Origin of the sequence: Salegentibacter sp. 24 (assembly GCF_004362395.1) — a bacterium.
Taxonomy (GTDB): Bacteria; Bacteroidota; Bacteroidia; order Flavobacteriales; family Flavobacteriaceae; genus Salegentibacter.
This window is the reverse complement of the sequence record NZ_SNWE01000022.1, coordinates 1-57,671: the sequence shown is the minus strand read 5'-3', so window position 1 is coordinate 57,671 and position 57,671 is coordinate 1. Positions and strand designations below refer to the sequence as shown.

42 protein-coding genes (1 of these 42 running past the window's edge) are annotated in these 57,671 nt (G+C 37.5%); 32 read left to right on the top strand and 10 right to left on the bottom strand.

Translation table 11 applies throughout. The annotated features are described in order from the left end of the window. Window positions 1-1,972: the 3' portion of a phosphoribosylformylglycinamidine synthase gene (gene purL, locus DET49_RS14660; protein WP_133548999.1), read on the top strand. It extends 1,709 nt beyond the left edge of the window; the window shows 1,972 of its 3,681 coding nt (coding positions 1,710-3,681); its start codon lies off the left edge, out of view; its stop codon occupies window positions 1,970-1,972. A 60-nt stretch (window positions 1,973-2,032) separates the two neighbouring features. Here the strand turns inward: purL and DET49_RS14655 are convergent, their stop codons facing one another. Further along, window positions 2,033-2,611 carry a DUF4136 domain-containing protein gene (locus DET49_RS14655; RefSeq protein ID WP_133548997.1) on the bottom strand — a complete coding sequence of 193 codons (579 nt, stop codon included), beginning with the start codon at window positions 2,609-2,611 and terminating at the stop codon, window positions 2,033-2,035. A gap of 323 nt (window positions 2,612-2,934) precedes the next feature. Here DET49_RS14655 and DET49_RS14650 point away from each other — a divergent pair, with 323 nt between their 5' ends. From DET49_RS14650 to DET49_RS14620, 7 genes are all read left to right on the top strand, one after another. Further along, window positions 2,935-4,716: an AMP-dependent synthetase/ligase gene (locus tag DET49_RS14650; protein WP_133548995.1), complete on the top strand. Its 1,782-nt coding sequence runs from the start codon at window positions 2,935-2,937 to the stop codon at window positions 4,714-4,716. Between the two features lie 160 nt (window positions 4,717-4,876). After that, window positions 4,877-5,329, top strand: coding sequence for a MarR family winged helix-turn-helix transcriptional regulator (locus tag DET49_RS14645; RefSeq protein WP_133548993.1), 453 nt, complete (start codon window positions 4,877-4,879; stop codon window positions 5,327-5,329). A 72-nt stretch (window positions 5,330-5,401) separates the two neighbouring features. Next, the gene (locus DET49_RS14640; RefSeq protein ID WP_133548991.1) at window positions 5,402-7,807 is read left to right on the top strand and encodes a 3-hydroxyacyl-CoA dehydrogenase/enoyl-CoA hydratase family protein; all 2,406 of its coding nucleotides are present in this window, start codon (window positions 5,402-5,404) and stop codon (window positions 7,805-7,807) included. A 202-nt stretch (window positions 7,808-8,009) separates the two neighbouring features. Continuing rightward, window positions 8,010-9,203 carry an acetyl-CoA C-acyltransferase gene (locus DET49_RS14635; RefSeq protein WP_133548989.1) on the top strand — a complete coding sequence of 398 codons (1,194 nt, stop codon included), beginning with the start codon at window positions 8,010-8,012 and terminating at the stop codon, window positions 9,201-9,203. Window positions 9,204-9,413: 210 nt separating this feature from the next. Beyond that, window positions 9,414-11,228: an acyl-CoA dehydrogenase family protein gene (locus DET49_RS14630; RefSeq protein ID WP_133548987.1), complete on the top strand. Its 1,815-nt coding sequence runs from the start codon at window positions 9,414-9,416 to the stop codon at window positions 11,226-11,228. A gap of 115 nt (window positions 11,229-11,343) precedes the next feature. Next, window positions 11,344-13,116 carry a mechanosensitive ion channel family protein gene (locus DET49_RS14625; protein ID WP_133548985.1) on the top strand — a complete coding sequence of 591 codons (1,773 nt, stop codon included), beginning with the start codon at window positions 11,344-11,346 and terminating at the stop codon, window positions 13,114-13,116. Between the two features lie 7 nt (window positions 13,117-13,123). Next, window positions 13,124-14,179, top strand: a complete 1,056-nt coding sequence (locus tag DET49_RS14620) for a mechanosensitive ion channel family protein (RefSeq protein ID WP_133548983.1) — start codon at window positions 13,124-13,126, stop codon at window positions 14,177-14,179. Here DET49_RS14620 and DET49_RS14615 read toward each other — a convergent pair. Then, window positions 14,176-15,975: a glycoside hydrolase family 15 protein gene (locus DET49_RS14615; RefSeq protein WP_133548981.1), complete on the bottom strand. Its 1,800-nt coding sequence runs from the start codon at window positions 15,973-15,975 to the stop codon at window positions 14,176-14,178. The two genes, DET49_RS14620 and DET49_RS14615, sit on opposite strands and share 4 nt — an antisense overlap. 96 nt (window positions 15,976-16,071) lie before the next feature. Between DET49_RS14615 and DET49_RS14610 the strand changes: the two genes are divergently transcribed. The 5 genes from DET49_RS14610 to DET49_RS14590 all read left to right on the top strand — a co-directional run bounded on the left by DET49_RS14610 (window position 16,072) and on the right by DET49_RS14590 (window position 22,041). Further along, a complete protein-coding gene (locus DET49_RS14610) occupies window positions 16,072-18,285 on the top strand; it encodes a bifunctional alpha,alpha-trehalose-phosphate synthase (UDP-forming)/trehalose-phosphatase (protein ID WP_133548979.1) in 2,214 nt (737 codons plus the stop codon). Between the two features lie 138 nt (window positions 18,286-18,423). Beyond that, window positions 18,424-18,711: a YtxH domain-containing protein gene (locus DET49_RS14605; RefSeq protein ID WP_133548977.1), complete on the top strand. Its 288-nt coding sequence runs from the start codon at window positions 18,424-18,426 to the stop codon at window positions 18,709-18,711. Window positions 18,712-18,846: 135 nt separating this feature from the next. After that, window positions 18,847-20,196: a M28 family metallopeptidase gene (locus DET49_RS14600; RefSeq protein ID WP_133548975.1), complete on the top strand. Its 1,350-nt coding sequence runs from the start codon at window positions 18,847-18,849 to the stop codon at window positions 20,194-20,196. A gap of 325 nt (window positions 20,197-20,521) precedes the next feature. Beyond that, window positions 20,522-21,151 carry a hypothetical protein gene (locus DET49_RS14595; RefSeq protein WP_133548973.1) on the top strand — a complete coding sequence of 210 codons (630 nt, stop codon included), beginning with the start codon at window positions 20,522-20,524 and terminating at the stop codon, window positions 21,149-21,151. Window positions 21,152-21,165: 14 nt separating this feature from the next. Then, on the top strand, window positions 21,166-22,041 hold the full coding sequence (locus tag DET49_RS14590; protein ID WP_133548971.1) for a hypothetical protein: 876 nt from the start codon (window positions 21,166-21,168) through the stop codon (window positions 22,039-22,041). Window positions 22,042-22,088: 47 nt separating this feature from the next. On the opposite strand, the gene DET49_RS14585 is transcribed toward DET49_RS14590, so the two are convergent. Next, window positions 22,089-24,215, bottom strand: coding sequence for a Tex family protein (locus DET49_RS14585; protein ID WP_133548969.1), 2,127 nt, complete (start codon window positions 24,213-24,215; stop codon window positions 22,089-22,091). Between the two features lie 85 nt (window positions 24,216-24,300). Further along, complete coding sequence (locus DET49_RS14580) at window positions 24,301-25,266, bottom strand: App1 family protein (protein ID WP_133548967.1); 966 nt, start codon at window positions 25,264-25,266, stop codon at window positions 24,301-24,303. 68 nt (window positions 25,267-25,334) lie between these two features. Between DET49_RS14580 and DET49_RS14575 the strand changes: the two genes are divergently transcribed. From DET49_RS14575 to DET49_RS14545, 7 genes are all read left to right on the top strand, one after another. Beyond that, a complete protein-coding gene (locus DET49_RS14575) occupies window positions 25,335-26,210 on the top strand; it encodes a diacylglycerol/lipid kinase family protein (protein ID WP_133548965.1) in 876 nt (291 codons plus the stop codon). Window positions 26,211-26,498: 288 nt separating this feature from the next. After that, window positions 26,499-29,585, top strand: coding sequence for a SusC/RagA family TonB-linked outer membrane protein (locus DET49_RS14570; RefSeq protein ID WP_133548963.1), 3,087 nt, complete (start codon window positions 26,499-26,501; stop codon window positions 29,583-29,585). 9 nt (window positions 29,586-29,594) lie between these two features. After that, window positions 29,595-31,184, top strand: coding sequence for a RagB/SusD family nutrient uptake outer membrane protein (locus tag DET49_RS14565; protein WP_133548961.1), 1,590 nt, complete (start codon window positions 29,595-29,597; stop codon window positions 31,182-31,184). A 138-nt stretch (window positions 31,185-31,322) separates the two neighbouring features. After that, entirely contained in the window at window positions 31,323-34,697 is a 3,375-nt protein-coding gene (locus tag DET49_RS14560; protein ID WP_133548959.1) for a VCBS repeat-containing protein, read from the top strand. Next, window positions 34,681-37,947: a VCBS repeat-containing protein gene (locus tag DET49_RS14555; RefSeq protein WP_133548957.1), complete on the top strand. Its 3,267-nt coding sequence runs from the start codon at window positions 34,681-34,683 to the stop codon at window positions 37,945-37,947. Before DET49_RS14560 ends, DET49_RS14555 begins: the two co-directional genes overlap by 17 nt. Next, the gene (locus tag DET49_RS14550; RefSeq protein ID WP_133548955.1) at window positions 37,948-39,282 is read left to right on the top strand and encodes a vanadium-dependent haloperoxidase; all 1,335 of its coding nucleotides are present in this window, start codon (window positions 37,948-37,950) and stop codon (window positions 39,280-39,282) included. Between the two features lie 3 nt (window positions 39,283-39,285). Further along, complete coding sequence (locus DET49_RS14545) at window positions 39,286-40,188, top strand: GyrI-like domain-containing protein (RefSeq protein ID WP_133548953.1); 903 nt, start codon at window positions 39,286-39,288, stop codon at window positions 40,186-40,188. A gap of 89 nt (window positions 40,189-40,277) precedes the next feature. Here the strand turns inward: DET49_RS14545 and DET49_RS14540 are convergent, their stop codons facing one another. Next, a complete protein-coding gene (locus DET49_RS14540) occupies window positions 40,278-40,922 on the bottom strand; it encodes a gluconate 2-dehydrogenase subunit 3 family protein (protein ID WP_133548951.1) in 645 nt (214 codons plus the stop codon). 11 nt (window positions 40,923-40,933) lie between these two features. Next, on the bottom strand, window positions 40,934-42,637 hold the full coding sequence (locus DET49_RS14535) for a GMC oxidoreductase (RefSeq protein ID WP_133548949.1): 1,704 nt from the start codon (window positions 42,635-42,637) through the stop codon (window positions 40,934-40,936). A gap of 150 nt (window positions 42,638-42,787) precedes the next feature. Here DET49_RS14535 and DET49_RS14530 point away from each other — a divergent pair, with 150 nt between their 5' ends. The 9 genes from DET49_RS14530 (at window position 42,788) to DET49_RS14490 (ending at window position 51,525) form a co-directional block, all read left to right on the top strand. After that, a complete protein-coding gene (locus DET49_RS14530; protein WP_133548947.1) occupies window positions 42,788-43,801 on the top strand; it encodes a sugar phosphate isomerase/epimerase family protein in 1,014 nt (337 codons plus the stop codon). A gap of 18 nt (window positions 43,802-43,819) precedes the next feature. Beyond that, window positions 43,820-45,055 carry a nucleoside permease gene (locus DET49_RS14525; RefSeq protein WP_133548945.1) on the top strand — a complete coding sequence of 412 codons (1,236 nt, stop codon included), beginning with the start codon at window positions 43,820-43,822 and terminating at the stop codon, window positions 45,053-45,055. Window positions 45,056-45,078: 23 nt separating this feature from the next. After that, a complete protein-coding gene (locus DET49_RS14520) occupies window positions 45,079-46,218 on the top strand; it encodes a Gfo/Idh/MocA family protein (protein WP_133548943.1) in 1,140 nt (379 codons plus the stop codon). A 12-nt stretch (window positions 46,219-46,230) separates the two neighbouring features. Beyond that, the gene (locus DET49_RS14515) at window positions 46,231-47,286 is read left to right on the top strand and encodes a sugar phosphate isomerase/epimerase family protein (RefSeq protein WP_133548941.1); all 1,056 of its coding nucleotides are present in this window, start codon (window positions 46,231-46,233) and stop codon (window positions 47,284-47,286) included. Window positions 47,287-47,296: 10 nt separating this feature from the next. Beyond that, window positions 47,297-48,055 (top strand): DUF1080 domain-containing protein, encoded by a 759-nt coding sequence (locus tag DET49_RS14510; protein WP_133548939.1) that lies wholly within the window; start codon window positions 47,297-47,299, stop codon window positions 48,053-48,055. Between the two features lie 132 nt (window positions 48,056-48,187). Beyond that, window positions 48,188-49,399 (top strand): bifunctional alpha/beta hydrolase/OsmC family protein, encoded by a 1,212-nt coding sequence (locus DET49_RS14505; RefSeq protein ID WP_133548937.1) that lies wholly within the window; start codon window positions 48,188-48,190, stop codon window positions 49,397-49,399. Window positions 49,400-49,499: 100 nt separating this feature from the next. Then, complete coding sequence (locus DET49_RS14500; RefSeq protein WP_133548935.1) at window positions 49,500-50,090, top strand: superoxide dismutase family protein; 591 nt, start codon at window positions 49,500-49,502, stop codon at window positions 50,088-50,090. Between the two features lie 101 nt (window positions 50,091-50,191). Further along, window positions 50,192-50,722, top strand: coding sequence for an RNA polymerase sigma factor (locus DET49_RS14495; protein WP_133548933.1), 531 nt, complete (start codon window positions 50,192-50,194; stop codon window positions 50,720-50,722). Further along, a complete protein-coding gene (locus DET49_RS14490; RefSeq protein ID WP_133548931.1) occupies window positions 50,722-51,525 on the top strand; it encodes an anti-sigma factor domain-containing protein in 804 nt (267 codons plus the stop codon). The genes DET49_RS14495 and DET49_RS14490 overlap by 1 nt, the downstream gene beginning before the upstream one ends. A 178-nt stretch (window positions 51,526-51,703) precedes the next feature. On the opposite strand, the gene DET49_RS14485 is transcribed toward DET49_RS14490, so the two are convergent. The 3 genes from DET49_RS14485 to DET49_RS14475 are packed head-to-tail and all read right to left on the bottom strand — an operon-like array spanning window position 51,704 to window position 54,083. After that, a complete protein-coding gene (locus tag DET49_RS14485; protein WP_133548929.1) occupies window positions 51,704-52,462 on the bottom strand; it encodes a LytR/AlgR family response regulator transcription factor in 759 nt (252 codons plus the stop codon). Further along, on the bottom strand, window positions 52,462-52,755 hold the full coding sequence (locus tag DET49_RS14480) for a 2TM domain-containing protein (protein WP_133548927.1): 294 nt from the start codon (window positions 52,753-52,755) through the stop codon (window positions 52,462-52,464). Before DET49_RS14480 ends, DET49_RS14485 begins: the two co-directional genes overlap by 1 nt. Before the next feature lie 2 nt (window positions 52,756-52,757). Then, window positions 52,758-54,083, bottom strand: coding sequence for a histidine kinase (locus DET49_RS14475; RefSeq protein WP_133548925.1), 1,326 nt, complete (start codon window positions 54,081-54,083; stop codon window positions 52,758-52,760). A gap of 189 nt (window positions 54,084-54,272) precedes the next feature. Here DET49_RS14475 and DET49_RS14470 point away from each other — a divergent pair, with 189 nt between their 5' ends. Further along, on the top strand, window positions 54,273-54,707 hold the full coding sequence (locus DET49_RS14470) for a hemerythrin domain-containing protein (RefSeq protein ID WP_133548923.1): 435 nt from the start codon (window positions 54,273-54,275) through the stop codon (window positions 54,705-54,707). Between the two features lie 148 nt (window positions 54,708-54,855). On the opposite strand, the gene DET49_RS14465 is transcribed toward DET49_RS14470, so the two are convergent. Next, window positions 54,856-56,163 (bottom strand): NAD(P)/FAD-dependent oxidoreductase, encoded by a 1,308-nt coding sequence (locus DET49_RS14465; RefSeq protein ID WP_133548921.1) that lies wholly within the window; start codon window positions 56,161-56,163, stop codon window positions 54,856-54,858. 213 nt (window positions 56,164-56,376) lie between these two features. On the opposite strand from DET49_RS14465, the gene DET49_RS14460 reads away from it, so the two are divergent. Both DET49_RS14460 and DET49_RS14455 read left to right on the top strand, forming a co-directional pair. Further along, window positions 56,377-56,871 (top strand): RNA polymerase sigma factor, encoded by a 495-nt coding sequence (locus DET49_RS14460; protein ID WP_133548919.1) that lies wholly within the window; start codon window positions 56,377-56,379, stop codon window positions 56,869-56,871. Window positions 56,872-56,877: 6 nt separating this feature from the next. Then, window positions 56,878-57,516 carry a hypothetical protein gene (locus DET49_RS14455; RefSeq protein ID WP_133548917.1) on the top strand — a complete coding sequence of 213 codons (639 nt, stop codon included), beginning with the start codon at window positions 56,878-56,880 and terminating at the stop codon, window positions 57,514-57,516. Window positions 57,517-57,671: the final 155 nt, after the last annotated feature.

The window sequence follows — 57,671 nt, the reverse complement described above, 5'->3', positions numbered from 1 at the left end:
CGGGCTCGTTTATTCTTCAGAAAATATAAAAGATTATTTAAGGCAAGTACTTCAATTGGAAGCTGTGGCTTGTAAAGACTGGTTAACTAATAAAGTAGACCGCTGTGTAGGGGGTCGCGTTGCCAAACAACAAACCGCAGGACCTTTACAACTTCCACTGAATAATTGTGGCGTAATGGCATTGGATTACAACGGAAAAGAAGGAGTGGCCACTTCCATTGGTCATTCGCCGATTTCAGCTTTGGTAGATCCCGTAGCCGGTTCTAGGAATTCCATAGCAGAAGCGCTTTCCAATATTATTTGGGCTCCCCTGGAAAAAGGCCTGAAGTCGATTTCTCTTTCTGCAAACTGGATGTGGCCATGTAATAATGAAGGTGAAGATGCCAGGCTTTACCAGGCCGTTGAAGGTGTTTCAGATTTCGCGATTTCCCTGGGAATAAATGTTCCTACAGGAAAAGATTCGCTTTCTATGAAGCAACGCTATAAAGACAAAGACGTATTATCACCAGGAACCGTAATTATTTCGGCTGCCGGACATTGTAATGATATTACGAAAGTAGTAGAGCCGGTCTTACAAAGGAATGGCGGCGACATTTATTATATCAATTTGTCACAGGATAAATTTAAACTTGGTGGTACTTCTTTTGCTCAGATTCTTAATAAAGTGGGGAAGGAAGTGCCTACAATAAAAGACGATAAAAAATTCGCGGATGCGTTTTATAACATTCAGGGATTGATTAAAAAGGATTTAATCCTGGCCGGGCACGATGTGGCTTCGGGCGGTTTAATCACCACCCTACTGGAAATGTGTTTTGCTGATAACGAATTGGGCGCCACTTTGGATCTTTCTGCATTAAATGAAAAAGACAGCGTAAAACTTTTATTTAATGAAAATTGCGGTATTGTTTTCCAGGCAAAAGATGAAACAGCCGAGAAAGTGCTTAGCGATAATAAAATTGAATTTTTCAAAATTGGTAAAGTAACCAATGGAACCGAACTAAAAATCAAAAATGGATCGGAAGATTTGAATTTCAATATTCCGGAATTACGTGATACCTGGTATAAAACTTCATACCTATTGGACCAAAAACAAAGTGGAGTAGATAAAGCTACTGAACGATTTAATAACTATAAAAATCAGCCGCTAGAATTTAAATTTCCATTTGGTTTCACCGGTCAGCTTCCTTTTCCATCTGATTCAATAAAGAAGTCAGGTGAACCCATAAAAGCTGCGATTATTCGTGAGAAGGGTTCTAATTCCGAACGTGAAATGGCTCGCGCGATGTACTTAGCAGGATTTGACGTAAAAGACGTACATATGACGGATTTGATTTCAGGGAGGGAGACCCTGGAAGACATCAGGTTTATCGCAGCGGTTGGCGGATTTTCAAACTCAGATGTATTAGGGAGTGCCAAAGGTTGGGCCGGTGCTTTTTTATATAATGAAAAAGCCAAAATCGCACTTGATAATTTCTTCAAAAAAGAAGATACTTTATCTCTTGGTGTATGTAATGGCTGCCAACTTTTTGTAGAGCTGGGATTAATAAATCCTGACCACGAACAAAAACCAAAAATGCTGCATAACGCCTCGCATAAATTTGAATGTAATTTTACTTCCGTGGAAATTAAAGAAAATAATTCTGTAATGCTTTCCAGTCTTTCAGGAAGTAAATTGGGGATTTGGGCTGCACACGGGGAAGGTAAATTCAGTTTCCCGTATAAAAAAGAACATTATAACATTGTAGGAGAATACGGTTATGATCAATATCCTGCCAACCCTAATGGCTCTAATCATAACACTGCAATCCTAACCGACGACACCGGGAGACATTTAGTGATGATGCCGCATTTGGAACGTTCTACATTTCCGTGGAACTGGGCACATTACCCAAAAGATAGAAAAGATGATAAAGTAAGCCCCTGGCTTGAGGCTTTTGTAAATGCCAGGAATTGGCTTGAAGAAAGAAAGTAATAAAAAAAAGCCGAAGAACTACATCTTCGGCTTTTTCATTTCAATCGGATAATTTAAATTCTAGCCTTCTGGGAAGCTCTCGAAAATGTCATTTATCATTCTCTCAATAGCATCTGAAGAGGTTTGATCATATATAGTATTATTTGCAACTCCTTTCCAAACCGTGTTTTTCGTTTGACGATCAATAAGGTTAATTACAAGGGTTCCTTCTTTATATGCATAGGTATCTAAATCATATCCAACCACATCATTATAACCATAATAATAGTATGGATTATAGTATGGATTAATAGCTGTTACTCCTGTGGTATATGGATAAGTAGCATATACAGGATCTGTTGTTGTCGCAATTTCCGTGTCTCTAGCAGTTCTTATCAATACAAGCAGGTCTGGATTATCCCTATAAAGTTCAAAACCTTCCTGTTGGAGGTTATTTTTTACAGCTTCCACTATACCTTTATTAATAGTTTCGTCATTATACTCTTTTTCATCAAGGTCTGCATTGGTATTTGGTAAATAAGCAAAAGTATCATAGTTATTCACATTGGTTGCTTCCGGGTTTACAGTTCTTACCGTAGGACCGCAACTAAATACAAGCATTAAAGTTGAGAAAAATAAAATAGTCTTAATCGCTTTCATAACTTTTTGTTTTTTTAATTAGTTCTTCAAATTTACTGAAAAACCAGCGGTAAGTAGCATATTTAAAGGGATTTACAATCCATTTAACGAACACGCCAATAATTTAATAAAGGTTTAGTACTGTAGTCTTCCTAAGAACTAATTTTAAGATTCTCTTTTAAATTTTATCAGTAACTCCCAAACCAAAATGGACATAAAATAAGGAAAAACAGTATACAGTCTTAAAATTTTTAAATATTACCAATTACTTATTTGTTTTTAAATAGATTTGATATAGGCTGGCATTTTAGTATTTTGCAAACAATATCTTTTAACACAACCACATGATCGAGATAAAACGCCTTTTTGATTTTCCTTATTATCAATTGGAAAATCACCCCCTGGAAGTAGCCCTGGCTACTAAATATGATGGGAAGTGGGAATCTTTAACCACTCAGCAATATTTGGATAAAGCAAATATGATAAGTAGAGGGCTTCTTAAGCTTGGAGTAAAACCAGGCGATAAAATCGCTATAATATCTACCAGTAACCGAACTGAATGGAATATTATAGATATCGGTGTTTTACAAACCGGTGCTCAAACCGTACCAATTTACCCAACAATTTCTGAAGAAGATTACGAATATGTAATTAATCATAGCGAAGCGATTTATTGTTTTGTCTCCGATACAGAAGTATTAGAAAAAGTGAACGCTATAAAGACCCGAACCCACCTCAAAGAAGTTTACTGTTTTGACGAAATATCGGGTTGTAAAAACTGGAAGGAAGTTTTAGCCTTAGGAAAAGATAAAACAAACCAGGATGAGGTTGAAAAACTCAAAAATACCGTTAAGGAAGATGACCTTGCCACTCTTATCTATACTTCTGGAACTACAGGTAAACCAAAAGGAGTAATGCTTTCGCATAAAAATATAGTTAGTGATGTGCTAAATAGCGCACCCAGAGTTCCCTTTGAATTCGGGACTTACACCGCTCTTAGTTTTTTACCAGTTTGTCATATTTTTGAACGAATGATCCTTTATTTGTATCAGTATTATTCGGTTTCTATTTATTTTGCTGAATCTATAGAGAAAATCAGTGATAATCTTAAGGAAGTTAAACCCCACGTAATTACGGCAGTACCCCGGCTTTTAGAGAAGGTTTACGATAAAATTATCGCCAAAGGTTCCACTGTTGGCGGAATCAAACAGAAACTATTTTTCTGGGCCGTAGAATTAGGTTTAGAATACGAGCCCTATGGTGCAAATGGCTGGTGGTACGAAACCCGTCTTAAACTGGCCCGAAAACTTATTTTCTCTAAATGGAAAGAAGGTTTAGGCGGAAATATTGAATTGATTGTTTCTGGTTCTGCAGCGCTACAACCACGTCTGGCTCGTGTATTTGCAGCTGCTAATATTCCAGTGATGGAAGGATACGGTTTAACCGAAACTTCTCCTGTAATCGCAGTAAACGACCAGCGAAATTATAACTTCAAAATTGGAACCGTTGGCAAACCCATAGATAATGTAGAGGTAAAAATAGCCGAAGACGGTGAAATATTAGTAAAGGGACCCAATGTAATGCTTGGCTATTATAAGGAACCCCAAAAAACCCAGGAGGTATTAAATGGAGATCATTTTTTCCATACTGGGGATATTGGTGAACTAGATAAGGATGGTTTTCTCAAAATCACTGATCGCAAAAAAGAAATGTTTAAAACTTCGGGAGGCAAATATGTAGCTCCCCAGATCCTTGAAAATACAATGAAGCAATCTCGCTTTATAGAGCAGATTATGGTAATTGGGGATGGAGAAAAAATGCCGGCTGCTTTAATACAACCTAACTTTGAATTTATCCAGGAATGGGCAAAACGCAAAAATATTGATCTTTCCGATGGATCAGAGAAAGCTATTGCTGAAAACCCCCAGGTTAAAGATCGTATTCAGGAGGAAGTAGATTTCTATAACGAAAAGTTCGGAAAATGGGAACGTATAAAAGTTATAGAACTAACACCGGAAGTATGGGGAATTGAAGAAGGTCATCTCACTCCTACTATGAAATTGAAACGTAGAAATATAAAAGATCGCTACATAAAACTTTATGAGAAAATATACAGACCTTCATGATTTCATATTTTTAAACTAAAGTTAGAGCCCTTCCCTGTGAAGGGTTTTTTTATACTTTCCTCCGGTATTTTTCCAACGAATATCCAAAGCTAATTATTTATTCAATTTTATTATGCGTGCATAATATATTTTTCTTAACTTTGAGAATCAACATTCAATAATGAAGGAAAAAACAATTGATTATGTATTACGGGCCACCTGGATGGCGGTCTCAAAAATGTATAATGAAGAAGCTGGTAAGGCCGGCAGTACAATGTCTACTGGTTTTGCCCTTTTAAGTATTGATCCGGAAAATGGCACTCCCTCTACTTCCCTTGGTCCCAAAATGGGAATGGAAGCCACCAGTTTGTCCAGGATCCTCAAAACTATGGAAGAGAAAGGGCTTATTATTCGGAAGAAAAACCCCAAAGACGGACGTAGTGTTCTTATTTATCTCACCAAGTTCGGCCAGGAAATGAGGGAGTATTCCAAAAAAGTAGTACTCCGCTTTGATGAAGCCGTTAAAGAAAATGTTTCTGAAGAAGATCTCAAAACTTTTACAGAAGTAGCAAACACTATACTGGACCTTATTTCTGAAAAGAAAATATATAAAGAAGCGATAAAATTAGAATAAATATATCAAATCATACAGTTTATGTAACTGTGACTTTGGATTAGAAAATCTTATAGTAAAACCAAAAAAATTATGAAGAGAAGAATTAATAAAGTAGCGGTAATCGGCTCCGGAATTATGGGAAGTGGTATTGCCTGTCACTTCGCCAATATTGGCGTTGAAGTTCTTTTGCTGGACATCATCCCGCGGGAACTCAACGAAAAAGAATTGAAAAAAGGTCTCACATTAGAAGATAAAGAAGTAAGAAACCGCCTGGTAAACGAATCCTTACAAACAGCTTTAAAGTCAAAGCCCTCTCCTATTTATCATAAAGATTTTGCCAACCGGATAACCACCGGCAACATGGATGACGATATTTCTCGTGTTTCAGAAGTTGATTGGATTATAGAGGTGGTTGTGGAACGTTTAGATATTAAACAACAGGTATTTGAAAAACTTGAAAAATACCGTAAAAAGGGAACCCTAATCACTTCTAATACTTCGGGTATACCTATTCAGCAAATGAACGAAGGAAGAAGTGATGATTTCAAGCAACATTTCTGTGGAACCCACTTTTTTAATCCCCCGCGTTATCTGAAGTTATTTGAAATTATTCCGGGTCCCGATACAAAAAAAGAGGTATTGGAATTCCTTCAAAAATACGGCGAAAAATTCCTTGGAAAGAAAACTGTAGTAGCTAAAGATACTCCTGCATTTATCGGGAACCGAATCGGTATTTTCAGCATCATGAGCCTTTTTCATATGGTTAAAGATATGGATATGTCCATAGAAGAAGTGGATAAACTTACAGGCCCGGTAATAGGACGCCAAAAATCGGCTACCTTTCGTACCGTCGATGTGGTGGGACTGGATACTTTGGTTCACGTGGCTAATGGTCTTCATAAGGGCGTACCAAACGACGAAGCGCACGACCTTTTCGCTCTTCCGGATTTTATTCAAACCATGATGGATAACAAGTGGTATGGTAGTAAAAGTGGACAGGGTTTTTACAAAAAAATTAAAAATGAAGATGGCTCTAGTACCATTAAATCACTGGATCTGGAAACGATGGAATATCGTGACCAGCAAAAAGCTTCTTTTGCTACCCTGGAGCAAACAAAGAGCATTGATAATGTAGCTGATCGTTTTGAAGTTCTAATTAATGGAAAAGACAAAGCTGGAGAATTTTATCGAAAGAATTTTTCCGCACTTTTTGCTTATGTGTCAAATAGAATTCCTGAAATCTCCGATGAGCTTTATAAAATTGATGACGGTGTAAAAGCTGGATTTGGATGGGAGCATGGGCCATTCCAAATTTGGGATGCTATTGGAGTAAAGAAAGCTGTTGAAATGATGAAAGTCGAAGACAAAAAACCTGCGGCCTGGGTAAATGAAATGCTCGAGAATGGCATAGATTCTTTCTATACAGTAAAGGATGGGAATACCTATTATTATGACCTTCAAAAAAAGGATTATACAAAAATTCCCGGACAGGATTCATTTATCATTTTAGATAATATTCGCAAGTCCAAAGAGGTATTCAGCAATAGCGGTGTTGTTGTTGAAAATATTGGGGATGGTATTCTTAACGTGGAATTCCGAAGTAAAATGAACGCAATTGGTGGAGACGTACTGGATGGAATCAATAAAGCCATAGATATGGCAGAAAAAGATTACCAGGGATTAGTGGTTGCCAATAACGGCAAAAATTTCTCTGTAGGCGCCAATATTGGGATGATTTTTATGATGGCCGTCGAGCAGGAATATGAAGAACTGAATATGGCAATAAAATATTTTCAGGACACGATGATGCGTATGCGCTACTCCTCTATCCCTACCGTAGCCGCTCCGCACTCAATGACTCTTGGAGGAGGATGTGAACTTTCTCTTCATGCCGATAAAGTTGTAGCAGCAGCCGAAACCTATATTGGTTTAGTTGAATTTGGCGTAGGAGTAATTCCCGGTGGTGGAGGCTCTAAAGAAATGACCGTGAGAGCAGCTGACACTTATGAAAAAGATGATGTTGAATTAAACCGGTTAAGAGAGCATTTCCTGACCATAGGAATGGCAAAGGTTTCTACCTCAGCCCATGAAGCTTATGATCTGAATATTCTTCAGAAAGGTAAAGATATTGTCGTGGTCAATCAGGAACTTCAACTTACCATTGCTAAAAAACACGCATTGTTAATGGCTGAAAATGGCTATACTAAACCAATTCAGCGTACCGACATAAAAGTTTTAGGAAAACAGGCATTAGGTGCATTCCTGGTAGGAACTGACCAGATGAATGCCGGCAAATACATTAGTGATCACGATAAGAAAATCGCCAACAAACTGGCCTATGTTATGGCCGGTGGTGATCTTTCAGAACCACAAATGGTAAGCGAACAATACCTGTTGGATTTGGAAAGGGAGGCGTTTCTTTCCCTGACCGGGGAACGAAAAACCTTAGAACGACTCCAGCATATGTTAAAGAAAGGGAAACCCCTACGTAACTAATGGTATGATGTAAAATGTGGATTGTATGGAGAGATCTGAAAACCAAATGAAATATTTCGAAAAAAAAATTAAAAAGGAGTTATGGGTTTTACCGGGTGTTTTGAATCGGTATTCAAATTCGAAACTTCACTTGTGATTATCAACCTACAAACCGCATTATTGCTATTAATTTTAAAATAGATTATACAAAATACAATATAAAATGAACAAGACAGCATACATAGTAAAAGCATATAGAACAGCCGTGGGTAAAGCTTCCCGTGGAGTCTTCAGGTTTAAAAGACCCGATGATTTGGCCGCAGAAACCATAGAATATATGATGGAACAATTACCAGATTTTGATAAAACCAGAATCGATGATGTAATTGTAGGAAACGCAATGCCTGAAGCCGAGCAAGGCTTAAATGTAGGACGTTTAATTTCCTTAATGGGGCTTAAAACAGATAAAGTTCCTGGGATGACAGTGAATCGCTATTGTGCCTCCGGACTGGAAACCATCGCTATTGCCTCAGCTAAAATTCAAAGTGGAATGGCCGACTGTATTATTGCAGGCGGAGCGGAAAGTATGAGTTATATCCCAATGGGCGGTTACAAACCTGTACCTAATTACAAAACGGCTAAAGAGGGCCATGAAGACTATTATTGGGGAATGGGACTTACCGCGGAAGCAGTAGCTGAGAAATACAAAGTTTCACGAGAAGATCAGGATGAATTCGCCTTTAACTCTCATCAAAAAGCATTGAAAGCACAACAAGAGAATCGGTTTCAGGATCAGATTGTCCCAATTGATGTAGAAGAAATTTTTATAGGAAAAGATGGCAAAAAACAAACCAAAACCTATACGGTCAAAAAAGATGAAGGTCCGCGTGCAGATACTTCCAAAGAAGCTTTAGCAAAACTAAGACCTGTTTTTGCTGAAGGCGGAAGTGTTACTGCAGGGAATTCTTCCCAAACAAGTGATGGTGCCGCATTTGTTATGGTAATGAGTGAGCAAATGGTCAAGGAATTAAATCTTGAACCAATCGCCAGAATGGTTAGTTATGCTCCGGTAGGAGTAGATCCTAGAATCATGGGGATAGGTCCGGTTCACGCTATTCCGAAAGCTTTAAAACAAGCAGGATTAAAACAGGACGATATGCAACTTATTGAATTGAATGAAGCTTTTGCTTCACAATCACTGGCAGTAATAAGAGAACTCGGTTTAAACCCTGAAACCTTAAACCCAAACGGGGGGGCTATTTCTATGGGCCACCCTTTAGGTTGCACCGGAGCAAAACTTTCAGTGCAAATATTCGATGAAATGCGCAAACGCAAACTTAAAGATAAATACGCAATGGTTACTATGTGTGTTGGAACTGGACAGGGAGCAGCAGGAGTTTATGAGTTCCTCTCATAACTATAGCATAGCAAAAGAATAAGTTAAAAGTAGCCCCAGATAGAGGCTTAATAAGAATTTTTGCAATAGGCAGTTAAAAATCTTAGAGGATAGCGTAGAAGAACAAAAAAAAAGCCCATTGGTTTTCGAAATGGTCTCTCCGTTCTATTTTCTTTTTTCCCTTCTCTCTATTGTAATAGAGAATTTTAAAATAAATAACAACATAAGGTAATGGAAACAACAGCAAATAAAAAAGAACTACTTCGCGGAGGGCAATTCCTGGTAAAGGAAACCAAAGCGGAAGACATATTTACACCGGAAGATTTTACTGAAGAGCAAAAAATGATGCGTGACTCGGTTAAAGAATTTGTAGATCGTGAAATCTGGCCAAAAAAAGAAGAATTCGAAAAGAAAAATTATGCCCTAACTGAGGAGGTAATGGGCAAAGCCGGCGAACTTGGATTTCTTGGGGTCGCCGTACCGGAAGCATACGAAGGGCTCGGAATGGGCTTTGTTTCAACAATGTTGGTTTGTGATTATATATCAGGAGCAACGGGCTCTATCGCTACGGCTTTTGGAGCGCATACCGGAATTGGAACTTTACCAATTCTGCTTTATGGCAATGAGGAACAACGCAAAAAATATATTCCAAAGTTAGCAACTGGTGAATGGTTTGGCGCATATTGCCTTACCGAACCTGGAGCAGGAAGCGATGCTAATTCGGGTAAAACCAAAGCAGAACTTACCCAGGACGGTAAAAATTACAAGATAAACGGACAAAAAATGTGGATTTCAAATGCGGGATTTGCGAGTGTTTTTATCGTTTTTGCTCGTATTGAGGATGATAAAAATATTACCGGGTTCATCGTAGAATACGATAAGGAAAACCCAAATGGAATTACCTTTGGTGAAGAAGAAAAAAAACTGGGAATACACGCCTCCTCTACCCGACAGGTATTTTTTAATGATACCCTGGTGCCTGCCAAAAATATGCTTTCAGAAAGAGGGAATGGTTTTAAAATCGCGATGAATGCTCTAAATGTAGGTCGAATTAAACTTGCCGCTGCTTCCTTGGAAGCCCAGCGTAGAGTGACCGATGTGGCGGTAAAGTATGCTAATGACAGAGTTCAGTTTAAAACACCTATTGCAAAGTTTGGTGCAATTAAATTGAAACTTGCAGAGATGGCTACCTCAGCCTGGGTTGGTGAAGCAGCAAGTTACCGCGCCGCGAAGAATATTGAAGACCGCATAAATTTACGCCTGGAAGCCGGAGAATCGCATTCAGATGCCGAATTAAAGACTTTTGAAGAATATGCCATCGAATGTTCTATTTTGAAAGTTGCCTGCTCTGAAGATGTTCAAAATTGTAGTGATGAAGGCATCCAGGTCTTAGGTGGTATGGGCTTCTCTGCCGATACTCCTATGGAATCTGCCTGGAGAGATGCCAGAATTGCCAGGATTTATGAAGGAACCAACGAAATCAACCGAATGTTAGCTGTTGGAATGTTAATAAAAAAAGCAATGAAAGGCCATGTAGATCTTTTAGGGCCTGCTCAGGCAGTTGGAGAAGAACTTACCGGCATTCCTTCTATGGACAAACCTGATTTTAATGAATTATTCGCTGAAGAAAAAGATATGATCAAAAAACTGAAAAAAGTTTTTTTGATGGTAGCCGGAAGTGCCGTTCAAAAATTTGGTCAGGATCTGGAAGAACATCAACAATTGCTTTTGGCAGCTTCTGATATTCTAATCGAAGCTTACATGGCTGAATCCGGAATTTTAAGAGCCGAAAAGAATGCTGAACGTTTTGGCGAAGATGCTCAAAAGGAGCAAATCGCAATGGCAAAATTATATTTATACCACGCCGTAGACAAGGTTAACCAGAAAGCTAAAGAAGGAATTGCCTCTTTTGCTGAAGGTGATGAGCAACGCATGATGCTGATGGGACTTAAACGTTTCACTAAATATGATAGAATGCCAAACGTTGTAGCATTGAGAAACATTATCGCTGAAAAACTAACTTTAGAAAATAAGTATTGTTTCTAACAATTTTTTATAAATCTATTTTAAAAAGGCCGTCAAATTTAGACGGTCTTTTTTTATTGCTTAATTTTAAAGTTATTCCATCTAATATATTTTAAATAGATTCTAATATTAAGGTATGAAAACCCGCCTACGCCTGCTATTTTTAAGCTTCAGTATATATTTACTGCAAATTTCTGCTTTTGCTTTCCAGCAGGATTCTGCGGATAAAAAAAAGACATTACCCTCCCGTGGAAAAATAGCGGATACTAAACAAAGCAATTACCTACCCAATAGTTTAGAAGACTATAATAAAGCTTATTATGAATTAACCCGATTAAATAATCCCCTGGGATTCCCTCCGAATAAATTTAATTTACAAACACCTCAAGCTGCACTGGAGCATTTTGTGATTAGTTCTAGAAATAAAGATTTTAAAAAAGCAGCTTATACATTAAATTTTAACCTGATGCCTGACGATTTAACGGAGAAAGAAGCAATCGATCTGGCACAGAAACTTTATTTTGTGATGGATCAACGCGTAGCCATCAACTGGGATGCTTTGTCTGACCGGCCTGATGGACAGGTCGATATTAGAACCAGCACCAATCAAGCGGTAGCCGGAGTGCCACGGAGAAGTGTCGTATTTGGACAAACTCAGATAGAAAATCGGGATATAATCTTCAGGCTACAAAGAGTGAAATATGATGACTACGGCGCTTTTTGGTTAATTTCCTCCAATACAGTCGAAAATATAGAAGAACTGTATCAGGTATACGGTCCAACATTTCTAGACCGGTATATGCCCACCTGGTCCCAGGCAAAAATCGGAACTGTCCCCTTGTGGAAACCGGTTTTAACTTTCTTGTTGCTAATTGTAGCTTATTTACTCGGCAAAGTTGTCATCCTTTTAATTAGAAGAATTGCCAAGTCCTTTAACAAACCACTGATTATAGCTTTATCCAAACGCCTGGGTATGCCTGCAGCCCTGGCCTCTGGAGTTTTATTTTTTTACGTAAGTCTTAACGACCTTATTTCCTATTCCGGAGCGTACTCTAGCACAATTTATGCTTTATTACTGGCCATTGTTATTGCTTCAATTACCTGGTTTTTTATGCGGATTTTAGATTTTGCAATGCGTTACGTTGCAGAAAATAAGGTGGGCGATGTAACTTCAGAAAATAGCCACGAAGCCAGGCAGCTGTTTACCTATCTCTCGGTTGCCAGAAGAATATTAACCTTTACAGTGGTTATAGTAGGTACCTCTATTATCCTTTCCCAATTCCAATCCCTGGAAAAACTAGGTATTTCCATGATGGCTTCTGCAGGACTGGCTACAATAATAATTGGTATAGCGGCACAAAGTACCTTGGGCAATATCATCGCCGGAGTTCAAATTGCCCTCACCAAACCAGCAAGAATTGGCGATACAGTTATTATTGAAGATCGCTGGGGTTATGTTGAAGATATAAGGTTTACGTATATGATTGTAAGGACATGGGATCTAAGAAGGCTTATCGTTCCTTTAAAAACCGTGATTTCTGAAACCTTTGAAAATCTTTCAATTACCAGCCCGCACTCTATCAATGAAATTGAACTCTATGTAGATTATAGAATTGATGTCGATAAATTGAGAGAAAAATTTAAAGAACTGCTTGAAAATGCTGAAGAATGGGATGAAGAACATCCCGCTATTTTACAGGTTACAGAAATGACAGAAAAATCTTTAAAAATAAGAGCTATTTGTAGTGCCAGTACTGGAATCATAGCCTGGGACCTTCATTGTAAATTAAGAGAACAAATGGTGGCCTATATAAAAGAACTGGAGGAAGGCCTTTATTTTACCCGCTCAAGAGTAGAATTAAACGACCCCCATTTTAATTCAAAAGATTCTCTACCGTCAGATAAATAAAATTCTTATGTTCTCAGATCCATTGTTATTCAGAAAAATTCTTACGGTTTTAATTATACTTCTTATATGCTTTTTTATAGCATTTACCATTCTGAAGAAAATTGGAAAAGACCCAAGAAATATACTTCCTGTGAATTTTGCACACAAGGTTTGGGTCCCATTATTAATTTTTCTGGCTGGGCTAATACTAAAGATTGCGTTGTTAAGTAAGCTATTCAGATATCAATATACTTATGAGCTCCTTCAACCCATCAGTACTCTGGGAATAATTCTAAGTGCCACCTGGCTTATTATCCTGACCCTTAAAATTCTTAAAAACCGAATGCTCAAAAGATATGATGTAAATACTTCTGATAACCTTAAGGCAAGGAAAATTTATACGCAGTTTAATATCCTGGAAAATATTGTCATTTTTATCATCATAATTCTTGCCATTGGAATTGCTTTAATGAGTTTCGATAGCATCCGCACCGTTGGGGTTAGTGTCTTAACTTCGGCGGGAATTGCTGGAATCATCATAGGGTTTTCGGCACAAAAAGCTATTGGAACTTTACTTGCGGGAATTCAGATTGCATTCACCCAGCCTATTCGATTACAGGACGCCGTTATAGTGGAAGGGGAATGGGGTTGGGTTGAAGAAATCACCCTAACCTATGTAGTGATCAAAGTCTGGGACAAAAGAAGATTGGTAGTACCTTGCACCTATTTCATTGATACTCCTTTTCAAAATTGGACAAAAAACTCTGCCGATCTTTTAGGGACGGTATTTCTTTATACGGATTATACCGTACCGGTAGATAAGATAAGAGATGAACTGGATAAACTACTGGAGACTACTCCCCTTTGGGATAAACAAACCAAAGTAGTGCAGGTAACCGATGCAACTGACAGATCCATGGAAATAAGGATTTTAGTGAGTGCCAAAGATTCTCCAACCGCTTTTGACTTACGTGTATTTATAAGGGAGAAACTCATAGATTTTCTAAGGAAGAATTATCCGGAGAGTCTCCCTAAAAGTCGCGTTCAAATCAAAAATGAAGATCAAAAGCAAGCTCAGGTTTAAAATTCACTAAGCCAGCTCTCCTCTGAGGTTGTTCCCAGGCTAAAATTAGCAGCGGTTTCTATCAAAGCTAAATGAGAATAAGCCTGAGGGAAATTACCTAGTAATCTTTTAGTTTCAAAATCAATATCTTCACTAAATAAACCTAGATGATTACTGTAAGAAAGCAACTGATCAAACATTTGTTTGGCTTTCTTCTTCTCTCCTATTTTAAAAAGACTATCTATTAACCAAAAAGTACAAATTGTAAAAGAGGAGGTTGGTTCTCCAAAATCATCTTTATTTTTATATCGATACATCAAGCCGTCTTTACACAATTCCCTTTCGGTAGCGTATACCGTACTTACAAAACGAGGGTCTTTAGCATCTATAAATCCATATTGTTCCATCAGTAAAGTAGAAGCATCCAGATCTTTAGAACCGTAATACTGCGTATAGGCTTGCACTTCTTCATTCCAGCCATTCTTATAAATATCATTGTATATCTCTGCACGTAATGATTTCCATTGGGTATCATTGATGCCCATTCTCAGAACTTCACCAATTTTAATGGCACGGTCAATGGCTACCCAGCAAAGCAGTTTCGAAAATACAAAATGTCGGTCTTCTGTACGTAATTCCCAAATTCCTTTATCTGGTTTTTCCCAATTTTCTTCTACGATTTTAACTATACCTCGAACCACGGTCCAAAGTTCTTCTGAATTTTCCAGTGAAGTCTCAAACTGGTTGAATTGCTGATAGATCACTTCCATCAAAATACCATAGATATCGTTTTGCTTTTGAATATAGGCAGCGTTTCCAGTCCTTACTGGATGAGAACCTTTATAACCCGATAGATGGTCCAAAATATGTTCGGTAAGCTCTTTTTCTCCGTTAATACCGTACATAATCTGAATTTTCTCATCCTTGTCAGGAATAATATCAATGATAAACTGAAGGAAATCCTTAGCTGATTTGATATGACCCAGACCTGCCATTACTTTAATTACCATAGAAGCATCACGGATCCAGCAAAAACGATAATCCCAGTTACGTTCTTCTCCAATAGTTTCAGGTAATGAAGTCGTTGCTGCTGCTAAAACAGCACCCGATTTTTTATAACTGAGGCATTTTAAAACCAGGGCGCTACGCATGATCTCCTTCTCATAATGGGTGTACCTTGTGGTTTTCGCACTCCAATTCATCCAGTACGTCTTGGTGCGTTGAAATTTTAAATAAGAACGATCTAGAGATTGAGTGATAAGTTTTTCATGATAACCCAGTAAAAAATAGGCATTTCCAGTTAATTCAATTTCATTCTGCTCTAATACGTCATTCAGGTCCAAATTGGAGTAAAGAAAAAGAGAATCGTATTTTCCTTCTTTGGTAAAACTCTTTATATAATTCCCTTTAAAGTCATTATATGTTTTTTCTTTGGCAAAATCTAACCGAGGATCGTATTTCACCTTGAATTTGGGCTTCCCGCTTATCAATCTTATAAACCTAATAACATCTGGCGGAGCATAATAAGTACCGTCATCCCTTTGATAACGTGGCATAAAGTCAATGATCTGAAAAGAATTTTTACCGTCGGTAAATTCGGTATTTAAAATATTGGTTTCCCATAGATATTGCTGGGTGATTTCATAAGAATCATCGACAATTATTTCAAAACTTCCACCGCGCTTTTCATCCAGAAGTTTTGCAAAAACCGCTGCCGATGCAAAGTTTGGTAAACAACACCATTCCAGCGAACCTGTTTTTGATATTAAGGCAGCGCTTTTGCAATTCCCAATAATTCCGTAATCTAAATTCTCCATATAATCTTAAAATTCTTTAAAAAGGCTTGTCGTGTTAAATGATTTTCGGAAATTTAATAAAAATCATTTTCGCAACAACAGCATTCACATATAATTATGAGTAAGACTATAATAATTTCCAACCGATTACCACTACAAATTAGTTTAGAAAATAACAATCTGGAGGTCACACCAAGTGTTGGCGGACTTGCAACCGGCTTAAAATCATTCCATAAGGATGGTGACAGTATCTGGATTGGTTGGAGCGGACTGACAGAAGAAGAAATCCCGGAAAATCTTTTAGAGGAAGTTAAAGAACAAGCCCGAAAAGAGGATTGTGTTGCTGTAAATTTAAGTGAAGAAGAAATTGAGGGTTTTTATTATGGATTTAGCAATCGCACGATATGGCCACTTTTCCATTATTTTATGGAATACACTGAAGCCGATAAAGATCACTGGGAAACCTATAAAAACGTAAATAAAAAATATGCCCAGGAGGTTTTGAAGCATTACAAGGATGGAGATCATATCTGGGTGCACGATTATCAATTGCTTTTAGTGCCTAATATGATTAGAGAACAACAACCCGAAGCAATTATTGGTTTCTTCAATCATATTCCATTTCCTTCTTACGAAGTTTTTAGAACCCTTCCCTGGCGCGATGAAGTATTAAAAGGAGTGCTTGGTGCCGATTTAATTGGGTTTCATACCTACGATTATGAAAGACATTTCTTAAGTTCGGTAAGTCGTATTTTACGACACCAGGTAAATTTTAATGAAATTACACTGCCAGAGCGAATTGTAAAAGTAGATTCTTTCCCCATGGGAATAGATTATAACAAATTTGAAGACGCCGCGCTCAATCACTTCAAAAACACGGAAGAACAACGTACGGAATTGCAGCGAAGATTAGACCACCACGCTAATGAAACGCCAGAAGCCAAACTTATATTAAGTATAGACCGTTTAGATTACACTAAAGGTATAGCCAACAGAATTCGTGCCTTTGAATATTTCCTTGACAGGCACCCTGAATTCATTGAAAAAGTAAGATTAGTAATGCTGGCCGTCCCTTCAAGATCCAATGTCCCTCAATATAAACGCTTGAAACGGGAAATAGACGAACTCGTTGGGAGAATTAACGGAAAATTCTCTACTGTAAGTTGGACACCTATTTGGTACTTCTATCGTTCGATGCCTTTTGAAAATCTAATTGATCTTTATACAAGTTGCGATATCGCCTTATTAACGCCAATTAGAGATGGTATGAATCTGGTAGCCAAGGAGTTCGTAGCAACTAGAATAGATCAAAAAGGCGTACTTATTTTGAGCGAAATGGCCGGTGCAGCACACGAGATGAACGAAGCGCTAATAATCAACCCTAACAATTTTGAACAAATTTCAGAAACTTTAATTCAGGCCATAGAAATGCCGGTAGAAGAACAGCAACAACGGAACAAAACGCTGCAAAAAAGATTAAAACGCTATAGTGTTGAAAAATGGGCCAGCGATTTTATGCAAGCCCTCCAAAACACCAGCCAGGATCGTGATGCTTTTAAAGCGACTAGAGTTTCATCTAAAGTTTCAGATGAAATAATGGAGAAATTTAAAAATGCTAAGAACAGGATTTTGTTCTTAGATTACGACGGTACCCTTGTAAACTTCACAGATAAACCTGAAAAAGCGAAACCAGACCAGGAATTAACAGAACTTGTGGATCACCTAAATCAATCCAAAAATACCGATGTTGTACTAATTAGTGGTCGAGATAAAGACACACTGGGTTCGTGGTGGAAAAAAATACCGGTAGAACTTATTGCTGAACATGGCGTTTGGATGCGCCAAAAAGACAGCGAGTGGGAACTTTCAGAGAACGTAAATAATGATTGGATGAGCGCGGTGCGACCGGTTATTGAAACTTTCGTAGATCGTACCCCTGGTACTTTTATAGAAGATAAAAACTACTCTCTTGCCTGGCATTACAGAAAAGCCGATCCGGAGCTTGGCGAAATTAGAGCCAATGAGCTTTCGAATGTTTTAAAGGAATTGATCTCCAATCGCGGCCTTAGCGTTTTAGAAGGCAATAAGGTTTTGGAGATAAAAAGCAGTGGCGTGAATAAAGGAAAAGCCTCAAATAAAAAACTAGTAGGTAAAGAATACGACTTTATTTTTGCCATTGGTGACGACTGGACCGATGAATATATGTTTGAAGAACTGCCTGAAGATTCCATTACGGTTAAAGTTGGGATGAAAAAAACCAGTGCGCGTTTCTATATTGAGGATACCTCTAAGGTTAGGGATATTTTAAAAAGATTCGCTGAAAATTCATAGGTTTTAAAACTGTTAAAATCCTTGACATTTTCAAATAAAGTTTATGCATAACTTAACTTCAAAAATATGGTCACCGGAGGTTTTTGATCTAATTTTACAGCGAACAATAATACGAACCAAAACTTAAAACTTAGATCTATGAAATCAGGAAAAATGTTATTAGGATTAATATCAGGTGCAGCTGCTGGTGCAGCCTTAGGGTTACTATTTGCTCCTAAAAAAGGTGCAGATACTAGAAAGGCGATTTCAGATTCTAGCAACGAAGCAATAGCGGGAACAAAAGGAAAGTTCAATGAATTTTCTGATTCCCTAAGCCATAAAGTTGATGCTTTAAAGAATAAAACTAAAGCTAGCCTTTCAAGCTCTAAAGTTGATGAAAAAGCACACGAAGCCAAAGCTGAAATTCATAATATGAAAGCAAGCTAAATTCTAAATTTTAGAATACGTTTTAAAATCCCGGCCCTCTGGCCGGGATTTTATTTTTTACACCCTTGATGGAAAGTGTTTAATTGTGATATTCCATAAACTTTGGGTATTTTAGGGGCTTAAACCACATTTTATATGATCAAGAATATAACCTCTGCTGTTCTGCTACTTTTTTCAGGACTAATTTTTCAACAAACAAGTGCCCAAACCGATCAAAGGATTTATAAAATTATCGATAGTGTTTCAGCGGACAGGATAGAAGCTGATATCAGGAAACTTGCGGGTTTTGGAACTAGGAACACATTTAGCGACACGGTTTCCGATACCCGCGGAATTGGTGCTGCCCGAAGATGGATAAAATCGGAATTTGAGGAAATTTCAGAAAACTGTGAGGGCTGCCTTGATGTTTTTTATCAGAAAGATTTTGTAACCCCAGAAGATGGGGAGCGCATTCCACACGCTGCCTGGATTGTAAATGTAGTAGCCATTCAAAAAGGAACTAAATTTCCTAATCGTTACATTATTATGAGTGGCGATATTGATTCACGTGCCAGTGATGCCATGGATTTCAAAATCGACGCCCCAGGAGCTAACGATAATGCGAGCGGAATGGCCGGTGCTATAGAAGCTGCAAGGGTTTTATCCAAGTATGATTTTGAAAGTAGTATCGTATATGTTGGCCTTTCAGGTGAAGAACAGGGTTTGTTTGGAGGAAAAGGTCTTGCCCAGTATGCTAAAAAAAATAACTGGGAAATTATTGGTGTCTTAAATAACGATATGATTGGGAATATTGAAGGTGTAGATGGCGTTATTGATAATCGAACTTTTAGGATATTTTCTGAGCCAGTTCCTCCTAACGAAACCGAGCAAGAAAGGACTATGCGAAGATTCTACGGTGGTGAAGTTGATGGAATTTCACGTCAACTCGCTCGATATGTACACAAAATGACAGAAACTTATATGCCTGAGATGAACCCCATGATGATTTATCGCTTAGACCGATTTGGTCGTGGAGGCCATCACCGTCCATTTAATGATCTTGGCTTTGCAGGAATAAGGATTATGGAAGCTCATGAAAATTACAACCGTCAGCATCAGGATATTCGGACTGAAAATGGTATTGCATATGGTGATGTTGTAGAAGGGGTGAATTTCAATTATGCAAAAAAACTTACTGCGGTTAACGCAATAAGTATGGCTAGCCTTGCCTGGGCGCCACCGGCTCCTGAAAATGTAAAAATTGGGGGAATTGTAGAACCTTCAGTAAAATTAAAATGGGATAAGGTAGAAGGTGAGATTGCCGGTTATAAAATTTATTGGAGAGAAACTACCGCACCTCAGTGGAAATATTCTCGCTTTGTAGGTGATATAAATGAATTTACACTTGATGGGATCGTGATTGACAATTACTTTTTTGGTGTTGCAGCTGTAGGAAAAAATGGGCATGAAAGTGTGGTAGTTTTTCCTTCGGGAGTTTTTCGCTAAGAAGCTTCACGAAATCCCCTGCACTGAATGCAAAGTGCAAACAAGGAAAAACCGTGTAAAGACTCAAAAAAATCCAGGTATAAAAAAGCAAGGCTTTTTATATGAAGTCTTCATCAACTTAATTTCAAAAAGTGTAAATGCCCGGGCAAAGCCCAGGGCACTCTTCCGATTAAATCATTTTATATAATAATCTTTTCTAAAGAGCATTCCACTGGGATGCTCTTTTTTGATTGTGAACTAATTAACAATTGTTTATAGCAACCTTAATAATTATAAGCGATGACATTGGCTACCTTTAAAAGATCAACCAAACTATAAAGAAATTATGGCAGAAATTAAAATTGAAAAGAAAAAACCTATTTGGCCTTGGGTAATCCTGGGATTAATTATTCTCGCAGTAATAATATACTTTGTCATGGCCAATGACGATGAAGATGAACTTATAGAAGAGAATAATACCGAACAGGTGGTAACTCCTATGGAGGATAATGAAGAAGTTGAACCCAACACCTGGAAAGAGGATAATCTTTCCGGAGAGGAAAGCGTCTCTAAGTACTTAACACATATTGATGACAAAGAAAAAATGGGAATTGACCATCAATATAGTAATCAGGCATTAATATATCTTATCAATGCCCTCGAAAACAGGGCAGAAGAAGCTGATATTAATACCGAGTTTGAAATACAGGAATTAAAAAACAACGTATCAGAGATAAAAGAGGATCCACAAGATCTCTCCCATGCAAATACGATTAACAGCGTGGGGAGAAAAATAGTGAGTCTGATGAACAAAATGCAGCAGGAAAAATTTTCAGATATCTCAGAGGATGTTCAGCAGGTGGAAACAGCATTACAAAATATTGAACCCTCCACCCCTACTCTTGATCAAAAAAATGCAGTGAATTCCTTCTACAAAGAGGCTGGTGATGTATTACAGAAAATGAAAATGAGCTAAAAAAACAAAAAATTATGGCAACTAATGATGATAATAAGAGAAATAGAGATAAACATTTGTTTTATCTAAATGAACTATCCGATTATAAAGTATCAAGTGATGATCCAGATGTTCGAGGTTGGGAAGTAAAAGATGTTGACCAACGCGTAATAGGAAAAGTTGACAATCTACTGGTAAATAAGCATACCGAGCGCGTCGTTTATCTGGATGTAGAAGTTCATCACAGCATAATAGAAGCAGCGCATGAACCATACCAATCCTCTACCGGGGAAGAAATCCACGAATTTTTGAATAAAGATGGTGAAGATCATCTGATCATCCCTATCGGTCTTGTGAAATTAAATAATGATGATAAGTTTGTCTTTACTGACAAAATTAATCACAAAACTTTTGCAGAGACTAAAAGAGTGAAAAAAGGCTTTATAGTTACCAGGGATTATGAAAAAGCTGTATTGGCATCTTATGATCGGGACAATAATTCCGGGAATCGCGAGCAAACTTCAAAACACAGGAATACTACCTCGGCTGTTTCCAATAAAGAGCCTAATGCATATAAAAGAGATCACCTCAGTGATAGTGACAAACAACAAGAACTAACAAAAGACGCTGCCACTGAAACCCATGGGAGCCAGGGATCAGACCTGAAAAAAACCAATGTTTCTCACTCTGGCTCCATTTCTGAAAGTGGAAGAAATAAAATCAGTGACCATCCAGATTCGACTGAAACCAAAAGAAAAAGTATCCCGGGAGAAAACAGCGATGATACCGAACTCGGAAATTCGCACTCAAAAAAAGACACAACCTCTGGAAGAGACTCAGAAAAAAATGATGAAAAAGACTTCTATAACAAGAAGGAATTCGATGATAACAATGATCGAAAAAGAAGATGAATTATCACAAGGGAAACGAAAAACGTTTCCCTTGTTTTTTTAAATAGCTAATCGATTAAAGAAAGTTGAATACGTCTTTGCTCTAAATCGATAGAGACTATAGTTACTTCAAGTTCCTGGTTAAGTTTAACGATGGAATTTACATCATTCACAAACTCATTGGCAAGTTTAGAGATATGTATAAGTCCGCTTTCTTTGATCCCAATATCTACAAAACAGCCAAAATTGGTAATATTATTTACTATACCCGGGAGGCTCATACCTGGACTTAGATCAGCAATGGTTTTTACAGTAGAATCGAAACTAAAAGGTTTTTTCCTTGCCCTGGGATCTGCCCCCGGCTTTTGTAATTCATCTAAAATATCTTTTAAACTAGGTAAGCCCAGATTGCCAGAAATATAATCTTCAGGTTTTATTTTTTCAAGAATTTGTTTATTCCCGATCAGTTCCCCAGGCAGTAATCCTTGATCCTTAGCCATTTTTTCCACTACAAGATAACTTTCCGGGTGTACCGCAGAATTATCCAGTGGATTTTCAGCATTTCTAATTCGTAAAAATCCAGCAGATTGCTCAAATGCCTTTTCTCCCAGCCTTGAAACTTTCAGCAATTCATTTCGGCTTTTAAAACCTTGATTTTTCTTTCTATAGGCCAAAATATTTTCCGCCAGTCCAGGTCCGATACCCGAAACATACGAAAGTAATTCCTTACTTGAGGTATTCAGGTTCACGCCTATTTTATTTACGCATCGCATTACTACAACATCCAGCTTTTCCTTCAATTTGGTCTGATCTACCTCGTGTTGATACTGGCCCACTCCTATTGATTTCGGATCGATCTTAACCAATTCGGCTAGCGGATCGCTTAACCTTCTACCAATAGAAACAGCTCCTCGAACAGTTACATCATAATTAGGAAATTCCTCCCGGGCTATTTTCGAAGCAGAATATACGGAAGCACCTGCCTCATTTACCATAAAGACAGATACCTCTTTTGGTAAATAGACATTTTTAATGAAGTCCACCGTTTCCCTGGCAGCGGTACCATTACCAATTGCTATGGATTCTATTTTATAGGCATTTACTAAATTTTTAATTGTTGCCGAGGCTGCGTCAGTTTTCATTTGGGGAGGATGAGGAAATATGGCCTGGTTATGTAATAAATTACCTTGCTGGTCTAAACAAACTAATTTACAACCTGATTTAAAACCAGGATCTAAAGCGAGAATACGTTTGCTTCCCAATGGGGCCTCCATTAAGAGTTGCTCAAGATTTGAAGCAAACACAGAAATAGCATCCTCATCAGCCTTTTCCTTGGCTTTATTTAAAAACTCTGTAGCAAATGATTTTTTTAGCAATCGGGTAAAAGAATCTTCAATAGATGTTCTTAAATATTCTATTCCTGAAAAACTGGGGTTTTTAATAATTGCGCTTTCAATGAGCTTCAGTGCTTCCGCTTTTTCAATTTCAATTTTAATCTTGATAATTCCCAATTTTTCTGCTCGATGTATGGCTAAAAATCTGTGTGATGGAATTTTTTTAAGCGGTTCCTGCCATTTTTTAAATTGAATAAATTTTCCAGGTTCCGGGTGTTCGGTTTCCGTTTTCACCCATTTTGTATGAAGCGCTGCTTTTCGTGCATACAATCTCCTAACCGAATTTCTAACATAGATATTTTCATTAATCCATTCAGCAATAATATAACCTGCACCTTTGAAGGCCTCTTCCCTGTTTTTGACTTTTTCAGAAAGAAATTGATCTGCAGACTGACCAATATTTGAAGTGTTTTGAGCCATTAAAATTTTAGCAAGAGACTCCAAACCCGCCTCTCTTGCTGTATCGGCTTTTGTTTTTCTTTTCTTTTTATAAGGTAAATAAAGATCTTCTACTTCAGTTATGGAAGTGGCTTGCTCAATTTTATCCGCTAAGATCTCCGATAAATCATTCTGTGCAGTTAGGACCTTAATTATAGTCGCTTTTCGTTTTTCGAGTTCATTAAAGGCATTTAACAAGCCCGCAATTTTTTCAACAGCAACTTCGTCCAAATTCCCGGTTGCTTCTTTTCTGTAACGGGAAATAAATGGAATTGTAGCATCAGCTTCTAACAGCGCGATTGTGTTTTGAACACTTTTTCTAGATAATTGTGTTCTGGATTGTATATAGTTCTGAAGGTTCAATGAGTAGGATTTGAGATTAAGTAAATAATTTCTTTAACTTTAATTTCTGCATAGAGAATTTCAACAAATATAACATCCCACGCCTTCATATAATCCCTTCTCTACGGGAATGTTTTATGGCCTTATGGCTATGTTTAAAATAACAGACACTCACTCCCATACTTTCTATATTTTTTACAATTTTCTCCACTGCTTGTTTCTTTTTACTACCGGTCTGGCGAATATAAACCGCCTTCAAACTCTTAGGGAAAATTTTACATATGCGCTCATAAATATTAGGGTCTTTTTGGGAATCGTCCCCTAAAAGAACATATGAAATCCTGGGATAAAAGGAAATGATATCTTTTATTTTCTCAAATTTATGATCATGGCTTCCTCTACCGGTAAATAGAAAATCTGAAATTCCTGTTTTAATCTTTTTAAGTTTTATTACCGCTTTGGGCAGCTTATGAATTTTAGCGAATTCATTAATGAATTCATATAAATTCCATTCGCTACTGGATACATAAAAGAAGGAATTTGAAGCCTCTTCAGAATCCTGTCCCGACCTGCTCAGTTCGTGGTAGTGCTCTACAACATCGTCAAAAATCTTTCGCTTATTAACGTTTTTGGAAAGCATGACATACAACTTTTTAAAAACACTATTGCTGTGAGAAATTAAAAAGGTATCATCAATATCAGAAATAATTCCATATTTAGAAGGATGGGGCTTCAAAATTTCCCCTTTCTCTATCATCCCTATTTTTTTAATGCTACAGCTTACTTCATACTGATGCCAGCCACTTGTTAATTCCTCTGAAAAGGGAATTGAAAATCTAAAATAACCATCATCTAATGTTTTGGTTGTAACCTCTATATTTTTAAATTTCAGAGTAATTTCACGGTTTTTTAATGGGCTGATGCGAAACATGTGAATAATAGCTACAGCATGTTTTAACCCTCTCCTATCGATCCTGTATTTATCTGGTGCCCAGGATTTAAATAAATGTCCGTATACATTAAGTTCCTGGTCATTGACGTAACCGCGATAAAGTTTAAGGTCTAATTTCAAAATTTTAGATTTTTATTGAATTTTTCTTATTCCAAAAGAATTAAATTTAAACATATTTTGGAAGCTATATGGAAGAAATAAAAAAGGTTTTACTTATTGTCAATCCCATCTCGGGAGATCGTAATAAAGAAAATATTATTGAGCGGGTTGCTGTTGAAGTTAAAAAAATTAATGCCGAACTAAAAACCTACAGAACTACAGGAGAAAACGACCAGGAAAAAATTCAGAAACTGGTTGAAGAAAGTAATTTTGATCGCGTTCTAATTGTTGGAGGTGACGGAACCATAAAACAAGTGGCAGAAGGATTAAAAGAAACCGAAATTCCAATTGCAATTATATCTGCTGGTTCCGCAAATGGGCTTGCTCTTAATTTAGGCATTCCCAATAATTTAAAGGAACAAATAAAAATAGCCTTCGGTCATAATATGACTCAAATGGACACCTTGGATGTGAACGGCGAATTGTGCTTACACATCGGTGATCTTGGATTAAATGCCGAATTGATCAAAAATTATCATAATTCCAATATTAGGGGTAAAGTTGGCTATTTGCTCCAGTCAGTTCCTACACTTTGGGAAAGTAAATACCCATTTGAATTTGAAATTAAACTTGAAGATAGAAGTTTAACTAAAAAAGGGATCCTCCTTGCTTTTGCAAATGCTAAAAAATACGGTACCGGAGCCAATGTAAATCCCAAAGGAAAAATCAATGACGGTGTTTTTGAAATCCTCTTATTTAAGAATTTTGACATACTGGAAATTTTAAAAACTTTACGAAATGAAACAGACGTAAATTCAGAATTTGTAGAGATCATTCCTGTTAAAGAAGTCCAGGTTTTTTGCAAAAAACCGGTGGCTTTTCAAATTGATGGAGAATATATCGGAGAAAAAGAAGAAATTTCTGTCAAAATCTCCCCTAAAAAACTACTAATAATGACACTTTAAATAGATAAAACTCATTATTTATCAACAAAATACTCAAAATATTGAGATATTTATATGTAAAATTTACGTTTAAAATGTAATCCACTGATTTAAAGCTATTTATTACCCTTTGAACAATTCTCAATAAAATATTTCGTTAAAGATATCTTCATTTTTAACAACAATAATCGATCGATTAGAAAATACGAAAACGTTTGCGTCTATTAGCCTTGTGAAATTTAGCATAAATTTTTACTAAATTAGAGCTTCAACTTAATGGTTTAATTAATCAACTGTAAAATTAAATTTATGAAACAAAGATTACTCAAAATTGGTATGTTTCTATTTGCTATTTTCAGCTTTGCATTTACTCAAGCTCAGGAAACAGTAACAGGAACAGTAACCGATGGGGAAATGCCCTTACCGGGAGTGAACATTTTTGTTAAAGGAACCTCCAATGGTACCGTAACAGATTTTGATGGAAATTTTTCCTTAGATAATGTTTCTTCTGACGCGGTTTTGGTTTTTAGCTTTGTAGGCTATTCCCAACAGGAAATTCCACTTAATGGAAGGACAACATTGAATGTCACTATGGAAGAAGATGCCGCTGCCTTAAGTGAAGTAGTGGTTATTGGTTATGGTAACGTTCAAAAACGTGATGCAACCGGGGCCGTATCAACGGTTTCCGCTGATGAGTTTAACCAGGGGGTAATTTCCTCACCGGAAGAACTTATTCAAGGTAAGACCGCTGGTCTTCAGGTAACCTCTTCAAGTGGTGAACCAGGCGCTGGTGTTAATATTAGAATTAGAGGGACAACTTCTGTAAGAGGTGGAAATGATCCGCTTTTTGTAGTTGATGGAGTTCCCTTAGCTGGAGATGAAATTTCTGCAGGAGGATCGGATGTTGGTTTTGGAACATCTTCCGCGAAAAACCCGCTAAATTTTATTAATCCTTCGGATATCGAGAGTATAAGTGTACTTAAAGATGCATCTGCCACTGCTATTTACGGATCAAGGGGTGCAAATGGAGTGGTGATTATTACTACTAAAGATGGTAGAGGAGCAGAAAGTCGCTTAAACTATAGCACCAACATTGGGGTAGCCTACCCTGCCAATGAATATGACCTTTTAAATCGTGAAGAATTTCTAGACGCTATAGAAAGTTATGGCGGGAATAGAGAAGATCTTGATTTTGGAGGAAACACGGACTGGCAGGATGAAATCACTCGTACTGTGCTATCACAGACCCATAACCTGTCTTATTCAAACTCCTACCAAAGTGGTAATTACAGGGTTTCTGGTAATTATACCGATCAAAATGGTATCGTTGAAAACTCTTCGATGCAAAGGCTAACCGGAAGACTAAATATAACACACAGACTATTTGAAGATAAATTAAGACTTAATCTTCAGTCCACGATCTCCAGAATAAATGACGAACGTGCGCCGATTTCAGACAATGCCGGTGCCCAGGGTGATTTACTTGGGACAGCATATTTTGCAAATCCAACATATCCCGCAGATCCTGAGTTTTCTCCAGGAGGAGATTTTATCAATCCTTTGGCTTTGTTAAAATATAATCAGGACCTTACCGAAACTGATAGGGTGCTTTTAAACTTTTCTGCTGACTATGAGATCCTACCCGAGTTAAGCGCAAAGGTCTCTTTAGGTTATGACGAGTCTAATTCTTACCGGGGCGCTGCACTTTCAGGTGATATTACCGGTGTAGGTGCTGGTGTACCTGGAAATGGTAGGGCCAGTATCAATGAAATAAATGCGACCAATAGGCTGATGGAAATTACTGCGAATTATGAAAAAGAATTTGAAAATTCTAACTTTTCCGCATTGATTGGTTATTCCTTCCAGGATTTTAGTCGTTCCGGCTCAAATATTTCCGGTTTCGGCTTTACTACTGGTGATATGGATGCTATGATTGATGAACTCCAGGCCGGAAGAGATGCTATTGAAGATGCTATAGATGGATCTTACCAGCAATACGGTTACACGGGAGAAGAAATTTTTATCAATCGTCTTTTCCCTGAAATTGAAACTGATAATATTGCCGCACCAGGGGGTATTGCTACGGCTGCTATTGCTGGTGATACATTTGATATTACAGATGAATTGCAATCGTTCTTTACAAGGGTTAATTACGACCTGGCAGGGAAGTATCTATTTACCGCCACTCTAAGAGCTGATGGTTCTACTCGTTTCGGAGGTAATAATAAATATGGGTATTTCCCCTCAGGGGCTTTTGCCTGGCAAATGGGTGATGAAGATTTTATCCCGGAAGCTTTTTCAACTTTAAAATTAAGACTGGGATATGGAATTACTGGTAACCAGGAAATTCCATATAACCAGTACGAGCAAAGAGAGCGATGGGCTGGATTTGGAATTAACAATGGGGGGGGAATAGATGCACCGGGTACCACTTTGGTATCTTTTGCGAATCCTGACCTGCAATGGGAAGAAACAAGCCAGACTAACATTGGTATTGATTATGGTTTTATGAATGACAGATTGAGTGGTTCATTAGATTTTTATTACAAGAACACAACCGATCTTTTAATCCAGGTATTTTCTGCCCAACCTTCCCCCCAGCCTTTTGTATTCCAAAATCTGGATGCCAATGTTATTAACAAAGGAGTTGAATTCGCAGTAGATTATGATATTTTTCAGAAAGATGATTTTTTCTGGAATTTCGGATTTAACATAGCATATAACCATAATATGGTTGAAGATTTTGACGGGGTTATTGATACTGGTGCCATTAGTGGCCAGGGCTTAACAGGTGCTTTTGCACAACGTTTGGTTGGTGGTCAGCCCCTCTTTTCCTACTTTTTAAGAGAGTTTGCTGGATTTGATGAGGAAGGCCAGTCTATATATCCAAATGGTGATGTACAGCAATTCGTTGGAAAAAGTGCATTACCCACCACTAACCTGGGTATTACCACCAGCGTCGAATATATGAACTGGGATTTTTCTGCTTTTCTATCTGGCCAGTTTGGTCATTATATCTATAATAACACCGAAAATGCTTATTTTACAGCAGGTGCTATTGGAAATGGTAGAAATGTAATCCAGGATGTTATCGGAAACGGAGAATCAAATTTAAATGCTCCGGATGTATCTACCAGATTTTTGGAGAAAGGAGACTTCCTTAGAATGCAGAACTTAACCGTTGGATATAATTTTGATCTAGAACAAGAGAACTTCTTTAATACCTTAAGATTATCCGTTACAGGGCAAAATCTATTTGTTATTACAGATTACTCTGGTCTGGATCCAGAAGTTAATACCAATAAATCCTTAAATAATGTTCCTTCTGCAGGTATAGATTATACTGCATATCCACGACCAACCACAATTACCTTTGGTTTAAATGCATCATTTTAAAAGAGAATTATGAAAAGAAATATTTTTAGATTAACGTTAGCCAGCCTGGGAATTCTCAGTATCGTTGCCTGTACCGATTTGGAACTGGAAGATACTGATTCGGTATCTAGAGAGGCCGGTTCAGGAGAATTTACCGGTGTAAGCAATGTAGAAAGCTCACTTGACAACGCATATAACGCGATACAATCACATTTACAAACGCAGGAAAATTTATATGCCCTGCAGGAAGTTACATCAGATGAACTTGTTGTTCCCACCAGGGGAACGGACTGGGGTGATAATGGAGTCTGGAGAACCTTGCACCAGCACACCTGGGATGCAACTCACCGTTTTGTGTTAAACACTTGGAATAATTTTAATTCCAGCGTATACTCACTGACAGAAATTATCGAAACCCCCTCGGCCACGCCACAACAAATTGCTGAAGCTAAAACTTTACGAGCCTTTAGTATGTTCTGGATTATTGACCTTTTCGGCCAGGTACCCTTTAGGGGAGTAGATGAAGGACCTAGTGTGAGTCCTAGTGTAATGAATAGAACAGAGGCCTTCAACTTCGCTTTGACTGATCTTCAGGAAGCTTTACCAGATCTTCCTACCTCAGGGCCGGGTGCAGATACCGATAGGGCTTCAAAAGCTTTGGCTCACTTCTTACTAGCAAAAATGTACCTCAACAAACATATTTTCACAGGTACTGGCACTGCTGCACCAGAAGATATGACCCAAGTAGTAAATCACGTCGATGCAATTGCTGAAGATGGTTTTGCTTTACAAAGCGGTTTCTTTGAGATCTTTGAACCCTCAGTAGATGTATCTGATACCGAAATTATTTTTAGAACAAATTATGGAGCTGATACTCGTATGTGGAGTACATTACATTATAACCAGGGTACGCCGGGCAATACAGCCGGGGGATGGAATGGTTTTTCTACTCTAGCTGAATTTTATGATCTTTTTGAAGGAGATCCTCAAATCAATGTGCCGGGATCAGGCCAGGAGGAGCGCAGAGGTTTTGTGCCTCTTTCAGGGAATACCGCCAGTGCAGGAGAACTTGATGCCGATGAAGATGGAATGGAAGATGGTTCCTATATAGGTTATGGTTTTCTAATAAACCAGCAATACGCTATGGATGGATCTGAATTGACCGATAGAACCGGTAACCCATTAATCTTTACAAAGGAATTACCTGGTTTGGTGGGTAATAATGAGAGAACAGGAATAAGAGTTTTAAAATACCATCCTTCCGATGGTGCCTTTCCTCCAAACCTAGTGGTATTTAGATATGCAGATGCTCTTTTAATGAAAGCAGAAGCTATTCATAGAGGAGGGACATCAAGCGAAACTGCTTTAGGCCTGGTGAACGATTTGCGTGAAATAAGAGGCGCAACTCCATTAGATGGTTTAACCGATCAGGATCTTTTAGATGAGCGAGGAAGAGAACTCTATATTGAATTTACAAGACGTCAGGATCAAATAAGATTTGGTACCTATACTGGAACCTGGGCTTTTAAGGATAATACCGAAGCTTTTAGAGTATTGTTCCCAATTCCAGCCACAGCCTTAACTTCTAACCCTAATTTAGTTCAAAACGAAGGGTATTAGTAACTGAATTGATTTTAAAAAAGAGACTAAAAATGTATAGTATTTTTAGTCTCTTTTCTATTTCTAAACTTAGACGCTTCTTAATTTTTGCTTAAATTGCTAAGCATATATTCCAATATTAAATCCTGTTTTTCCTCGATGAAAATCAATAAGCCCTACCCTTACCAACTCGTTTTCAGTTTAATCCTTTTCAAGTTATTATTTATCTCATGTACAAATGACAAAAAGGAGGATAGGATTCAGGAAGAAATTCAAAATGAAAATGCCTTGTTTTCCAAAATGTCTTCCAATCAAACAGGAATCGACTTTGAAAACACCATTTCCAATACTAAAAAATTCAACATTTTTAAATACCGGAATTTTTATAATGGTGCCGGAGTAGGTATCGGTGACATTAATAATGATGGTCTGCCCGATATTTATTTAACTTCCAATCTAGGGAGAAATAAACTCTACCTCAATAAAGGAAACTTCAAATTTGAAGACATCACTAAAAGTTCTGGCACGGCAGGAACCAAAAATTGGAGTACTGGTGTTAGCCTGGTAGATATCAACCACGATGGTTATTTGGACATTTATGTGAGCAATGCCGGAAATATAGAAGGAGCAGATAGAAGAAATGAACTTTTTATCAATAATGGGGATCTAACATTTACACAAAACGCCGCTGCTTATAATTTAGATGAAAATGGGTTCACCACCCATGCTGCTTTCTTTGATTATGATATTGATGGCGATCTCGACGCCTATATCCTTAACAACAGTTTTATTCCGGTTTCCAGTCTGAGTTTTGAAAACAAAAGGGATCTCAGGGGTAAGGATTGGGACTTGCCTGAAATTTTCAAAGGTGGAGGTGATAAATTATTGCGCAACGACAATGGAAAATTTATCGATGTTAGCCAGGAAGCCGGAATCTATGGAAGTCTCATAGGCTTCGGGCTAGGAGTTACCGTAGGCGATGTTAATAACGACCAGTTACCTGATCTATACATATCCAACGATTTCTACGAACGGGATTATCTTTATATTAATAACGGGGATGGTACTTTTAAGGAAGATATTAAGAACCGGCTTTCACATTTAAGCCTTTCTTCTATGGGTGCTGATATGGCTGATATTAATAACGATGCCAAGCCCGAGATTTTTGTAACCGATATGCTCCCTGAAAGTGATAAACGTCTTAAGGAAACAACCAGTTTCGAACGATTCGACATTTATAAGTTAAAAGAAAGCAGGGATTTCTATCATCAGTTTATGCAAAACACCCTGCAGCTCAATAGGGGAAACAATAAGTTTTCTGAGATTGCATTTCACAGTGGGGTGGCACAAACAGATTGGAGTTGGGGAGCTCTTATCTTTGATATGGATAATGATGGATTCAAAGATATTTATGTAAGCAATGGCATCTACCACGATCTAACCAACCAGGATTTTATGGATTTCTTTGCCAATGAAATACTCCAGGAAATGGTACTTACGGGAAAGAAAAAGGAATTTGATTCGATTTTAAATAAAATGCCAAGTAATCCCATTCCAAATTACGCCTTTAAAAACAATGGGGATCTAACCTTTGATAATAAAACCACAGAATGGGGCTTAGATGAACCAAGTTTTTCTAATGGATCGGCTTATGCCGATTTAGATAATGATGGAGATTTAGACCTGGTGGTAAATAATGTAAATCAAGAAGTTTTTATATATAAAAACAAAACATCGGAAAAATTAGATCACAACTATTTAAAATTATCTTTTAAAGGCCAAGGAAAAAATACTTTTGCCATCGGTAGCAAAGCGCTTCTGTATTTCGGAAATCAAGTGATGGCTCAGGAATTAATTCCCACCCGAGGTTTCCAATCTTCTATAGATTACAAGCTTACTTTCGGCCTTGGAAAAGCCAAAAAAGTAGATTCCCTTCGAATCATATGGCCCGATAGTTCCACCCAACTTGTTAAAAACCCTGAGGTCAATACCACTTTAGCATTCGACCAGGCGCAGGCTAGCGAAAGCTATAATCCACAACAGAAACAAATTCAGCCCATATTTTATGAGCACAATGCGGACTTTAGATCACATAAAGAAAACAACTACATCGATTATGATTATGAAGGTCTAGTTCCAAAAATGTTATCTCAGGAAGGTCCGGCATTGGCCATAGCCGACATAAATGGGGATGGAAATGAAGATTTCTATTTAGGCGGCGCAAAAGGCCAGGCCGGTGTTCTTTATCTCCAAAGCAATTCAGGAAAATTCACCGAAAAAAAGCTCGATATCTTTAACAGGGATGCACATTTTGAAGATACTTTTGCTGTTTTTGCTGATGTAAATGGTGATCAAGATCCAGATTTAATTGTTGGTTCTGCTGGTAACCAGGCGAACCTGGATAAAGAAGCCTTTCGCAATAGAATTTATCTGAATCAAGGAAGGGGTCAGTTCAAGATCTCCAATACGACCTTACCCAATTCGGGGCATAATACATCAGTAATTGCTCCTTATGATTTTGATAGTGATGGAGATAATGATTTGTTTATAGGTAGCAGAAGTGTTCCCGGGATCTTCGGCATAAATCCGAACCATCAATTGTTGGAAAACGATGGAAAAGGAAATTTTGAAGATGTTACCCAGGCAAAAGCATATATTCTGAACGACCTGGGAATGGTAACTGATGCTGCCTGGAGTACGATCAGTGGCGACAAAACAAAGGATCTGATTTTATCGGGAGATTGGATGGCCCCAAAAATTCTGCAAAACAACGGGAATTCCTTTGAATTAGTAAAAAGTAACCTGGATGAAATTTCTGGATCTTGGACAAGTTTATTAGTTTCAAATATAAACGAAGATGATTATCCAGATTTTATATTAGGAAATAGAGGCACTAATTCATTTTATCAAACTACGGCGGATAATCCTGTTAAGGTTTATATTAACGATTTTGATAATAACGGCACCATAGAACAAATTTTCACACGAAGTATAGATGGTCAAGATGTGCCAATTCATTTACGACGGGAACTGGCCGGGCAAATTTCAGCCATTAAAAAGCAAAATCTTCGCTTTTCAGAATATGCCACAAAATCCATACATGAACTTTTTTCTAAAAAAATTATTGATAATTCCATCGTAAAAGAAATAACAAACTTTAAAAGCCTTATTGCTTTGAGCGATTCCAATGGGAATTATAAGTTTAAAGAGCTCCCGGCAGAAGCACAACTTTCCAGTATACATGCCATTGCTCATTTAGCTACAAAAAATGGAAGCAATTATTTTTTACTTGCCGGAAATGATTTTAATTTAAAACCGCAATTCTCTCGTCTCGATGCAAGTAAAGGACTTGTTTTAAAGGTAGAGAAAAATGGAACGATGGAAATTCTTCCTACAGCACAAACCGGATTTTCTGTTGAAGGAGAAGTAAAGTATATTCGGAAAATAAGAAATAAAAATGGGGAGATATATATTCTAGTCGCGATCAATAATGAGGAACCAAAAATCTTTAAGTTTGATGAAAAAGCACTTTAGTTTACTGCTTTTATTGCTTTTTTTGTTCTCCTGTGAGAAAGAAAACACTGGGAAAGATTATCTTTTTGAACAACTTCCCGCCGAAACTACTGGATTAAATTTTAGCAACGAACTTAGAGAAACCAAAGCTTTAAATATTTTAGATTACCTGTATTACTACAATGGTGGGGGCGTTGCCGTTGGTGATATAAATAATGACACTTTACCCGATATTTACCTTACGGGGAACCAGGTGGAAAACAAACTTTTTCTCAATAAAGGAAACATGAGGTTTGAAGATATCACCGAAAATGCAGGAGTTTCAGGTACATCAGATTGGAATACCGGTGTAGTTATGGCCGATGTTAACGCAGATGGTTTTTTAGATATTTATATATGTGCCGTTGTGGGAATCAACGGACTCAATGGCAAAAACGAACTATTTATCAACAATGGGGATGGTACATTTTCGGAAAAGGCTAAAGAATTCGGATTAGACTTCCAAAATTATTCTTCCACAGCAGCGTTTTTCGATTTTGATAACGATGGAGATTTGGATATGTACCTTCTAAATCACGCAGTGCATACGGTCAACACCTATGGCCCCGCAGATATAAGAAATAATCGAGTTGCAGAGAGTGGTGATAAACTGTTAAGAAATGATAACGGTAATTTTGTTGATGTCAGTGAGCAAGCAGGAATTTATGGAGGTGCCAATGGTTATGGACTCGGCCTTGCCACAGCCGATTTTAACAATGATGGATTTACCGATATTTATGTCAGTAACGATTTTCACGAAGATGATTATTACTACTTAAACAAAGGAGACGGCACTTTTACCGAAAGCTTAAAATCTAAATTTGGTCATGTAAGCAGGTTCTCTATGGGCAATGATGCCGCTGATGTAAATAACGATGGGTTTATAGATATTATGACCCTGGATATGCTCCCACAGGATGAAAAAGTTTTAAAAGCCTCTGTAGGTGATGATCCCAGGGATTTAGACAAGTTGAAGACTGATCAGCTAGGATACCATTACCAGTATACCCGCAATATGTTGCAAATAAATCAGCATGGGCAATATTTCCAGGAAGCAGGTCTCTTAAGTGGTGTAGCCGCTACAGATTGGAGCTGGGCTCCCCTATTCGCAGATTTTAATCAGGATGGCTATCAAGATTTGTTTATTGCCACGGGTATTCCTAAACGCCCTAATGATTTGGATTATATTAAATACGTTTCCAGCAATCAGATTCAGAAAAAAATAAACAATACCCGTTTGGTAGATAATGAGGCCCTAGATATGATGCCTTCTGGAAAGGTGCACAATTATATTTTTAAAGGCGCAGAAAATCTCGATTTTAAGGACCAATCAGGGAAATGGATCGAGAGAGATTCTGTGATATCTACTGGAATCGCATATGGTGATTTAGACATGGATGGCGATTTGGATATTGTGAGTAACAATATCAATGAAAACTCGTTTATTTATGAAAACCAGTCGGATTCTACTTCAGCCTATTTGAAATTATCTTTCGAGTTAGATACTGGGAATACCTTTGGAATTGGTACCAAAAGCATTGCCTGGCAGGACGGAAAAATGCAAACCCGCCAGCTTTATACCTCTAAAGGTTTCCAGTCTTCTTCTGAAGCGATTGTTCATTTTGGTTTTCCAAAACAGAAAAAATTAGATTCCCTACTGATCATCTGGCCGGATAATACCTATCAAAAATATACGGAACTCGAATTAAATCAACATTTAGTGATAAGACCAAAGAGTAGCCGGGATAGTATTAACTATAAAAGGCTTTATCCAGTCCCAGAGGTTTGGTTTGAAAAAACTGATTCCTTACCTGGAATTACTTACAGACATCTGGAGAACAGGTATACAGATTTTAATCGTCAAAAACTGATTCCTTATCAAATTTCAGATCGTGGACCAGCAGTTGCGGTGGGGGATTTAAATGCTGATGACCTGGATGATATCTACTTTGGAGGCTCAAAATTTCAACCTGCAGAAATCTTTTTTCAACAAAAAAATAATTTTAAACCGCAAGATTTAGAACTTCTTAAGAAAGATAAAAAAACAGAGAATACTTCCGCCTTTATCGCAAATTTGGATAATTCTCCTAAAAATGAACTATTTGTTAGCTCGGGAGGGGGTGAATTTTTTGGACAAGCTGATGCTTTACTAGACAGGATGTATGTTTTTGAAAATGGTCAATTAAATGCTAAAGCATTACCGAAATATTTTGAAAACACCTCGGTAGCCAAACCAGGCGATATTGACGGCGATGGTGACCTGGATATTTTTGTAGGAGGTGCTGCAGTTTCCAATGATTTTGGAAAAATCCCTTCCTCCTACTTACTCCTAAATGAAAATGGAAAATTCCGGATCAAGGAAAATTCCGAACTTGATAAGGTGGGTATGGTCACCGATGCGGTTTGGACCGATTTTAATGCAGATGGTCAGGAAGATCTTATTGTAATTGGGGAATGGATGGCTCCAAAATTCTTTATTAATAATAACGGAAATTTAAATAATATTTCAGAGACATTACTGGGAAAGAAGCTGAACGGGCTTTGGCAAAGTATCATCCCTTATGATATAAATAATGATGGAAAAATGGATTATTTACTTGGCAACTGGGGTTTGAACAGTAAATTTCAGGCTTCGCAAGAATTTCCATTAAAAATGTATTATTCAGATTTCGATAAAAACAGCAGTACGGAGACCATTGTAGCCTACGCGAAAAATAAAAAATATTATACTGTTCATGGTCTGGATGAATTAGTAGGACAACTTTCCTATTTAAGAAAGAAGTTTCCAGAGTATAAGGATTTCGCGGGAAAATCAGTAGAGGAAATTTTCGGAACCAAGGCTTTAGAGGATGCCAAACTACTGGAAGTGCATACATTGGCTTCGGGATATTTGTTAAATCAGGATGGTAAGTTTATATTTAAGCCTTTTAAAAATTCTTTGCAGGTTGCTCCTATTTTAGCATTTTTAAAGGCAGATTTTAATAAGGATAATGAGGATGAAGTATTAGTTGCAGGGAATTATTTTGGTGTTACCCCATACCACGGAAGGTTCGATGCACTTGCTGGGAATATCATTACCAACAATGGTAGTATCCTTAAAGGCGTTGATCTTGGACTAAATCTTACCCAAAAAAGTATAAGAAGCCTTGATATTATCGATTTTAATGGAATTAATTACCTTATGGTAAGCCTAAATAATGGCAAACCTGAATTTTATAAAATAAAGAATTAAATGAGAGTTTTTGTCACCCTATTTATTTGTTCGGTTCTATTAAGTTCCTGTCGCGGAGACCAAAAACCTATTGAGGTTTCAGCAAAAAATTATCACCAAACGGTAGATAAGATTACCGATATTATGGTACACGATATTTTTTCACCCCCTGTTGCCAGTCGTATATACGCTTATTCCAACCTTGCTGCTTATCAAATTATGAGACAGGAAAATAAGGAGCTAGTAGATTTCAGTGCTGAATTTGAAAAACTGGAACCAATTCCAAAAGCGGATTCTACAAGGCACATCAATTTTAAGGTTGCAGCGCTGGTTGCACAGATGGAAATTGGAAAGAAATTGATCTTTTCTGAAGATATGCTTACTTCCTACCGGGATAGCCTTTATGCTAGCTGGAAAAAAATTAACCAGGAAGAATTTGTTTCCTCAAAAAAATATGGCCTGGAGGTCGCGCGTCACTTGTCTAAATGGATGGATAAAGATAATTATAAAGAAACGCGGACTATGCCTAAATACACCGTGTATAGTGACGATCCTGGTCGCTGGCAACCCACACCACCTTCTTATATGGATGGGATCGAACCACATTGGGAAAAAATAAGGCCATTTACTCTTGATTCTGCATCACAATTTAAACCAGCACCTCATCCTGAATTTTCACTTACAGAAGGAACCACATTTCATAATGAATTAATGGAGGTGTATGAAATAAAAAAACAGATGGAGGAAACCGGTGATAAGGCCGAAGAAGTTAAAATTGCCCAATTCTGGGATTGTAACCCTTATGTTTCTACCCAACGCGGTCATCTGATGTTCGCTACCAAGAAAATCACCCCGGGTGGTCATTGGATGGGCATTTGTAAAATTGCAGCTAAAAAAGCTGATCTAAACTTTTCGCAAAGTTCCTATGCCTATACTGCTACCGCTATTGCCCTGGCCGATGGATTTATTAGTTGTTGGGAAGAAAAGTACAGTAGTAATCTTGTGAGACCAGAAACATTAATTAACAAATATGTAGACGACAACTGGAAACCTGTTTTACAAACTCCACCTTTTCCGGAATATTCCAGTGGCCATTCTGTGGTATCTGGTGCAGCTTCTATTGTACTTACAAAACTATTCGGCAATAATTTTAGCTTTAAAGATGATACGGAAGTTAAATATGGTTTACCCATTAGAACATTCAATTCTTTTTCTCACGCAGCCAGCGAAGCCGCTGTAAGCAGATTATATGGTGGAATTCATTACCGTTCTGCAGTGGAGAATGGTTTGGTACAGGGAAAAAATATCGGAAATCATGTGGTTCGAAACCTAAACCTGCAACCCCTCAGCTATTAATTAATGTCGAAAAAAAACTGGCTAATTTTTTTAACTGGAGTACCTATTCTCTTTCTGTTATGGTATTTTCCCATAAAAAAATACGATTACACCATTACATTTGAAACCAAAGCACTTCCCGGTGAAATAGCATACAGGCTGGATAGCCCCATTTTTGAAAAGATGGAAGCCTATGACACGAAAATCAATTCTAATTTTTCCAATATCATCCAGCAGGTAAAATTAAGGAAAGAAACTTATGATCTTCAATGGCATATTTCGCCCAAAAATGATTCGGTTAACACAGTAGAAGTTGGGATTATAAATACAAAAAATTCTTTTAATGATCGTTTATTATTGCTGCTGGGGCAAAATGATTTACAAAAGGAAATGAAAAATGAAATTCAATTTTTTAAAGAAGCTCTTTCTGCGAGTCTCAAATTATATACCGTTAAAATTGAAGAAAAGGCTGTTTCACCTGCAAGTACTTGTGCCTGCATCAGCGCAACGGGTAAAACAGATGAAAAAGCTTTTGAGATGATGAGAACCATAGACATCCTTACCAACTTTATTCTGGACCATAAATTAAAAACTAAGGGAAGGCCAAGAATACTCATTGAATCCTGGAATAAAATCACAAAAAAAATTGATTTTAAGTTTTGCTTTCCCATCGCTAAAAGGAAAAATTATCCAACGAACATGCTAATTGACATAAAAGAAATTTCTTCAAAAAAATCCTTAAAAGCCAGTTTTTACGGAAATTATATGTTTTCCCATTATGCCTGGTTTCATTTACTTGATTATGCCGAAAAAAACAATATCAAAGTCGAAGCCGGGAATATCCTGGAGGTTTTTCAAACTAACCCACAATTAGGTACTGATCCCCAGCAATGGAAAGCTGAGATATACCTGCCTTTATTAGAATAACCTATGTGATCCTAAAGCAATAGTATGTCAGAGAAAAGCCTCACGGTATTAAAATCGTGAGGCTTTTTACATAAAATTTTCTTGCAGTATTAAAGCGACATAGCTTTACCTCCGCCGAGTTCATCTACCGGACCACATGGTATATATTGGCCAGGAATTGGATCGTACCACATTACATTCTCACCGATCTCTTCACTTGTTTTATAAGCCCAAATTCCCATATCCCGAACTTCTTCCAGATAAGCCAGAGAACCTGCATCAGCATCTAAACTTATTCTTTGATCTCGATCCTGAGGATCTTGGGTTTCTGTCGTTCGTTTTGCAATCTCACCTCTTTCAGAAGGAGTGGCTTTCAAATATTTCGCTATAATTTGTTCATATTCTTCCGAGCTGCCTTCAGCTTCTTCTTTGTCAAATTCCTTCTTAAAAGCTCTTGAAAATGCATCGGCAGATTGCTTGAATTTCTCCTGTCTTTCGGGGTGAGCTACCTGCTCCATATAAGAATCAATAAATTCAGCAATGTTCAATTCATCTGCGCCGGGAGTTTCGGTTTTAGGAAGGATTACCTCCAAAATCTGTTTTAATGCAAAACCATTGGAAGCACTTAAAAAGGTAGGCTGCCAATCATATGTAGGTTCACTTTTACAACTTTGTAAAAGGTTTAAAGTTGCCGGTCCAACAATTATGGCACCGGTTCCGAGTCCTATGTTTCTTAATGCCTGTCTTCTATTCATAACGGTGATTTTTAAGCTTTAGATTTTTTAAAATTCTTAGAAGCGTGATCTGCTGCTCTTGCAGTCATGGCCATATAAGTTAGCGAAGGATTCTGGCAACCTGCAGAGGTCATAAAAGAGCCATCAGTAACATATACATTTGGAACAGCATGTACCTGATTATTTCCATTTAACACTGAGGTTTTTGGATCTCTACCCATTCTGGCAGTTCCCATTTCGTGTATACCTAATCCAGGTGCTCCTAAATAATCATAGGGCTCGATATCCTTAAAACCACCTTTTTCTAGCATAACCACTGCTTGTTCTACCATATCCTCTCTCATTTTAAGTTCATTTTCTTTAAACTCAGCATCAAAAGTAACAGTTGGCAAGCCCCACTGATCGGTCTTTTCATAATCAAGGGTCATTTTATTCTCGTGATATGGCAAAGTTTCACCAAAGCCCATTAATCCCATTGTCCAGCCTCCGGGTTTTACAATAGCCTCTTTTAGTTCCTTTCCGTATGAAGCTTCCGCAATAGTATCGCTCCAGTCTCCACGGCCAGCACCACCCTGGTAACCGTAACCACGCACGAAATTAAGTTTATCGTTTCCGTTTATATTTCTAAATCGAGGTAAATAGATTCCATTAGGTTTGCGTCCCTTATAATATTTATCTTCAAATCCATCGTACTTAGCCGAAGCTCCAGCGCGAAAATGATGATCCATTACATTGTGACCTAATTCTCCACTATCATTCCCCATGCCGTTCTCAAATCTATCAGATTTTGATTGCATAAGAATACTTGTGGAGGCTATTGCTGATGCACAAAGGAAAATCACATTCGCTTTAAATTCAATTTCTTCTTTAGTTTCCGCATCTATAATCTTTACCCCCGTAGCCAATTTGGTTTCTGGATCGTAAACGACCTCGTGAACCACAGAATTTGGTCTTAAGGTCATATTTCCTGTACGCTCAGCGGCAGGTAAGGTCGAGGAGTTACTGCTAAAATACCCTCCATAAGGACAACCTCTAATACAACGGTTTCTATACTGACAATTGGAACGGCCTTCAAATTCCTTGTCACCGGTAATATGGGCAACCCGGCCTGCAGTTAATACCCGACCATCGTCAAAATTTTCGGCCATACTTTTTTTAAGATGATCTTCTACACAGTTTAGTGGCATTTGTGGAAGAAATTTACCATCTGGCAACTGTTTTAAGCCCAGATTTTCTCCACTTACTCCTATATAAGATTCAACATAATCATACCAGGGGGCGATATCATTATATCTAATTGGCCAATCCACACCGTGACCATCATTTTTATTGGCTGTGAAGTCTATATTGCTCAATCGGTAACTGTGACGTCCCCACATAATAGACCTTCCGCCAACGTGATAACCCCGCATCCAGTCAAACCTTTTAACTTCATTATACGGATGCTTAATATCATCAACAAACCAGTGTGCACTTGCTTTATTAGTGGTATAGCCCGTACGGGATTGTTTCTGTTGTCGTTTTTCTTCCTCTCGGGTTAACTGACCTTTAAATTTATAATCCCAGGGATCATCGTTCATTGTAGGATAATCTTCAATATGTTTGACCATACGTCCACGTTCAAGAACGAGAGTTTTAAATCCTTTTTCACTGAGTTCTTTTGCGGCCCAACCACCGCTAATTCCTGTACCTACGACGATAGCATCATAAGTGTCATTTTCATAAAAATTGCTCACTGTCTTGTAGTTTATTAATAATTTAGTTCATCGAATCCTTCCAAATATATAAATTTAAGGTTATAATTTTGCTTCTTTAAAAAAAAGTATACTTTTAAGATCCAAAAAATATCAGTAAAATCAAATCCTAGTAACTTTTAAATTCATTCCATGAAAATTACACCAACCAAAATTTTATCCTATTTATTGATTCTTTTTTTATCCCTGGGAATTTATTCCTGTAAGGATCAAAAATCAGAAAATGAAAGTATAGAAACCACTCAAGTACAAACCGAACAAAATGCTGAACCATTTTTCGACATTTCCTTGGCGCAATGGTCACTTAATAAACCCATTTTTGCTGGGGAATTGGATCCTATGGATTTCGCTGAAAAAGCAAACGAATTGGGTTTTAAAGGTATTGAATATGTTAGCTCTTTTTATGCTCCTCAAATTGCCGAGGCAGAAAACCCTGAAGAAGCAATGCAAAAAGTTTTGGATACTTTAAAAGCTAAAAGTGAAAAATTTAATGTCGATAATGTTTTAATTATGGTAGATGGTGAGGGAGAATTAGCAAGCCCGGATCCAGCAGAACGTCAAAAAGCAGTAGAAAATCATAAAAAATGGGTAGATGCCGCCAGCTTTCTGGGAGCCCACTCAATTAGGGTAAATCTGTTCGGAAGTGAAGATCCCCAGGTATGGAAAGATTCAGCTATAAAAGGCTTAAAAGCGCTTAGCGAATATGCTGCAAAGAAAAATGTAAATGTTTTGGTTGAAAATCACGGTTACCTTTCTTCAAATGCTGAACTTTTAGTAGAAGTAATGGAAGGAGTGAATATGGAAAATGCCGGAACACTACCCGATTTTGGTAATTTCTGTCTAAAACGAGAAGGCGGCGAGCGATGGGAAGCAAAATGCATTGAAGAATATCCAAAATACCAGGGAATAAAAGAGATGATGCCTTATGCAAAGTCCGTAAGCGCCAAGTCTTACAAATTCAACGAAGAAGGTGAAGAAACCACCCTTGATTATGAAAGGATTCTGAAAATAGTCCAGGATGCTGGTTACACAGGTTATGTCGGCGTAGAATATGAAGGTGAAGATCTCTCGGCAGAAGAAGGTATCCTAGCCACCAAAGAACTTTTAATGGAAGTTGGAAGCAAATTAAACAGTAATAACAATTAAGAGAAGCTAAAAAAGATAATGAAAAGTTTAACCAGATTTCAACTATCAACCATGATGTTCCTCCAGTTTTTTATTTGGGGTGGATGGTTTGTAACTTTAGGAACGTTTTTAGGCCTCAATTTAAGCGCTACCGGTGCCCAAACAGGGATGGCGTTTTCTACACAATCCTGGGGAGCCATTATTGCTCCCTTTATAATTGGTCTTATTGCCGATCGCTTTTTTAATGCCGAGCGCATCCTGGGATTCCTTCATTTAGTAGGAGCAGTTTTGCTCTATATGATGTTCCAGGCAGATGAATTTACCGTTTTTTATCCCTTTGTTTTGGGATATATGATTATTTATATGCCAACCCTGGCTTTGGTAAATTCGATTTCTTTCTATCAGATGACAGATCCTTCTAAACAATTTTCAAGTATTAGAGTCTTTGGAACTATTGGCTGGATTGTTTCCGGTGTGGTAATTAGCTTGGTATTTGGCTGGGATGCAGAAATAGCCCGGGAAGATGGAATGCTTAAATATACCTTTTTAATGTCTGCGATTGCATCTGCAATTTTAGGATTTTTTAGTTTTACCTTACCTAAGACGCCTCCAAGCAGCAAAGGTGAGAAAGTGACTTTGTCTGATATTTTAGGACTGGAAGCATTGGCGCTTCTTAAAGGAAGAAACTTTTTAATGTTTTTTATCTCATCAGTATTGATTTGTATTCCACTGGCTTTTTATTATCAAAACGCCAACCCTTTTCTTTCTGAAGTAGGGATGGAAGATCCCACTTTTATGATGTCTATAGGCCAAATTTCTGAAGCCTTATTTCTCTTATTACTGCCTTTCTTTTTTAAAAAATTTGGTTTTAAAATTACGTTATTGGCTGGGATGTTTGCCTGGGTACTTCGTTATTTACTTTTTGCCTACGGGAATGCAGGCGAATTGGTTTATATGCTAATAATAGGAATTGCGCTCCATGGAATTTGCTATGACTTTTTCTTTGTATCCGGCCAGATCTATACCGATTCTAAAGCAGGACCAAAAATTAAAAGTGCAGCACAAGGTTTAATCACCCTGGCTACTTATGGCGTAGGAATGCTAGTTGGTTTCTGGGTAGCAGGAAAAATTAGTGACCTTTATCTCTACGCGGATGGCACCCATGACTGGGAACAAATTTGGATAGTTCCGGCAGGTTTTGCCTTTGTAGTTATGATATTATTTGCTATTTTCTTCAAAAATGAAAAAATCGAGAAAAAAGATATTGAAATTTAACCAAGCAAAAAGATTATAAAAATATGAGTAAAAAAATAAAATTAGGAGTATTGGGCGGTGGCGGCGATTCCCTTATCGGGATCTTGCACCGTGTCGCTTCTACGATGTATGATAAATTTGAATTCGTAGGTGGGGTTTTTAATCCCGAATTGGAAGAAAGCAAAAAATTTGCCCAGGAATTGGGCATTGGAACTGATCGGGTTTATAAAGATTTAGACCATTTAATTAGTGAAGAAGCTAAATTACCAGAGGAAGAACGCATAAAGGCAGTCTCTATTCTAACGCCAAACTTTCTTCACTTCCCAATGGCTAAACAATTATTGGAAAATGGTTTCCACGTGATCTGTGAAAAACCAATGACCACTACTTATAAAGAAGCTAAAATCCTTGAAGATACCCTCAACAAATCGAAAACTGTATTTGCGGTAACTTACACCTATACCGGTTACCCCATGATTCGCCAGATGAAAGAAATGATAGCCGCGGGAGAGATTGGTGAAATCCAGAAGATCGACGTGCAGTATTATCAGGGTTGGATCAACCCAATTATTCACAATAAAGAGGAAAGAAATAGCATTTGGCGTCTTGATCCAGAAAAAGGAGGTATTAGCTGCTGTATTGGAGACATTGGAACACACGCCTTTGATATGATAGAGTATGTTTCAGGCCTGGAAGTTAAAGAACTATTAGCCGATCTAAACTACGTTTACTCTGATAATAAAATGGATGTAGATGGTACTGTGCTGTTACGTTTTTCAGACTATGTAAAGGGAGTGCTAAGATCCAGCCAGATTGCTACGGGAGAAGAAAATAATTTTGCCGTTAAGATTTACGGAAAAAAGGCGGGTTTAAAATGGGAACAGGAAAACCCTAATTACCTTTATAAGTTAGAAGACGGGCAACCGATTAAAGTATTAAAACCCGGGCACCAGTATAATTCGGCTTTAGCATTAGATGGCAGTAAATTACCTCCGGGGCACCCGGAAGGTATTTTTGATTCTATGGGTAATATCTACAAAGGAGTTGCCAGGGCCATTAATGGCGAAAAATATCATCCGGGAGAATTTCCTACTATGAAAGACGGAATACGAGGAATGAATTTTATAGAAAAAGTAGTAGATTCTCACGCCAAAGGGAATGTTTGGGTGCAATTAGAAGCATAAAATTTAATAAAAATGAAAACAGTAAAAGGACCTGCGGTTTATTTAGCTCAATTTATGGATAATAAAGCGCCATTCAACAGTTTGGATGGCCTTTGCAAATGGGCTGCAGATTTAGGATATAAGGGAATTCAAATCCCGACCTGGGAATCAGCTTTGATCGATTTAAAAAAAGCCGGACAAAGTAAGGATTATTGCCAGGAAATTAAAGGAAAAGTAGAATCTTACGGACTGGAAGTCACCGAACTTTGTACCCATCTACAGGGGCAGCTTGTAGCGGTACATTCAGCCTACGATACCATGTTCGATAATTTTGCACCCGATAAGGTCAAAGGCAATCCAAAAGCCAGAACTCAATGGGCTGTTGATCAAATGAAAAGCGCAGCCCGAGCCAGCAGGCATTTTGGTTTAGATGTTCACGGGACCTTTAGTGGATCTTTGCTTTGGCATACTGCCCATCCCTGGCCCCAAAGACCGGAAGGCCTGGTAGAAATGGGGTTTCAGGAACTTGCAAAACGCTGGACCCCCATATTAAATGAATTTGATGAGCAGGGCGTAGATCTTTGTTATGAAATTCATCCGGGAGAAGACCTTCACGACGGCGTTACTTTTGAACGTTTCCTTGAGGCGACTCATAATCATAAACGGGTAAATTTATTGTACGATCCCAGCCATTTTGTGCTGCAACAGTTAGACTATATTTCCTACATAGATCATTACCATGAATTCATAAAAATGTTCCATGTAAAAGATGCCGAATTTAATCCTACAGGAAAAAAAGGTTCCTTTGGTGGCTATGGAGATTGGATAGACCGCGCCGGACGCTATAGGCATCCAGGAGATGGGCAGGTAGATTTTAAAACCATATTTTCTAAATTAACCGAATATGGTTGTGATGTCTGGGCGGTTCTTGAATGGGAATGTTGCATAAAATCACCGGACCAGGGCGCTCGTGAAGGAGCTCCATTTATTCAAAGCCATATTATTGAAGCTACCGAAAAGAAATTTGATGATTTTGCTGGTAGTGAAATCGACGAACAAAAATTAAAACAAATTTTAGGACTTAATTAAATATATACAAATGAAAAAAACCTCTTTAATTTTAGTAATTGCCGCAGTAATGGCCACGGCCTGTAAATCTGATAAAAAAGAAAAAGATGCAACACAAGCTGATATGAGCAATGATACTACTGCTACAGCCAGTAATGAAGATCAATGGAAACACCTGTTAGATGGAGATAACCTGGAGGACTGGAAAGCCTTTAACGCGGATTCAATTTCAGACCAGTGGCAGGTAAAAGACGGCGTTCTTGCCTTCACCCCTGCCCAAGGCGAGCGTGAGGGTTCTGAAAACCTCATTACAGAAAACACCTATTCAAATTTTGAACTTTCCCTGGAATGGAAAATTTCAGAGGGCGGAAATAGTGGAATTATGTGGGGTGTTAAGGAAGGTGAAGAATTCTCTGAGCCCTACTTAACCGGTCCTGAGATTCAAATACTGGATAATAAATTACATCCAGATGCAAAAAATGGTGAAGATAGACAGGCTGGTGCACTATACGATATGATGCCCCCAAGCGAAGACAAAACCAGAAACGCTGGAGAGTGGAATGAAACAGTGATTAGAATTAACCATAAAACCAACAAAGGCTCAGTTCGTCTAAACGGAACTTTAATCAATGAATTCCCTGTTCACGGCGAAGAATGGCGTAAATTGGTGGAAAATTCAAAATTTAAAGATTGGGAAGATTTTGGGAAGAACAGGGAAGGTCATATAGCCCTGCAGGACCACGGTAATAAAGTTTGGTTCAGGAACATTAAAATAAAAGAGCTGGAATAATACTACTTCCGGAATTAATAAACAAACTGATTAAAAGTCATAGACAGAATCAAACCTGTTTTAGATTTTTAATCAGTTTTTTTTTGCTGTAGATCAATCAAACAATTTGTAAATTGAAAAATAAATTGGGCTATGAAAACCGAAAAAGTAAATTTTAAGAATAATAATGGTGATGATCTATCAGGTTACCTGGAGCTCCCCTTTAATCAGGACCCGCATAATTTCGTGCTATTTGCGCACTGTTTTACCTGCAATAAAAATTTCTTTGCTGCAAAAAATATCAGTCGCACCTTGGCCAAAAATGGGTATGGTGTTTTACGATTCGATTTTACCGGATTAGGAGAAAGCCAGGGGGACTTTTCAGACAGTAATTTTTCAGGAAACATACAGGATCTGCTGGCTGCTGCATCTTATTTAGAACAGGAACATAAAGCACCAGGCCTTTTAATCGGTCACTCCCTTGGAGGCGCGGCGGTATTATTCGCCGCAAAAGAAATGGTATCGGTTAAGGCTGTTACCACCATCGCAGCACCCTCTACAACAGCCCATGTACAGCATTTAATAGAAAATAATGTAGAGGAGATTGAGAAACACGGAGAAGCCCAGGTAAATATAGGTGGCCGCTCTTTCAAAATCAAAAAACAATTTCTTGAAGATATTAAAAAACATAAATTGAAAGCCTACCTCAGAGATCTTAAAAAATCGCTTCTCATTATGCATTCCCCACAGGATAATATTGTAAGTATTAAGAATGCCGAAGAATTATATTTAGCTGCAAGACATCCAAAGAGTTTTATCTCCCTTGACGGGGCAGAGCATTTACTTGCTTGTGAAACTGACGCCACATATGCTGGAAATGTTATTGCTTCCTGGGCTTCGCGTTATTTAGAAATTCCCAAAATAGAAATTCCTGAATCTAATGCAGATGTTGTAGCCGGCTTAGAAAAAGAGGATGCTTTTACCACAAGTATGAAAGCAGGAAATCATACCTTCCTGGCAGACGAACCAGTAAGCGCCGGTGGAAAGGATTACGGCCCAACTCCATATCAATTTTTGTCTTCTGGTTTAGCTGCCTGTACCTCTATGACACTTCAAATGTATGCCAAACGAAAAAAATGGCCGTTAGAAGATGTAGAAACCCATGTATATTATGCGCGAGAACATGAATTAGATTGTGAAAATTGCGAAAAAAATGATTCAAAAATAGACACCTTCAAAAGAGAGATAAAACTTATAGGAGATTTAGATGAACAACAAAAACAGCGATTACTGGAAATTGCAGATCGCTGCCCCGTTCATAAAAGTTTAACCACGGAGACCATTATAAAAACAAAACTGATATAAAAGTTAAAACCGAGTTTGTTAACCTATCCTTAAATCTTTGGCTAACCTGTGGGATAGGTTTAATTTAGTAGTGTTTAATCTAATAACCGATCAAAGTATTATGAAAAGAATAAGTTTATCACTAGTATTTTGCGCCTCATTACTTATAATAGGTTGCAAAAACGAGAACAAGGAAAATGAGACTGAAACCATTACAGAAACAGAAATGGAATCTGAAATGGAAGAACAGAAAGAAGAAATAAAAAAGGTTGTTGTTCCCTTAGAGTCAAAAAGCGGAAGCCAATTAGATGGGGAAGTGATTTTCACCGAAGAAAACGGCGAAGTTACGATGGAGGCTACCATAACTGGTTTGGCTGAAGGTAAACACGCTATCCATATTCATCAGGAAGCAGATTGCTCTGCTGAAGATGGTTCTTCTGCCGGAGGCCACTGGAATCCAACCAACGAAAAGCATGGCAAATGGGGTGATCCTGAAGGTTACCACAAAGGCGATATTGGAAACTTTGAAGTTGGTGCCGATGGTGTAGGAACGATTTCTATGACCACCGATCAGTGGTGTATAGGTTGTGAGGATGAAAATAAAAATATTTTAGGAAAGGCCATTATCGTTCACGATGGTGTGGATGATTACACTTCTCAGCCCTCTGGAGCTGCAGGCACAAGAGTTGGATGTGGTGTTATAAAAATGTAACCCATTTCACATAAAATTTAATAAAAAGCGGTATAATGCCGCTTTTTATTTTTTTCAAGAGGGAGTTTTATCTACTTTTACTGAGCAAGCCACTAATATTTATGCAACAAGACGCCTTAATTTTAGAACTCCAAAATGGTAACGAACGTGCCTTTGAACGTATTTATCATCTGTATTCTGAAAGTACCTACGGAATTATTTATAGTATAGTTCGAGATGAAAAGATCGCTGAAGAACTACTCCAGGACGTATTTTTAAAAATTTGGGACAAAGCTCCCAGCTATAACTCTGATAAGGGCCGATTTTTTACCTGGATTCTTAATATTGCGCGGAACGCTTCTATAGATAAAATTAGATCCAAGAGTTTTAAAAACGATCAACAAAACCTTAAGGCCGATAACTTCGTAGATATATTAGAGGCAAAAACAAATTTTAATGAAGCTGTAGATTCTATAGGGCTTAAAAAATATATTGAGGCTTTAAAGCCTGTTTGTAAAAAATTAATTGATTACCTGTTTTTTAAAGGCTATACACAAAAAGAAACTTCAGAAGAATTAGATATGCCCCTGGGAACCGTTAAAACCCGTAACAGGGCTTGTATAGATAAATTAAGAGCAATGGTTATTAAATAATGGATATTCAGAAGTACATATCATCCGGAATACTGGAACTTTACGTTTACGGTGCCCTTTCTGAAAAAGAAAGTCGCCAGGTGAGTCTTATTCTAAAAAAATATCCTGAAGTTAAAACCGAAGTTGAGGAAATCGAAAAAGCGCTGTTCACGCTTTCATCGGCTGCGGCTCCAAATAATGCGGAACATTTAATTACTTCTATCAAGGAAAAACTCAGTAACTCAGGAGCAGCAACTAAAACTGGAAGGACCCCGGTTAGAAAAATCAACTGGATCACCTATTCTGGGTGGGCAGCGAGTCTGTTATTACTTATTGGGCTTTTTGTTTTCTTTAATCGGACCAATGAATTAAGAGAAGAGCTTATGGCTGCCAAGGCCCGAAATGCTCAAATGGAACAACAAATTGCAAATGCACGTCAAAACGCAGAAAAAGCTAATGACCTGCTTGCGGTCATAAGGGACAAAAACGTCAAAAGAATACCTTTAAAAGGGCAAAAAGTAGCACCTGAAGCTTTTGCGTCGGTTTACTGGAACAAACAGGAAAACACTGCTTATATAGATGCTCAAGAACTACCGGAGCCACCACGCGGAAAAGTCTACCAGGTTTGGTCTCTTACTATGCAACCACTTTCTCCAACTAGTATAGGTTTACTAGAAGATTTTGAAGCAGACAATAATAAGATTTTCAGTCTTGAAAATCCAAACCAATCTGAAGCATTCGGAATTACTTTAGAACCTGAAGGAGGTAGTAAAACCCCTAGCATGGATCAACTATATGTTTTGGGTACCGTCGCTGCACCTTAAATAAAAAAATGAAGGTTCACCACACATTCTAAGGGCAAACCTCCACATAACCAACCAAAAAAATAAAATTCAAAAAACCGGGGGCTAATAAAAACAAAGCTGTTTTTAATTTCCAAACTTTCATGAATATTTACGAAGAAATGCTCATAAAAGTTTTATTATTTTAAATTTTAACATTTTAAGCTTCTGAAATCCACTTCTTGAAATCCTTAACTCTTTCGCGACTGACCACAAGTTGAAACTCAGAAGAAGGATTTAATTTAACTTCTAATCGGTTATTGGTATAGCTAATAATATCTTCTATAAAATCAATATTTACTATAGATTTTCTGTTGATTCTGAAGAAGTTTCCAGGATTTATCTCTTTTTCTAAATTCTCTAATGAAATGTCCAGTAGATAATTTCTCCCGAAAGTAGTCGTAAGGTAGGTGGCTTTATTTTCTGAATAAAAACAACAAACTTCGTTTGTGGAAACGATCTTTATATGCTGCCCGACCTGTATACTAAAACGGGTTTTATAAGCTGGTTTGCTACCGGTTTCAAGAATTTTTCTAAAAGTATTGATATCTATTTGTGGGGAATTGTTCCGGTAATTTTCCTGGAACTTCTTTACGGCATTTTCCAGGTCATCTTCGTCTATGGGTTTTAGCAAATAGTCAACACTATTCAATTTAAAAGCCTTGAGCGCATATTCATCGTAAGCGGTGGTGAAAATAATCGCACTGTTAATTTTCACTTCTTCAAAAATCTCAAAAGAAATACCATCACTGAGTTGAATATCAAGAAAGACAAGATCGGGTTCAGGATTCTCCCTAAACCAGCTAATCCCCTGACTTACCGAATGCAGCAATGTATTTGCCTCTAAATTCAGTTTTGTAAGCATTCTTTGCAAACGCCGGGCAGCCGGTTTTTCATCTTCAACAATTATTATTTCCATTATTCCCAACGCTGTTTATCTTCTTTTTCCATATACTCCTGGATCTTTCGTTCTTCCCATCGCTTATCGAACATAGGGTTTAACCTAAAGGCTTTTAAAGCATCAAAGGCCAGACCGATTCCCCATCCCCCGACAACCCATAAGAACCAGGGATAAGCCCACTGATTGGTATAGTAATTTATTCCTGCCAGGAATAAATTTACCAAAATATAGGAGAATAAATGATTGTAGAACTCTCTTAATTCTTTAACCCGCTCCCGGGCTTTTAAATACTTGTCCTCTGAAGTTTCCATAATTAGTTGTTTTTATCTTTTTGCATTAATTCCTTTATCTTTCGTTCTTCCCAGTTTTTGCCGAGTAAAAGGTTATGATTGAAAACTGATAGTCCGTGAAAAAATACGCCTATTCCCCACCCTATGGCCGGGAACACCACCCACATAAATTCACTATAGCTCAGATAATTAAATAATCCTAATACAGGAATAACTATTAAATATGAAGTTAAATTCCCATAGAATTCTCGCTCTGCCTTAACCTGTTTCCTTGCTCGTAAGTAAGCTTCCTGTTGCACATATACTGGTTCCTGTTTTTCCATGGTTACAATTTTAGTTAATAGCGGCAGTTTAACACTAAATATATTGTTCGCATTATCGATCTCTACCATCCTGTCGGTCAGCAAAAAATAGCGCTGTTTAATATTAGAAAGTCCAACCCCACTTCCCCTTCTGAGAATTCCCTTTGGCTGAAGATTATTTTTCACAACCAGTTTTCTGTCCTCTTCCACAATACTGATCTCTAAAGGGTTTTCAGAATTCACTTTATTGTGTTTTATAGTATTTTCTAATAATAGCTGAAGTGAAAGCGGCACTATTTTGGATCCTGGATTCTTTAATACCGAAGGTAAATTAAATACAATAGCGTCTTCGAAACGCATTTTTAGCAAATCCATATAAGTTTTAGCGAATTTTAATTCCTCCTCAAGATCAACCAGTTCTTTGTTCTTCTGTTCCAGGACATATCGATAAACCTTAGAGAGCGCGCTAGTAAATTTTTGTGCCTTTTCAGGGCTTTCTTCGATTAAAGCACTTAGAACATTCAAACTATTGAATAAAAAATGGGGGTCTAGTTGATTTTTTAGCGCGTCGAATTTAGCTGAGGCCGTGCCAGCGATTATCTTTTGTTCTTTTACTTTCTTTTCCTGTAGTGCTTTATAGAAATAAATCAGATGAAAAAATAGGGAAATAATAGTGGTAAAAAGCAAGGGAAAAAGATAGAAGACCATCTTTTCCCTGGCTATGAATTCCTGAAATGGCATAGCTTCGTATACTACATAATGTAGCAAACGACAGAAGAAGTAACCGATTAATGTTAGTACAACAGAACCAAAAGCACCTAAAAGCACCTTTCTTAAATTAGCGTTTTCCCACCTTATTTTTGCTCCAAACCACCAGAAATAGCTACCGTTTATAAGGGTAAGGATAAAACTGTAGAAAAAATAAATAAGCCAGGTTTCAAATTTCAGAAATTCTTCAAACTGTAACCCCTCGAAAAGGATCTCAAGACCAATGATCAGTGCAGTAATAGAAAGACTTATTTTTAATATTTTCAGTAAGAAATTCATTTTATTTCATTTAAAAAGCTAAGATGCAGGAAAGTACTTTGTTATTCTAATTAAAATTTCTGAACTGTAGAAATTCCCAACTGAATCGTTCCTTTCTTTAGAACCGATTTAAACTATTGGAAAAACCAGGGTTTAAATTTTCCTTAACATATAAATCAATAATTTCGATACTTAACCAATACCTAAATTATGAATATTTTTGAAGCATTACGCCAGGAACACGAAATACAGCGCCACCTGGTAGCCAAACTAGTGGAAACCCATGGTGATACCCAGGAAAGAAAAAAGATCTTTGAACAGTTAAAACATGAGTTAAAGATTCATGCGGATGCCGAAGAAAGACATTTTTATATTCCAATAATGAAGAAGGATCTAACCCAAGAAAAAGCCCGGCACAGTGTAGCAGAACATCACGAGATGGATGAACTCATTGAGGAGTTGGAAGACACGGAAATGGATGCTTCAAACTGGCTGAAAATTGCCAAAGAATTAGAACATAAGGTAATTCATCATTTAGATGAAGAAGAACAGGAAGTCTTTCAAATGGCCGGCAAAGTCTTAACCGATAAACAAAAAACAAGTCTGGCGGAAGATTATAATAAGGAAATAAAGAAAATGAGGTAATTTTACAATGCTAAACTTAACATCCTTAAGTGGTGTTACTCTTCTGGGAATTATTTAAACAAAATCGCAGATGACTGCCAAAAAGCAGTTAAAGATATAAATCTCTTAACTGCTTTTAATTTAAGTTTAATTGGACCTTTTATTTTTCCTATATCTCCTCTTTGTCAACTTTCATTTGATTTTCATAACCTTTAAATGGTCTTATGATTAACCTGGCGGCTTTATCATAATTCCAGTAGTTATAGAGCCAGTTAAAGAAGGTTACCAGACGGTTTCTAAACCCAATAAGGAACCAAAGATGTACGAACATCCAGATAAACCATGCAAAAAAACCACTAAAAGAGCCTTGTTCCAAATCCACAACAGCGCGGTTTCGTCCTACTGTGGCCATAGTACCTTTATCTTTATACTGAAAAGGTTCCAGTCTTTTATCTTCCAGGATATTCATAATATTTTTGGCCAAATGTTTTCCCTGCTGGATTGCCGGTTGAGCAACCATTGGATGTCCTTTTGGAAAAGCTTCGGTCTGCATTAATGCGATATCACCAATTGCGAAAATATTATCATAACCGGTTATTTGATTGAAAGCATTCACCTCATATCTATTAGCTTTTTCTACTAATGCCGTAGCACTGAGTCCTTTTACGGGTGCACCGGTTACCCCGGCAGCCCAAATGAAGGTTTCGGTCTTTAGTGAAAGATCGGTATTGGTAGTTACCAAATGCCCGTCATATTCTTTTACCATAGTATTGAGATGAACTTTTACCCCTAATTCCTCCAGAAATGCGTGGGCCTTTCTTGAGGATTTCTCACTCATCGGTGGCAGAACCCTATCCAGGCCTTCCAGAAGATGAATATTCATCTCATTGGGATTAATATCTGGATAATCATTTGGCACAATATGGTTCTTCAATTCGGCAATGGCACCACTAAGTTCCACTCCGGTTGGGCCCGCACCTACCAGCACGAAATTGAGCAATGCTTTTCTTAGTTCCGGATCATCAGTAATTACCGCCTGTTCTAAATTTTCCAAAATCAAACTCCGAATATTCAATGCCTGTGGAACCGTTTTCATCCACATCCCATTCTTCTCTATACTTTTGTTTCCAAAAAAATTGGTTTTAGATCCCGTTGCAATAACCAAATAATCGTAGATTAAATCTCCAATGGTGGTTTCAATATAACTTTTTTCGGTATTGATAGACTTTACTTCCGCCATTCGAAAAATACATTTCTTACTATTTCTAGTGATTTTTCGCATAGGGTAGGCAATAGAATCCGGTTCTAAACCCGAGGTGGAAACCTGATAGAGCAAAGGCTGAAAAGTATGATAATTGTGTCGATCTAAGATCACGGTTTGTACCTCTTCACCTATTAATTTACGGACCATTGCCATTCCCGCAAAGCCGCCACCAATAATAACAACCCTGGGTAAATTTGTTCTTGGAATATTCATAAAGCTTGTTTTTACTCACTAAGTGAGATTTAAAATACTTCCCTATAAGACTAAAGTAATATCCTATTTCTTCAATTTCCTTTATAGAGGGAATCACTCAAATTTAAGTTTTCTCCTGCTTTGCCTGAAAAAATAAGGCATCATTAACTATACTTTATACTTTTTTGTAACATTGCAGGCACTTGCACTACATATAAGAGCTAACCAACTATTGTGAATAAGGAATTAGAACATCAGTTTGTAACAAATCTGGAAAAGCACCAGAACATTGCACATAAAATTTGCCGTATCTATACCAATAATCAGGATGCACACAACGATCTGTTTCAGGAAATCACTATTCAGTTATGGAAAGCTTATCCTAAATTCAGAGGTGAAGCAAAATTTAGTACCTGGATGTACCGGGTGGCCCTAAATACCGCGATTACTTTATACAGAAAGAATAAAAGAAGTATACCAACTCAGGATTTTGATACGGTAGATTTCAAGATCAAAGCCGAAGAATATGACAATGAAACCGAGCAGCAGTTAAAAGTGATGTATGCTGCAATTCAGGAATTAAATGATATTGAAAAGGCACTTGTTTTTCTATATCTCGAAGATAAAAATTATAGAGATATTTCCGAAACCCTCGGTATAAGCGAGGTTAATGCACGAGTGAAGATGAACAGAGTAAAAACGAAATTAAAAAACATTTTAAATCCTTAGCGAATAATGGATGGATTGGATTTATTAAAAAAAGACTGGAAAAAGCGGGAAGGCAACATCCCCCAACTTTCCTATGATCAAATTTACAAAATGCTATGGAAGCGGTCATCTTCCATAGTAAAATGGATTTTTGTAATTAGTATTCTTGAATTTCTATTTTGGGCACTCATTAATATTTTTATGGCTGACCACGAATATTGGGCCGAAATGGAACGTATACATTTAAAAGAATTTACAGTAATTATTTACGTAATCAATTATGCCATAACTTTTTTCTTTATATTTTGTTTCTATAAAAATTATAGAAAGATATCCTCTACAGATAATGCCACAAAATTAATGAAGAACATATTACGTACCAGAAAGACCGTAAAATACTATATTGGTTACGTTTTAATTTCAACAGCTTTAATTTCACTTATCTATACCTATTTTTTTATGAATTATCATGCCACTACCACCGCGGTTGATGATATAGAAAAGTACAGTTTTACTCCGCTACAATGGCTTATGTTTTCCGGAATTATGATAGGTGGCTTAGCGGTCTTCCTTGGAATTATTTGGTTATTTTACCGAGTTGTTTACGGAATTTTGTTACGCCGACTGAATAAAAACTATAAGGAATTAAAAAAATTGGAATTTTAAATTACTTAAAATCTTTTTTACTTGAAAATAAAAAAATGGTTGATCGAAAAGCTTTTATGCTCCTGTTTTGTGCGGCTCCTTCCTTCATCACCTCTAACCCCTTGTAAATACTGGAGTTTATGTTTTGCACAGGGTGTCCCAGCTTTTTTTAAGAG

What these genes read in the sequence shown, in the direction of transcription:
- DET49_RS14550 (WP_133548955.1), top strand. Translation starts at nt 37,948, where the DNA reads ATGAGAGTTTTTGTCACCCTATTTATTTGTTCGGTTCTATTAAGTTCC.
- DET49_RS14635 (WP_133548989.1), top strand. Translation starts at nt 8,010, where the DNA reads ATGAACAAGACAGCATACATAGTAAAAGCATATAGAACAGCCGTGGGT.
- DET49_RS14625 (WP_133548985.1), top strand. Translation starts at nt 11,344, where the DNA reads ATGAAAACCCGCCTACGCCTGCTATTTTTAAGCTTCAGTATATATTTA.
- DET49_RS14565 (WP_133548961.1), top strand. Translation starts at nt 29,595, where the DNA reads ATGAAAAGAAATATTTTTAGATTAACGTTAGCCAGCCTGGGAATTCTC.
- DET49_RS14595 (WP_133548973.1), top strand. Translation starts at nt 20,522, where the DNA reads ATGGCAGAAATTAAAATTGAAAAGAAAAAACCTATTTGGCCTTGGGTA.
- DET49_RS14645 (WP_133548993.1), top strand. Translation starts at nt 4,877, where the DNA reads ATGAAGGAAAAAACAATTGATTATGTATTACGGGCCACCTGGATGGCG.
- DET49_RS14480 (WP_133548927.1), bottom strand. Translation starts at nt 52,755, where the DNA reads ATGGAAACTTCAGAGGACAAGTATTTAAAAGCCCGGGAGCGGGTTAAA.
- DET49_RS14455 (WP_133548917.1), top strand. Translation starts at nt 56,878, where the DNA reads ATGGATGGATTGGATTTATTAAAAAAAGACTGGAAAAAGCGGGAAGGC.
- DET49_RS14555 (WP_133548957.1), top strand. Translation starts at nt 34,681, where the DNA reads ATGAAAAAGCACTTTAGTTTACTGCTTTTATTGCTTTTTTTGTTCTCC.
- DET49_RS14650 (WP_133548995.1), top strand. Translation starts at nt 2,935, where the DNA reads ATGATCGAGATAAAACGCCTTTTTGATTTTCCTTATTATCAATTGGAA.
- DET49_RS14500 (WP_133548935.1), top strand. Translation starts at nt 49,500, where the DNA reads ATGAAAAGAATAAGTTTATCACTAGTATTTTGCGCCTCATTACTTATA.
- DET49_RS14560 (WP_133548959.1), top strand. Translation starts at nt 31,323, where the DNA reads ATGAAAATCAATAAGCCCTACCCTTACCAACTCGTTTTCAGTTTAATC.
- DET49_RS14620 (WP_133548983.1), top strand. Translation starts at nt 13,124, where the DNA reads ATGTTCTCAGATCCATTGTTATTCAGAAAAATTCTTACGGTTTTAATT.
- DET49_RS14655 (WP_133548997.1), bottom strand. Translation starts at nt 2,611, where the DNA reads ATGAAAGCGATTAAGACTATTTTATTTTTCTCAACTTTAATGCTTGTA.
- DET49_RS14520 (WP_133548943.1), top strand. Translation starts at nt 45,079, where the DNA reads ATGAGTAAAAAAATAAAATTAGGAGTATTGGGCGGTGGCGGCGATTCC.
- DET49_RS14530 (WP_133548947.1), top strand. Translation starts at nt 42,788, where the DNA reads ATGAAAATTACACCAACCAAAATTTTATCCTATTTATTGATTCTTTTT.
- DET49_RS14470 (WP_133548923.1), top strand. Translation starts at nt 54,273, where the DNA reads ATGAATATTTTTGAAGCATTACGCCAGGAACACGAAATACAGCGCCAC.
- DET49_RS14525 (WP_133548945.1), top strand. Translation starts at nt 43,820, where the DNA reads ATGAAAAGTTTAACCAGATTTCAACTATCAACCATGATGTTCCTCCAG.
- DET49_RS14540 (WP_133548951.1), bottom strand. Translation starts at nt 40,922, where the DNA reads ATGAATAGAAGACAGGCATTAAGAAACATAGGACTCGGAACCGGTGCC.
- DET49_RS14590 (WP_133548971.1), top strand. Translation starts at nt 21,166, where the DNA reads ATGGCAACTAATGATGATAATAAGAGAAATAGAGATAAACATTTGTTT.
- DET49_RS14545 (WP_133548953.1), top strand. Translation starts at nt 39,286, where the DNA reads ATGTCGAAAAAAAACTGGCTAATTTTTTTAACTGGAGTACCTATTCTC.
- DET49_RS14495 (WP_133548933.1), top strand. Translation starts at nt 50,192, where the DNA reads ATGCAACAAGACGCCTTAATTTTAGAACTCCAAAATGGTAACGAACGT.
- DET49_RS14575 (WP_133548965.1), top strand. Translation starts at nt 25,335, where the DNA reads ATGGAAGAAATAAAAAAGGTTTTACTTATTGTCAATCCCATCTCGGGA.
- DET49_RS14485 (WP_133548929.1), bottom strand. Translation starts at nt 52,462, where the DNA reads ATGGAAATAATAATTGTTGAAGATGAAAAACCGGCTGCCCGGCGTTTG.
- DET49_RS14605 (WP_133548977.1), top strand. Translation starts at nt 18,424, where the DNA reads ATGAAATCAGGAAAAATGTTATTAGGATTAATATCAGGTGCAGCTGCT.
- DET49_RS14515 (WP_133548941.1), top strand. Translation starts at nt 46,231, where the DNA reads ATGAAAACAGTAAAAGGACCTGCGGTTTATTTAGCTCAATTTATGGAT.
- DET49_RS14570 (WP_133548963.1), top strand. Translation starts at nt 26,499, where the DNA reads ATGAAACAAAGATTACTCAAAATTGGTATGTTTCTATTTGCTATTTTC.
- DET49_RS14490 (WP_133548931.1), top strand. Translation starts at nt 50,722, where the DNA reads ATGGATATTCAGAAGTACATATCATCCGGAATACTGGAACTTTACGTT.
- DET49_RS14475 (WP_133548925.1), bottom strand. Translation starts at nt 54,083, where the DNA reads ATGAATTTCTTACTGAAAATATTAAAAATAAGTCTTTCTATTACTGCA.
- DET49_RS14465 (WP_133548921.1), bottom strand. Translation starts at nt 56,163, where the DNA reads ATGAATATTCCAAGAACAAATTTACCCAGGGTTGTTATTATTGGTGGC.
- DET49_RS14640 (WP_133548991.1), top strand. Translation starts at nt 5,402, where the DNA reads ATGAAGAGAAGAATTAATAAAGTAGCGGTAATCGGCTCCGGAATTATG.
- DET49_RS14615 (WP_133548981.1), bottom strand. Translation starts at nt 15,975, where the DNA reads ATGGAGAATTTAGATTACGGAATTATTGGGAATTGCAAAAGCGCTGCC.
- DET49_RS14510 (WP_133548939.1), top strand. Translation starts at nt 47,297, where the DNA reads ATGAAAAAAACCTCTTTAATTTTAGTAATTGCCGCAGTAATGGCCACG.
- DET49_RS14610 (WP_133548979.1), top strand. Translation starts at nt 16,072, where the DNA reads ATGAGTAAGACTATAATAATTTCCAACCGATTACCACTACAAATTAGT.
- DET49_RS14630 (WP_133548987.1), top strand. Translation starts at nt 9,414, where the DNA reads ATGGAAACAACAGCAAATAAAAAAGAACTACTTCGCGGAGGGCAATTC.
- DET49_RS14600 (WP_133548975.1), top strand. Translation starts at nt 18,847, where the DNA reads ATGATCAAGAATATAACCTCTGCTGTTCTGCTACTTTTTTCAGGACTA.
- DET49_RS14505 (WP_133548937.1), top strand. Translation starts at nt 48,188, where the DNA reads ATGAAAACCGAAAAAGTAAATTTTAAGAATAATAATGGTGATGATCTA.